The organism is Nostoc sp. CCY 9925 (genome assembly GCF_963920935.1).
Taxonomy (GTDB): Bacteria; Cyanobacteriota; Cyanobacteriia; order Cyanobacteriales; family Nostocaceae; genus Nostoc.
The window spans coordinates 1-57,671 of the sequence record NZ_CAWUDO010000018.1 but is presented as its reverse complement, the minus strand read 5'-3'; the positions used below and the strand labels follow the sequence as shown (position 1 = coordinate 57,671).

The following is a 57,671-nucleotide window of genomic DNA, read 5'->3' as shown; positions in this document are numbered from 1 at the left end:
TCTAAAAAATTACCTCCAGAGTTAATTCAACAACTCAAGCAAGCTTTTCTTAGCAGCCCAGAAGGTCTTGAGGATATTCTAGGAATTGAGTCAGCCGGATACACCCTTGTTACCCCTTCAGATTATGCTGCTATTGAGCAATTCCGAAAAGATCTCAACTTAATTTCTGTTCCGACAAAATGAAAATCTCTACCAAATTTTTAACGGGTTCCGCTGTGTCTGTCGGACTGATAATAGCAATTCTTGTTGGTAATGCTGTAGCTGTCCAGCAAATTAAGCAGACTATCCGTGAAAAAAGCAATCGAACTACCGAAACTATTAAAGTTGCTCTGACTGCCGAAAATGCTTTAAAATCTGAAATTATTGAACTCAAGGATATTGTTTTACTCAAGAGTCAAGATACAGCAATGGTTAACTCTTCAATTCAGTTTCTCGACTCTCTCAACCAATTAGAAAACTTGATGCCAAATGCTAAGGAAATCTCAGTTATTCGTCGCCGTCACCAATTTCTTAGCCAGTTGGCAAATCAATTAACTCACCGCAATTCCAACGACACTTTTCTAGCAGATTCTCAACAGTATTTTAGAGCTATTAATTCTTTTGACAGAGACATTGAGTTGTTTCTTGCTCAACTGATTGAACGTGCAAATCAGCAGAGTATTTTAGTTGAACAACAGTTAGAAAACTTATATCAAGTGCAGAGAATTATTTCCTTTGCAGTTGTACAAGTAATTATAATTTTATTTGTGAGCAAATTTATGTTGATTTTGCGTCCAATAGTTAAGTCTTTGCAGAATTTACAAACAGGAACGTCAGAAATTGCAGCTGGTAACTTAGATTATCGTCTAGATATTCACACGAAAGATGAAGTAGAAGATCTTGCCGATGCATTTAACCATATGGCAATGAAGCTAGCCGAGTCTCGTGAAACTTTAATGAAAAACACTGAATTAACCCACATAAACCAACGCCTGGAGTTGGAAATTTCTGAACGCAAACAGGCACAGTTAGAACTTCAGAAAGCTTTAAAAGAACTCCAAACCACACAAGCTCAACTGATTCAAACTGAAAAAATGTCTAGTCTAGGGCAACTTGTGGCAGGAGTAGCGCACGAAATTAATAACCCCGTTAACTTTATTTCTGGCAATATTATTTACGTCAGCGAATACACACAACAACTGCTAGAATTAGTACAAATTTATCAAAAAGAATTTCCCAATTCTAGACAGAAAATTCAGGAAAAAATTGATGAGATTGATTTAGAATTTGTAGTAGAGGATCTGCCCAAAATTCTCAGTTCAATGAAAATGGGATCGCGCCGAATTGAGCAAATTGTCTTGTCTTTACGCACCTTCTCTCATCTAGATGAAGCAGATATGAAAGAAGTTGATATTCATGAAGGAATTGAAAGTACACTGCTGATTTTACAGAATCGCTTCAAAGGCAAGCCAGAACATCCCAAAATTGAAATTATCAAGGAATATGGTGAGTTGCCTCTGGTAGAGTGTTATGCAGGGCAATTAAATCAGGTGTTTATGAACGTGATTAATAATGCGATCGATGCTCTGGATATGTACAATGCCCAACGTGAAAAACAAGAGATTGAGAGCAATCCTAGTCAGATTATAATTAATACTAAACTTATTAACAATAACCGAGTGGTAGTGAAAATTGCAGATAACGGGCCAGGGATGACCGAAGAAGTTAAGCAAAAATTGTTTGATCCATTTTTCACGACTAAACCTGTAGGTCAGGGAACAGGACTAGGATTATCGATTAGCTATCAAATTATTGTGCAAAAACACTCTGGAGTGCTGCAATGTAATTCACAATTAGGCAAAGGAACCGAGTTTTGGATTGAGATTCCTTTGCATCAGATCCAAAAACCACTAAACTCTAATGAATTAAAATTGCCTATTGATTGGCAAGGTTCAATTGTCCAGAGTAATTATTAACCGTATTATTCGCTGGATATCAACTATTAAATATTGGGAAAATATTGAATTATCATTTGCGATCGCTCCAAAATTTAATTAAAAAATCAACTAATTAAAAAATAAATTATTGATATTTTGAATTTTGGATTTATCCTCAAATCTAAAATCCAAAATTCAATGATTCTTAACTAGTTATTACTCTCTGCTTTAGCTCTAATTAACCAGTCAGCATCCTGAGCGCCAATTTCTCGACCAGAGGAATCTCCTAAGCGGTCTAGCGCCAATAAACAAGCATATTTCAAATCCCAAATTGGCGAATTTAGGCAAATTTTGAGTTCAGGAATTGCTTTTGGGTTACCCAATTGACCAAGAGCGATCGCACAAGCAGCACGAGATTTTTGAAATTGAGGTTCGCGATTGTGCAAATTTTCTACTAATAAATCGTAAGCAGGAGCATATTTTAACCAACCCAATAGTTTCATCACATGATAATGAGCGCCATAATCGTTATATGCTTTATCTGCATAAGTCGCTAAAAGTGCTGCTGGTGCTTCCTGGTGATAGGTATCTAGTAAAGTTTTTGTTGCTAAATAGCACCGTCCAAAATCAGTTTGATAGAGTTCTTCGATCGCAAAATTCAATACAGGCGTAACGTCATATTCATGTACTAAATCAATATCATTGGGATGATCGTACAATACTTGTTCTAAGTAAGGTTGAACTTCTGCAAAAGTAATTTCACCCGATGGGACACCTGCATTTAAAAGCATCCGCAATCCTCGCAATCGGAACACCAAAGATACAGCACAACGGGCGATTTCTGGGATAGCTTTGTAGTAGCGCGAATCAATTAAATCTTGAATACAACCACGTCGTGCATTCACATTGCTACTCTGCAACAATGCGATTACCTCAGTTATTTGGGAATAGTCACCCGTAAACCGACAAACTGTAGCGATCGCTGCACTACGAGTAGGTTCATCCTCTGCTTCAATAAATTTACGTATACGTTCCAAAGATGGCTGATAATTAGCATCAGCCAAAGTATGAATAATTACTCGATAAATTTGACCTGGTTTATCCAGTAACTGTGCTACTTCTTCCAAGATTTCTGGGTCTTTAGTCCCAATTTCCCCAATTGCCCACACAGTATTTTCCACAGTATAAATATCGTCATCCCTAAGGCACTGGCGAATTACAGGTAAAGCTGATTCAGCTTGCAATCGTCCCAGACTTTCTACAGCCTTACGTCGAACAATGCGGTGGTCTAACTCAGTCGGGTTACTGGTTTCAATCGCCCGCACCAAAGCTGCGATCGATTGTTCTGTGGGGTAATTAATCAAATGCGAAACAGCAATGTATTTATCAGAAGCGTCTTCAAGTTGTTCTAAAGGTGTATCAATAATGGCGATCGCTTGTTCTTCTGTTAGCCCAAAAATGCTAAAAAACCGTTTATCCATTGATTTGTTAATTGCTGAGAAGAATTATCACGTTTACCATCGTACTAGGGACTGGGGACGTACAGACGGGGGGACAAGGAGAATAACTCCTGAGTCAACAGCCAATAGTCAACACTCTCAATCCAAAATCCAAAATCCAAAATAAATATGAGTGATTATTTAGATGATTACGAACTTAATAATCTTGATTTTTACAAAAAAAATCATGGATTACAGCTTTACTACAATTGGTCTGGAGAAATTTGGTGGCAAGAGACACCGGAAAAACCAAAAGAAAAATTGTTCTCTATTATTGGGATGAATGCGACAAAAGTATTTATCAAACCTGATTCTGAGTATGGTGAAGTCGGATATCGTATCAATAGAGAATTAGGCTTATTTTGTGACCCAAATACTCAAGAAATTCTCCATTTTTGGCAATCGCCAACAGCAAATCAACCAGTACCAGTAGTACATATAGCTAATAGAATCGTCCAAGGCTCAGTCAAACCAAAAAAATTTATCATACCTCAAGGGAAGGGATATCTCACCTCTGTAATGGAAATTCCTTTAGAATATCCGCATCCCTTAGCAGGAGATAGTAAATATTCAGATTATTGCCCTGGAGAAAAGTTTAAGGGTGTTGAATATTTTATATCAAATGCCTGCCGACCCGATGTAACTGAAGTTCCTCCTGCTAAATGGGCAAGAGATTGTCCTTGGATGCCTTGGATGAAATTAGGATATGCTCATCCAGCAAAATTAAGATTTGAAACCACAATATTTAGAGTAGATGCTTTTGAAAAACTCGATCCTAAATTGGTCAAACTAGTAAGAGAAAAAGTCCCAATTTATGAATTCACGCCGACAGAAAGCGATGAACCTAATATGACGAGTATTCAGTACTTTAAAAAATACTTTGAGTCATACTTGCGCGGCGATATTTTCCCATTAGAGGAAACCTCTTGATTGGTTTTTAGATAGCAATTCTATTTGAGTTGTGAAAAATATCAGCGGTGGCTGTTGATTGTTGATTGTTGAGAATCGAGGGTTCAGACAAGGGGTGTATGGATGTAGTTGAAAGAAACCCTTACACCCTTATTGCCTATTGCCTATTCCCTGCCATATCATCCAAACCGACTCACGGATTAATCGCAGAATTAGCCATTTTCACTAAAGAAGTGCGATCGCCTGCTTTCAATCCCACAGTATATTGCACACCCTGTTGTCGCCAAGTCAAGGTAGCATCTGAACAATTAGCACCACAACTAAAATCCACAAAATAGCCAGTAATGCCCTTAGCTAAAGACACAGCTTTACCACTGAGGCGTGGTGTTTTCCGAGTTACTGCTTCAGCAGAAAGCACACCTAAACGGCAAGCAGTTCCACCACTACAGTCGGGACTAAAGCCGAGTAAAATATCGTACTTCTTTTGGCTAGCAGTTTCTATAATCGCGTAAATTGGGTTTTCCCCATCCGACTCAGGAATAAACTTCGGCAATAAAATCTTAATTTGAGTTTTTTGCTTTAATTTGGGCAGAATAGACTTAAAAACTGGATGTGACTGGGTTCTAGTCTGTCCTTGTGCTATCAGTTGGGACTGATTGTTGATACTAGCTACTGCTGACTTGTGAAAGCTGCTAAGGCTAACTAATAAAAATACAGCACACACAGCACCAATCTTTCTAAAGCCTAAAATCATCATTACAAACCTATTTCATCTCAAACACTTATTTGTAATACCCATTTTAAGTATCAAATTACGCATTTTCTAATGAAAAAGTGCGAAAGCTGGAAATCATAAAATCCAAAATTAACTAGATATACATAGCGATTAAATATAAAATACCAACTGATGATTTCATCAGCTTTTACCTTCTGACTTGAAAGTGCTAAGTGCTGAGCAAAAATGCTACTCCCTACTCTCCGTTTCTTATTACTTGAGAGTTAAAAATCTGATAAATTTTTGATTATATAGATAAAAATAGATAAAAGGTCACTTGACCTCTAACTATTAATCGGATAGCCTTAGCGTTCAGAAACATTTTATTGGGAAACCCATGAACAGAAAACTAATACTTAATTTGCTGTCCAGTTCGACGATTTTCACTTCGCTGATATCTACCCTGGGAGTATTTCATCCTGCTCATGCTAGTGCTACTCAGCGATTAATGCACACACAAGACGGTCGTACCTGTATTACCAACCCACATGGTGGAAAAGATTTCATATGTATTCGAGATTCAGAGAGAAAGCAACCGTATACCGCTCAACAACGTTCTGCAACAATTGTCACATCAATATCAGATGAGAATATTGCCATGTTGAACTTTACTGAAGAGGAAAGCGATGCAGCAATTAAATTATTCGCCTGCGACTGTCCATATTGCATAAATTCCTTGCGTCAGTTGCGTGGTACTGGAAACTTGGTTTACTAAGCTTCAAAAGCATTGATGGCGATCGCAATAACTCCTAGTAAACTGTTAACAACATTCTGATAGCTTGCATAGGTGTACCAATTTGGGATTTTAGATTTTGGACTTTCCTGCGGAACGCTACGCGAACGGCTACCCTCAGTCGAACAATTTGGCATTAAAAGCCTTCATTACAAAGCTGTTCAGCCAAATTTCCAACAAGACTACTTATCCTAATGTGGTATCAAAGTATATAAACCGAAAAAAGCATTTTTAATTAGAACCAGAGGCAAGAAGACGCGGGGATGCGGAAATTAATTTTTCGGTGTTACTATGTTCCCGCGTCCCCGTGTCCTCTTCATTCAACCACTTCATTCACAGGGAATCTATCAATCAGTTGCATTGCTCGATAAGCATTACGCTGGAAAGAGTCTGGCAAATGGGGAACATGGGGTATCTGCGATAATAAATCCAACGTCCGCCGTAAAATTCTCACCACGTCGCCTTCATCCAAAGTGGTGTTGTTGCACAGTTCTATCCACTCCATACCTAACGCCCATTGTTCCACTAGGGCAATTAACTCAAACTCCAACCATATAGGTAATGCTACGTTATACCGCCGTTGTAGTTGGAACATTTGACGGCGAATTCCGCGCAATTTTGCCAAGGCTTCTGTGACTTCATTACTGAGGTCAAAGTTAACCTTACTATCTGGACGGGGAGTTTCTGTCACCAAAGCCGCTGCTGCTGCTGCTAAATGGTGCGGATCTAAGTTGTCCAATTCACCACTAGCGAATACTAAACCCAGCCACAATTCATTTTCACCCCGGATGGCAGCAGCCATTTGCCCTAGTTGTGTGGGCACTAAGTTATCCAATGCGCCAAAGTGTTGCAGAATTGCGATTAAATTAACAAACTCTTCCCAATGACGTTGTGACTGTTGCTCTACTGTACCTTGTAACTCTTCGAGTTCGGCTTCTAGTTCGACATAGCGGGCCCGGCGTTTGAAAATCGTTCCCGCATTGCCTGATTGATGCACGGGATGAGCTTCTAGTTGCTCTTGGATGGCAGTAACACGACTGAGTTGTTCGGCTACTTCTGGTGCCATATACAAAGACTCTACCGCATTGGGAATCTGAGTGGCGATCGCAAATGTTTCTTGACCACCAAGGAGTGACTGTCCCGGTTTCAAGGGCATTTCTGCTGGTGGTAGCACCTCAGGTGGCACTTCAACTCGTGGCAGTTCGGCATACAAATCCACTACATCCCCTGTAGTTGCCACATACCAACGATTATCGTGTCCCAAGCATACCAAGTAAGGATCTTCACCAGAACCAGGCGTTTTTCCCACTAAGACTGCGGTTACAGGTGTAGACACTGGAATATTTTTACCTTTGAGACTCAACAGAGTTCCTGAGACTGCAAAGCCCAACATCATCGCCAATTGTTCTTGTCTATCTGACTGGGCTTGTTCTTGCAGGGTTTTTAATATCTGGCGTTCTACTTTTAAACGTTGCCGCAATTTCTCATAAACAGCCAGTTCATTTTCATCAACGGCGGCGATTTGTTCGTGTAATTGGGCTAACTGTGCTTGCAGTTCGGCAATCTCATCGTATTCTGGCCTTAAATGCAACGTCGCCATGTACTGCCCAAAACTGCGTTCTATCAGTTCCCTGGCTTGCTCTAAGGTATGGGTTTGCAGCAAATTGAGTACCATACCGTAACTGGGCGTAAACTGGCTGACTAGAGGATCTGGCTTGGATGTGGCCAAATATGCCGCTTCTTTAGATCCTTCAAAGGGAGTTTGTACTGTCACCACATGACCTTGTTTATCCATCCCTCTGCGGCCTGCCCGTCCCGCCATTTGCAGGAATTCGGAAGCGTTCAGGAGGCGGTGTCCTGTGTCAGTACGCTTGGAAAGGGTAGAAATTACTGTTGTCCGGGCGGGCATATTAATTCCCGCCGCCAGTGTCTCAGTAGCGAATACGACTTTAATCAGCCCTTGCTGAAATAGTTCTTCTACCAGTGCTTTCCATGCAGGTAAAATCCCAGCGTGATGGGCGGCAATTCCTCGGTACAAGGGAGCGATTTGTCCAGAACGTCCTGCCTCAGGATTACGGTTTAAAAACTCATCAATTTGTTCCCGTAAAATTTGGGACTCTTCATTATTTACCAGCCATAAATCACCCACTTCTGCCACTGCTTTATCACATCCCCGGCGGCTGAAGATAAAGTAAATAGCTGGTAGCATATCCCGTTGCTGCAAGTGGCTCAAGGTATAAATTATGCCGGGAGCCTCTGGTCTACCAGCTTTCCCCCGATCGCCTTGTCTTCTTTTGCCCCGATTAGCTAGACGGGGGTTAATTTTGGTTTTGCTGTCATTGAGCAGGGGAAATAATCCTTTGGGATTGCAAAAATGAAATTCCAAAGGTACTGGGCGAAAATCGGAGTAAATCAGGTCTGTTGGCCCGTGGACGCGATTTAGCCAGTCGGTGAGTTGATCGCTATTAGCTACCGTGGCGGAAAGGGCTGCTAGTTGAACTTCACGGGGACAGTAGATGATTGATTCTTCCCAAACTGTACCGCGTTGGCGATCGTTCATGTAGTGGCACTCATCTAGCACCACCGCGTCAACGTCTACTAATGAAATGCCGACTTGCCCAATGGGTGTACCATAGAGCATATTTCGGAAAATTTCTGTGGTCATCACCAAAATCGGTGCATCCCTGTTAATGGAAGCATCTCCAGTTAACAGTCCCACCAGATCAAACCCGAATTTTTCTCGAAAATCACGTAATTTTTGATTCGACAGCGCCTTCAGGGGAGTAGTGTAAAACACACGTTTTCCTCGCGACAGGGCGCGATAAATGGCGTATTCCCCTACTAATGTTTTGCCCGAACCTGTAGGCGCACACACAACTACGGAACGTCCAGCATTGAGGGATGCGATCGCATCTTTCTGGAACTGATCCAGTTCAAAGGGAAATATCGACCTCAGGTCAAGTTCAGGAGACGGCGCGGGATAATTCACTCAATCACATTTGCAACCAGACTGTTTACTATACTAACGGGTCTTTTGTCAACTTCGTTAGTGGGAATGGCGATTGGGGATTGGGGATTGGGTACTGGGCATTGCAGAGTGCTGAGTTAGGAGTTAGGTACAGATGCGATTAATCCCGTCTGTACAGGAATTATTCTCCTTGTCCCCTTCTCTCCCCATCTCCCAGTCCCCAGTCAGCAATCACTAGTCCCCAGTTCCTATTTTCCCAGCTCTTGCGATCGCTCTGTGGCAGCTTTCACTGCTTCAATTAAAGCTGAGCGAAATCCTGCCTTTTCTAGCTTGGTAATCCCAGCGATTGTCGTACCACCGGGGCTAGTAACGCGATCTTTGAGTTCTGCTGGGTGCATTTTGGTTTCCTGCAACAGTTTCGCTGTTCCCAGTACTGTTTGCAAGGCTAGTTGATTGGCAATGACTCTGGGTAAACCTGCGGCTACTCCGCCATCAGCAAGTGCTTCTACCAACAGCGCCACGTAAGCTGGACCGCTACCAGATAGCCCTGTCACTGCGTCCATCAGCACTTCTGGTACTTCTACGACTTCCCCCACAGCAGAAAAAACTTGATGTGCTATTTGGTGATGCTTCTGGTTGGTGTATGCACCCGAACAAATTGCTGTAACTCCTGCTCCCACCGTTGCTGGGGTGTTGGGCATTGCTCTGATGACTGGCAATTGCACAAATGCAGCTTCTAACTGACTTAAAGGTACACCCGCTAAGATAGAAATAATCAACGGTGGGTGTTCTATATTCAGAATATCAATATCTGCTAATTCTTGAGCGATAGTACTAAATACCTGTGGTTTCACTGCCAAAAACACAACTTCTTTTGCTTGGGTGAAAACCTGGCTACTATCAGTAGTTACAACAACATTGTAGTGCTGCTTTAAAAATTCCTGGCGTGAGGGTAGCGGTTCGCTAACGATGACTTCTGAGGATTGGTAAATTCCTAGCGCGATAAGGCGGGATAACAGCGATTCTCCCATTACCCCACCACCAATTAAGCCAAATTTAATAGTCATTAGTCATTTGCCATTGGTCATTAGTCGTTTGTCATTAGTCACTTGTACTGAGGGTTCGTCTAGCGTCTCATAGAGAAGCCGAAGTATTGCTCATTGTTTTATTGTTAACTAACAAAGGACAAGGGACAAAGGACAAAAGACTAATTTAACTTTATTGTGCTGCCATCCGGTTAGGTTCGTTGCCCCAATTTTGATTTGTAGATGTAGAACCTGTGGGACGAGATGGACGGGCTGGAGGTTGAGGTACTTCATGAAGAACCCCTCCTTGGGTGCTAACTTGTACACAGCTTGGCGTAAACAAAAAGATACTTTCACCGATGCGCTCTTGATGTCCATCTAGAGCGTAAGTACCACCTGCGACAAAATCTACTGCTCGCTGAGCTTGATCTGGGTCCATGATTGTCAGATTTAATACCACTGACTTGCGTTCTCGCAGCGCTTGAATGGCCTGGGGCATTTCTTCAAAGGTGCGTGGTTCGAGTACTAAAACTTCCGAAATTCCGTTAATTGCTCCTGGCATACCAATCACATTCCCCATTGGTTTTGACCCTGCTGCTATCTCTTCTCCCATTGTAGGCACTGGTTCCCGCCAACGTCGATTTTGAGTTGCTGGGGCTTCTTGTGGTACTGGCTGGGGATTTTCTTGCTGATACAGATTTTGGTAATTATTGTCTGTATCTGGTTCTTCTTCGTAATACTCGTATTCCACTTGCTCATTTAGACCTACAAAGTCTCTGAGTTTGGAAAATATGTTGTTCATTGTTGTACTCTCCTGGTGCGAATAGTCGGTATTGACTTGGCTTAGGATTTATTTAGCCATCTGCGATCGCTACATAGGTGGATACTTCAGCAAATATATTGCTACTTGTAGCCTATACTACGGGCTTTGACGATGAACAGACACTTTTAGCAAGGTCTGTCATCGCCTAAACATAATAATGAGTCAAGATTATATCCTAAGGTTTGTCCGAAGGAAAGTTCTTTTTACCCGAATTTTACTTGGCGATTGCTCTTGTCAATACTATATCCTTTGTTTCCAATTGCACCAGTCTGTTACAAAATTGTTGTCATCAAACCCTGATCTCTAATTAATACTTCACCACAAGGCTGATAACTAGCGTGCTAAAGGCGATCGCCAAACAAGATTGTTCCTAATCGTACCATCGTTGCGCCTGCTTGCACTGCCAGTTCGTAGTCGCCTGACATACCCATAGACAAGTGCTGCATTTTAATGTGCGACCAGTTTTGCTCTTGGATTTCTTTTGCCAGTTCGCGACATCGATTAAACACACTTAGAATTTCGGCATTATCTAGTCCTGAAGGCGGAATTGTCATCAAACCTTGAATTTGTAAAGTTTTGCATTGATTGAGGGCGGGTAAATCAGCCAAAAGTTCTGGCACACTCCAACCCGATTTGTTGGGATCGGGAAGAATTTTCACTTGCAAGCAAACTTGGGGACTCACTCCTAGCTGTTGCGCCAACTGTTCTAAGCGCACTGCCAGCTTTAAATTATCTACGGAGTGAATCCAATGGAATTGTTCAATGGCTTTTTTGGCTTTATTGGTTTGCAAATGTCCAATAAAGTGCCAAGTGATATCCGATAAGTCTTGCAACTGGGCTTGTTTAATGCTGGCTTCTTGGATACGACTCTCCCCAAAATCACGAATTCCTGCGGTATAGGCAGAGCGAATCGCCTCAGCAGGAACTTGCTTGCTAACAGCAATCAATCTGACTGAAGTTGGTAGCGAGGAGCGAATGGTAACAATACGTTCGTAAATCGAACTGCTCATTGGAAGGTGCGTTGGAAAACACTCTGAAGCTGATCGTACTCCTGAGATTGCCCACTGCGACGCAGAGTACGCAAGCGATTTTCCAACATCATTCTAGCTTCGGTGCGTCCTATGGGCTGGAACTTAACACCTTTAATGTCATTTGCCACCAAAAAAAATAAACGCTGGGCATAAAGTGTCGTGAACAGATCCTGGCTCTCATCAACCATACAGATCTTGTAAAGTAAACCCCAAGTTGGATGATTTATGTAAGTTTCTGCGTTTTCTGGATTCATTTAATAGTCAAGGTGGGGGATATGTATATGCTTTCGCAGTTCATTCCAAACATTCAGACGATAATACCAACATTCGTCAGAATATTTTCTTAAAATGCGAAACTGTGGTTTTGAAGACCTTGATCTAGTTTTTAAGTGAGCAAATTAAGCTAGCGGTAGTGAGGCGGAAGTTGTTGAAAGCTTGGCTTAGCAAGGGAAAACACCCGATAAACTTCCCAAGTGCAAGCAGCCAATTTTCTAACTTCTTTCCATACTGCCACAACTGTTGGCTAATGGAGCAAAATAAGTGATGGGAATGGGGATTGGGGACTGGGAGAATAACTTTTAATTGCTCACTCACAGCTCAGCAATCCCAATGCCTCATTCCCTACTCCCCACTCCCTTGTCGATTATTCAGCATTTTCAGTGCTGCCAGTTGTGCTTGAGCTTTGTGCAGAGATTCATACCATTCTCTCTCAGGATCGCTGTCTGCGACAATTCCCGCGCCGACTTGTCCCCAGACAATGTTGAGTGGAGGGTGGGGGGATGAGGGGGATGAGGAACTAATTTTTCCCCCTGCTCCCCCTGCTCCCCCATCTCGTCCAGCTTCATCCACAGGGGCTAGTAGCAGGGTGCGGATTAAGATATTTAAGTCTAAATTGCCGCGCCAATCTAAATAGCCGCAGGAACCGTAGAATAAGCTGCGTCGCACAGGTTCTAGTTCTTCGATAATTTCCATGCAACGGATTTTGGGACAACCTGTAATTGTGCCACCTGGGAAGGTGGCGCGAATCAAATCAGTGGTAGTGCGATCGCCTTTTAAAGTACCTTTGATGTTACTGACAAGATGCATCACATGGCTATATCGCTCAATTGTCAGTAATTCGTCTACAACAACACTCCCCCACTCACAAACTCGCCCTAAATCATTGCGTTCCAAATCCACAAGCATGATGTGTTCAGCACGTTCTTTGGTGTTGCTGAGTAAATCTTGTGCCAGTTGCATATCTTGTTGTGGGGTTGTGCCACGCGATCGCGTCCCGGCGATCGGTCTGGTTTCGGCTTGTCGATTTTGCAACAATACCAACCGCTCCGGCGAACAACTCATGACTTCTCCCCAAGGCGTTTGCCAATAGCTAGCAAAAGGAGAAGGATTGATTTTTTGCAAAGCTTGGTAAATTTGCCAACCAGAAGCCGCTGTAGAAGCTTGAAATCGCAATGAAAGATTTGTCTGAAAGATATCTCCAGCTTGAATATATTTTTTCGCCTGGTTGACAGCTGTTTCATAATCTGCCTGGGATGTCAAAAAAAGAGGAGGAGATGGGGTATGGGGGATTGGGCATGGGGGAGCCACTGCGGTCTTGGGGTTTCCCCAAGTGGAGCAAGTGGCGTTATGGGGAAGAGGCAGGGGTATAGGGTGCAGGGTGCAGGGGAGAAGCTCCTCCCCTCTGCCCCCTGCCCCCTGCTCCTCTGCTTGTCCCTCATCTCCCTCATCGCTTGGTCTGTTCTGCAATTTTTCCTCTAATTCATTGAGTCCACTCAGATTGCTGGCTGCTAACCAAAGAATTTGTTCGGCGTGATCTAAAACGGCAAAACAATCTGGTTCGTACCAAAAAGCTACAGGAAATGGTAGGGGATCAATTTTTTTAGCGGGTAGCTGTTCAATTTCCCATGCAATATCGTAGCCTAGCCAACCCAACCAACCACCGCTGAAAGGGAGGTGAGATGGCGAAGATAAGGGAGATTGAGAAGATAAGGAAGAAAATTCTACCTCATTCTCCTCCACCGTTTGCTGCAACAATTTTTCTAGAAAGGGGAAAACCTGTCCTAGTGCTGGTGTCCACATTTGTGTAACGCCATCGATTAGACGAGGAGCACCTGCACATATAGAATATCGACTGAGCTGGGGATGTTCGATTGGCGTTGGGTAGGGACTTTCCAGTAAGGTAGCAATTCCCATTAGGGTACTGGGGCGAAACAAGGCAGCAAAAACTTCGGAACCTGTGCGCTTTTCTAAGGGTAGCGATCGCCAATACCAAGCCTTGGTCATACTATATTAGAAACTTTCTATTTTCAAGGGTGGCAAATTAGACTTTAGTTCCTACAGCTAGCCGTATTCCCCAGAATAAGACTAAAGTTGCAATGGCAAACCAGTCAAGGGTTTTTAATCGTAAGTCGTGCCACTGCACTCTATGTTCGTTGGGACTGGTAAAACCCCGCACCATCATTGCATTCGCCATTTGTTCAGCTCGTAAGAGCAGATTATCTAACAATCTCTCTGCCACTGTCATCCAAACCTTAAATGCTCCTTTTAATCCCAACTTTTTCCAATTAATTGCCCTTGTCATTACAGAACGAAATAAGTTTTGTACTTCTTCTAAAACTAAAGGAATAAAGCGTAAAGATAAAGTTAAAGTTAAAGTAATTTCTGTAACAGGCAACTTCAGACGCCGTAGGGGTTGCATTAAGCTTTCTATGCCAGATGTGATTTCTTCTGGTGCAGTTGTCAGTAAATACAGGTTGGTACTGTAAATCACGGTAAATATAATCGAACTCAGACTAACTCCCAAATCCAAAGAGCGGCGAGTCACTCTGACTGGACCTTTGTGAAATAGCACGTAGCTGTATTTTTGCTTATCGCTTGCTTGTTCTTCAACTACATTATTGGAGTTTGCTGGCTGAGTTAATATTTGTTCATTTGCTGGCAGGCGTGGCTGATAATCTACACCCATTGCATCGGGACTGATGGCTGCGATCGCTAGAACAAAAAATGATAGCATTAACAGCCAACCCATTTGCTGCCGCCATACTCGTGGGGGAATTTTTGCAAATAAGGTAGCAAGGATCAATATTACCACCAACAGCACCCGCCAATAGTTGTTGGCTAATACATAGCTGGTTAAGAAACTCATCAACCAAGCAAACTTGACTCGCGGATCGATTTTATGCAACCAAGTTTGGGGTTGTTCTAAATAAAGTCCAAGTGGTAGCGATCGCAGTAAATCCATGTTTTGTCATTAGTCATTAGTTATTAGTCATTAGTCATTAGGTCAAGGAAAAATGACTAATAACAAGCGACGATTATTACACGCGTGTTGCTCGATTAACACTACCACTTTCAACATCACGAACTTTTTTACTCCGCCAGAGTAAACGAATGGGGCTACCTTTAAATCCTAGCTGTTCCCGGAATTGTCGCTCAATGTAGCGGCGGTAGTTGTCGTTAAACCGTTTGGCATCGTTGACAAATAAGGCGATGGTTGGCGGTTGGGTACTCACTTGCGTACCATAATAAATCTTGCCCTGACGCCCGCCACGAGATGCTGGTGGTGAATGCCAACTCACAGCATCTGTTAATACTTCGTTAATAACTGATGTGCTGACTCGGCGTTTGTGTGATTCCGCCGCCGTTTTCACTAAATCTAGAATTTTGTCTACCCGTTGTCCTGACAAGGCACTGACAAAGATTGTTTCTGCCCATTCAGTAAAATGTAACCGTGCTTGCAGACTTTTTTCGTAGTCGTAGATGGTGTAAGAGTCTTTCTCCACAGCATCCCACTTATTAACCACGATGATGCAAGCTCGACCTTCATCGATAATCCGCCCAGCTAATTTTTGGTCTTGCTCTGTGACCCCATCTAGGGCATCAAGTACTAATAAAACCACATCGGCGCGGCGAATTGCTTTGAAAGCTCGGTTAATACTAAAAAATTCTGTGCCGTATTCTATTTGTTTCTTTTTGCGAATCCCGGCGGTGTCAATCAAGCGATAAGTTTGTCCGTCCCGTTCAACCACGGTATCAATTGCATCTCGGGTAGTACCGGAAATCGGGCTGACAATTGCTCTTTCTTCACCAACAAAAGAATTGAGTAAACTAGATTTGCCCACATTTGGGCGTCCCACAATTGCAACTTTGATTTCGTTAGTTTCTGGGATTTCTCCAGCAGCGGGTATGTGAATAATTAACTCATCAAGCAAGTCTCCTGTACCACTCCCATGAATGGCTGAGATGGCATAAGGTTCGCCCAATCCCAATTCCCAAAATTCAGCAGCTTGGATTACGCCTTGTTCTGGAGATTCACATTTATTGACAGCTAATAGCACGGGTACAGGTTGTTGGCGCAACCAGGTAGCGATTTCTTGGTCTGCCGATGTCGGGCCTGTTTGACCATCGACTACAAAAATCGCAGCACTGGCTTCTGCGAGGGCTGTCATTGCCTGTTGGCGAATCAGTGGTAAAAATTCGGTATCATCGTTAAACACTAAACCACCAGTGTCTACCACTAAAAACTCGCGATCGCTCCAGTAAGCGTCCATGTAAGTGCGATCACGTGTCACTCCCGGTTCATCATGGACAATCGCCGTTTGTTCCCCGGCGAGACGATTAACCAGGGTAGATTTGCCCACATTTGGGCGTCCGATAATAGCAACAATTGGCAGTCCCATAAAACCAGGGTAAGTGAGAGACGTAGTATATCACATACTTACATTATATGAGGGGAGTGGGGCATAGGGCATTGGGGAGCCACTGCGTTGGGCGGCTTTGCCGACTTGAAGCAAGTGGCGTCATGGGGAGATAAGGGGCAAAGGAGCCGAGGGGCAGAGGGAAAACAGCTATCCTTCACCTCTGCTCCCCATCTTCTTTTCCATGCCCCATGCCCTTTTTCAAGACAAGAAAAAAAGGTAGGTGACCCTACCTCGAACCCAAAAAAAGCATTTTGTAACCAAATACCAAATTCAATATCACACAGGTTTTTGACAAATCCATTGCAAAACTATGACGAAGGTATGACGCTTAATTTTCAGTGGATTTTGCTATTGACCCAAGTTGCAACCCAGGGGGATAACTACCTTCTTGTTTGATACGCTTGATTTCAGCATCTGCGATCCGCAAATTTAATTTTTGCGCTAACGCCCGGACAATATCTCCCCGGTCAATGACACCAGCTACAGCACCAGCAGGAGAAAGTACAGTAATCCAAGATAACTGCTGATTTTCTAGTTTGTTAATTACCTCAGCTATAGGTGTGGATTCGGCAACATTAGGTATTTCTGTCAAGGGGTGCGCGATGTTGTGTACGGTTTGGGTTTCCCATTGACTCCTTTCAATTACACGCAAATCGTCAATGGCAACCAAACCCCGATAACGTCCATCAGAAGCAGCAAAATAAACTTGTAGAGGAGCAGTTTCCAATAGGTATAAATCGGCAAAGGAACGCAATGTCTGGTCAGCATCAACTACTCGATAGTCGCGGGTCATGGCATCGGCCGCCACGACTTTTAATAAGCTTTCTTGCAGTGTGGTCACGTTGTCATAGCTGTTAGCGTTGCGGACAGCAAACCAACCCAATAGTGCGACCCACAAACCAAGCACTAATTCCCTAGTCAAGAAATCTATGACAAATCCTAAAGCGATCGCACCATAACCCAAAATTTGTCCTGCTCTTGCAGCCCAGTGTACAGCTTGGAAACGATTACCTGTTACTTGCCATAGTGCTGCTTTTAACACTTGTCCTCCATCTAGAGGCAAACCAGGAATCATGTTAAATAGTGCCAATACCAAGTTAATTCTTGCCAAATCTCCCACCATCATACTAACTGCACTAGTATCAGGTAAAACACTGGCTACTAAACGGAGCAGGAAAAATAGTACGATACTCACCAAAGGGCCAGCGATCGCTACTTGAAACGCCTGTGCTGGAGTTTTAGATTCTTCTTCTATGGCAGCGATGCCACCAAACAAAAACAGGGTAATAGAGTTAACTTTAATGCCTTGCGATCGGGCTACCAAGCTGTGACCCAACTCATGTAACAACACGGAAGCAAATAGCAGCAGTGCCATAACTATTCCTGCACTCCAGGCTACAACATTCCCCCATTCTTGGTAAGCTACCCCAAAATTCAGAGTTGCCAACCCTAAAATCACGAACCACAGCGGGTCTAAAAACAGGGGAATTCCAAATAAAGACCCAATTTTCCAATTTGTTTGCATTATATTGTCCTAAAACTGGATATTTCTAATAGCTCCTACACCGTAATATTTCGTAAATTTTGGTAAATATATATTCCAAGCATCACTACACTTTTTGCAGAAGTGGGGAAAAGCGTAAGGGATAACAGGGAAAGGGATGGGATTTTCCCTTTGCCCTTTAACCTTTTCCCTGCCTCTTGCAAAAGGAAATTTTGCAAGAGGTCTACTGAATTGATGCTCAGTTATCAAATGCTCTAATTTCTAGAATAGACAAATAAACTACTCATGGTTCAGCCGTAGACAACCATGAGTAGTTCGCAACCTCTATCCTCAGTTAGAGCAACTAAACTCAGCCTGACTGGGTGATGCTCACTCGTTCCTCTTGTTTAGAGAAAGAACCGGAATTGTTAATGCAACGTTAAAAGCAAGGCTTCTGTAATTCCAAACCTATAGACGACCGATGTTAGTTAGTCCTAAAACAATGCCAACACCAATGATATGACCGAAAGCCATCGCAGCAACGAATGTTGGAATGCTTACAGGCAATATAGGGAACTTGGGGCCAACTAGGGGTTTTTCAATCCTAGTACTTAGCAAAAGAACTACTAAACTACTAACACTGATGATAATTCCTACTGTGGGACTCCACACGGGTGTTGGAGGAACAGATGCTGCTACTGCTAGTAAATTAGATGAAATCAAGCTTTTGTCTCCTAAATGGAAAACTTAATGTAGACCTAAAAGATTATAAAGTTAGCAGGCGCAAAAGTTTTTGAGATAGTTTAGACTTTTCTGTTGATTATTTTAAATTTGTGAAATTTTCATGCGCGTTAAGATTTGCGGTATCACTCAACCAGAGCAGTCTATGGCGATCGCCTCTCTTGGCGCAACGGCACTAGGATTTATTTGTGTGCCCACGTCACCTCGCTACGTTACGACATTACAAATTCAAGCAGCAGTCGCACAATTACCAGAAAATATTGACAAAATTGGCGTTTTTGCCAACGCTAGCATTGCTGAAATCAAGCAAATAGTTGTTGATTCTGGGTTAACTGGGGTCCAGTTACACGGTGATGAATTACCAGAATTTTGCTACCAATTACGTCAAGCTTTGCCCGATGCGGAAATCCTGAAAGCATTTAGGATTCGCAGTTTTGAGCATCTTCAGACAACGGCTGATTATATAAATTACGTAGATACCTTACTACTAGATGCCTACCATCCTCAACAACTGGGTGGTACAGGCAAAACCTTAGATTGGACAATGTTACAGCGATTTAGTCCGAATCGCTCTTGGTTTTTAGCTGGGGGACTAACAGCAGATAATATTGTGCAAGCTTTGAGTCAGGTAAATCCTAGCGGCATTGATTTGTCCAGTGGTGTGGAACGCGCACCAGGAGATAAGGATTTAGATAAGGTAGCACTCTTGTTTGAGCGACTGGGAAGTGGGGAGTGGGGAGTGGGGGGATGAGGGGGATGGGGAAGTGTGGGGAGAAAGATTTCTTTCTTCTCCATCCTCGCATACCTCCCCCACTTCCCACACCTCCTATGCCCAATGCCCCATGACGCCACTTGCTTCAAGTCGGCAAAGCCGCCCAACGCAGTGGCTCCCCAATGCCCCTTCCCTAAATAAACGTTGCTTGGTGGCGAATCAAGTTAAAGAATTCTTCGCGGGTTTTGTGTTCTTCTTGAAATACACCAACCATTGCGCTAGTAACAGTCCAAGACCCTGGTTTTTGGACTCCGCGCATCACCATGCACATATGGCTAGCTTCCATGACAACGGCGACGCCTTGAGGTTCGAGAATGGTCTGAATCGCCTCGGCAATTTGGCGGGTTAGTCTCTCCTGTACTTGCAAGCGGCGGGAGTACATCTCGACAATCCGGGCTAGCTTACTCAGTCCCACAACTTTTTGATTAGGAATATAAGCAACATGCGCTCTACCCATAAATGGCAACATGTGATGTTCGCACAGACTGAAGAAATTAATATCTCGGACTAGTACCATCTCGTTATGCCCTTCGTCAAAGATCGCATCATTGACGAGCTCTTCGAGAGATTGGTTGTAGCCGCTGGTTAGAAACCGCATTGCCTCGGCTACTCGTTTGGGTGTTTTCAGGAGTCCTTCGCGTTCTGGGTCTTCTCCAACGCCTAATATTAGTGTCCGCACGGCGTCCATCATCTGCTCCATCTGTTCCTCTTTTGGCTGGAACAAATCTGCTTGTCGCCCATTGTGAGTATTGCGATCTGGTCTTGGAGTTATGGCTTCTGCTAAGTCAGAAATTAAAGGCGATTGGGAGTAATTGGAACCGTTGGAACTAGCGATAGTCATGATTGAGTCTTGGTTATGGTTTGGTCATTGGTCATTGGTCATTGGTCATTGGTCATTTGCTTTAGATAAAGAACAAAGGACAAACGACAAATTAAAGTGCGCCTGCACTGGGCATTATGGTCAATTCATCGATAACTGCCTGTTGTGGTAACAAAACTGTGTGGAGAATTGAGTGGGCTACAGTTTCTGGGGTTAACATTTTGGAACGATCTAAATCGGCATTGACTGTTTCTGTATCCCAAATTTCGGTATTGACTGCGCCAGGACATATGGTTGTGACACGAATGCCGTGGGCGCGTTCTTCTTGTGCCAAGGTTTGAGATAGGGATAACAAACCGGCTTTGCTGACGTTGTATGCTCCCCAGTTGGGAAATGCTTGCTTGGCGGCAATAGAGGCGACGTTGATAATTGTGCCTCTGCCCCGATCGCGCATTGATGGCAATAACCCCGTAATACACTGAAACACACTGGTGAGATTCAGGTCAATTACTTGCTGCCAATCTGAGAGGGGAGTTTCACTCAAGCTGCCTGTATATCCTATGCCAGCATTGTTTACCAAAATATCTATGTCACCAAAGTCAAGGGCGATCGCTTGGATCTTTTCTTTGACTTGCGAGATTTGCCCTAAATCTAAAGCGTAAGCTTTCGCTTCTACCCCAGTATGCTCTAGGGCTTCTCTGAGGGCCTCCAATTTATCCAAAGAACGACTGACTAAGGCTACATCTATTCCCGCCTTGGCAAAGGCTAAAGCTGTTGCTTTCCCAATTCCACTACTTGCCCCTGTAATCAAGGCGCGTCGTTTTTGCTCAGCACTCATGGTGTCTCCCAATTTTTTGGCAATTCCCAAAGCCTTTCACTACCCAATTATTCTCATCTTTGAGTTTTGATAGATTAAAGGAATCTAAAAATCCGATAATTTTCATAGAGCAACTGCTATTATGCAGTGCAATAGTTGGTGTATTGTGGGTTTTCCCAGTAAAGACTACAAATCATCACCTGAGAACTACCCCGTAGACTCAAACCAAATTACTTAATAATACAAAATCCACTCAATTGAATTGAGTAGATTTACCAAACATACGAATGCCTATGGCTCATGAGATTGTTAAAAATCTTTAAGCACCATAGGCAATTATAGCATTGCTACTCGGCTAATTAATCATTATGCCTTGCTATTAATGGGCAACTTCAGTAAAAACACCAATTTTGCGGAATTTTTCGTAGCGCAGTTGTCGGCGTTCTGAAGCAGTTAAACGGTTGAGTTCTTCCAAATTTTCCAACAGCACTTGCTTGAGAGTGGTAGCGGCTTTTAAAGGGTCGGAATGAGCGCCACCGATGGGTTCTGGCAAAATCTGGTCAATAATCCCTAAATTTTTCAGGTCATGGGAAATAATTTTTAGAGCGACGGCAGCTTGGGGAGCCTTGCCAGCATCTTTCCACAAAATGGCGGCACAGGCTTCGGGGGTAGCAACTGTATAAACTGAGTGTTCAAACATCAGTAGACGATCGCCAACACCGATACCGAGTGCGCCACCGGAACCACCTTCACCAATGACTGTGCAGATAATTGGCACATCTAGGCAAAACATTTCCCGCAAGTTGTAAGCGATCGCTTCTCCTTGACCTTGGTGTTCGGCTTCCACCCCAGACCAAGCTCCCGGCGTGTCGATAAAAGTTAAAATCGGCATCCCAAACTTGTTGGCGTGTTCCATCAACCGCAATGCTTTACGGTAGCCGCCAGGGTAAGGCATACCAAAGTTACGAGCAATATTGTCCTTGGTATCGCGACCTTTTTGATGGCCCAACATGACCACAGGTTGTCCACTCAAACGGCCGACACCACCAACTAAAGCTGGATCGTCACCGCCACAGCGATCGCCATGCAACTCCATCCATTCATCACTAATTGCTTGAATGTAATCGAGAGTACTAGGACGGCGCGGATGACGAGCAACTTGTAATCGCTGGGATGGGGATAAACTACTAAAAATTTCCTCACGCAGCTGCATAGCCCGTGTTTCTAGTTGACGAATTTGACCAGAAACATCGACGCCATTTTCTTCAGCAAGTTGCCGAATTTGATCGATTCGGGTTGCAAGTTCAGCTAGAGGCTTTTCAAAATCCAACAGTAGCGGTTTACGTTCAGTAGTTGCCATCGTAGGAGTTATGAGTTACGAATTATCTATTTTTTGTTATTAGTCATTTGTCCTTTGTCTAAAGCAAATGACTTATGACTAATGACCAATGACCAATGACCAATGACTAAACCAACAACGGTCTAAATCCATGTTTCACTGATACCCGACCAATCTGCTCCATTTTGTCTACGGTAATCTGATTGCGTCCCCATGAAAAGTTCGTGTACAACTTCTCAAATTCCAACAACATCGATTCGGCAAAACAAGCAAACAACTGGCGTGCTGGTACGTCCATATTGACGATTTTCATAATTTTCCAGTCAATATCCAGGGAATGCTCTACAATCCCACCATTTAACACGTATACACCGGGATGTTGAATTTTTGTTGCTAAATTTTTAGGATAACCACCATCAATCAACAAACATGGTTGTTTTAAAACAGTAGGTTCAATTTCCACGCCTTTGGGCATACTGGCAACCCAAACTACAATATCAGCTTGGGGCAGTGCTTCGGTCAAACTCATGATTTTTCCTCGTCCCAGTTCGCCTTGTAATTCTTTGAGACGTTCTTGGTCACGGGCTATCAGTAGAAGTTCTTGGACATCTGTTTTCGCATCTAGCCAGCGTGTAACTGCACTGCCAATATCGCCTGTTGCACCACATATAGCGACTGTTGCTTTTGAGAGTTCAATTCCTAGCTGTTTTGATGCTTCTTCTACCTGCCGACTAATAATATAGGCAGTATGGGTATTTCCTGTAGTGAAGCGTTCAAACTCTAGTTTGATATTCCGGACTTGGCTAAACTGTTCCAACTTAAAATTTTCAAAAATAATCGAGGAAAATCCGCCTAAGGCCGTAATATTAATGCCATGTTTTTGTGCGTGTGCCATAGCGTTAAGCACTTTACGCGTTGCTGCTTTGATGCGACGAGTAGCTAGCATCTCTGGCAAAAAGCAAGATTCTACATAGCGTCCTTCAATTTTCTGTCCAGTGACACTGGTAACAGTGATATTATCAACAATTTGTGGCGGGGCGCTGCACCAAAAGTCTAGCCCTTGATCGGCATATTCTGGGTATCCCAATTCTTGAGCTACTGCTTGAGCGTGTTCTAAACTAGTCAGATGTCCAATTAGACCAAACATGTAATGATTATTAGCCTTGTGCTGTCTTGAGCGCGTGGAATTAGTTGGGAGTTATGAGTTAGCAGTAGAGACGCGATTAATCGCGTCTGTACAAAAGTTAGGAGTTGAGAGTTAGGAGTTGGGAGTGTAACTCTAACTAATTCTTCACTGAATTATTCCTCACTCCTAACTTTTTTAAGCGGCTGTGAGTCCGTGGGCTGACAAGCGCATAATCTCAAAAGTTTTGAACCCGATGTTACTTAATGCTTCACCGTACTGAATCATAAAGTCTTCTATTAAAGCTTCTTTTTCCATTGCTAAAGTTTTTGCATCATCCGCTACTTGGTTGAGCATTTTCCAAACAAGTGGGAGGTTCTGGCGATTTGCTTCTTCTAATTCAGCTTTAGATTGGGGAAAGTTTTCTTTGAGCCAAACTTCGCCAAAGTTGAGATGGCTATATTCATCTTTGACTACTCCCTCAGTGATTTTACGGGCAAATTCATCAGCAACGGGGATGTAAATGTTGTATGCTGCGATCGCAAAACATTCAATAATCAAAGACTGAATCAATAAACAAGTGACGACTTTGCCTTGGGCGGCGGCTGTTTGAAAGTTTTGGTGTAATCCAGAGAAAAATTCCTTGGCAAATTGCAAATCTGGGGTCACTTGTAAATTGCGTCCACAAGCTTCAAATCCTTTCTTGTGGCGACTTTCCATCTTGGATAGACGAATCAATTCTTTTTCAGAATCTGGCAGCAGTTGAGCTAGTTGGATGTAATTTTCATGGGCTTCTTGTTCCCCTTCAATCACAATGGCATTAATCCGGCTATAAGCGTCTTTGTATTTTTCACTCTTAAAATCAATTTCCTGAAATTGGTCTGCAAGCTGCTGCATGGTATGTTTTCTCCTGTAAAGAAAGAATTATTTGACACCAGGATTCAATTTACCCTATGAACACAGGGTAATAATCATTGTGGTTTAATTTAACTTAACAAGTAACTATGTTTATAGGTTAGCTGTTGCTGGGGTCGATGCTCTAGTACTAGAGAAACAAATGCAATGCTTTGCAACTCATGTCTAAACCGAAGTGGAATTTCAAATCTGGGGATTTTTTGAGCCTAGTAGTGTTACTGCTAGGAGCATTTATCGTTCTACTACCGCTGTTTGTGGTCTTTCTCACCTCCTTTGCACCGACGATGGCAACTGCGAAAGATTTATCCAAAAATAACTGGTCTTTAGCAAATTACCAGGCTGCATGGCAGCAAGGTAAATTTTTACTGGCGTTTGCTAATTCTACCTTGGTAGCGATCGCTGTGACAGCGTTTCAGATTCTCACTTCTGCTCTAGCTGGTTACGCCCTCGCACGGCTGAAGTTTCGGGGACGCCAAGCACTGCTGTTGGTTGTCTTGGCAACTTTGGTGATTCCCTTTCAATTGTTGGTAATTCCGATTTTTTTGGTGTTGAAGTGGGGACACCTGATAAATACTTATGGGGCATTAATCTTACCCACTGCGGTCAACGGTTTCGGTATTTTCTTGTTACGTCAATATTTCCAGACAATTCCCTTGGAGTTAGAAGAAGCCGCAGCTATAGACGGGGCGAACCGACTCCAAATTTTGTGGCGAGTAATGTTACCTTTAGCTCGTCCGGCGTTATTAACACTGTTTTTGTTCACCTTCATCGGCGAATGGAATGATTTGTTTAAGCCTTTAGTGTTTACCACACGGCCGGAATTAAGAACGGTGCAGTTAGCGTTAGCTGAATTTCAGGAGCAATTTACGAATAATTGGCCTTTGATGATGGCAGCAGTAACAATAGCCACAGTTCCAGTGATGGTATTATTTTTGATTGGTCAACGTCAGTTTATTCAAGGTATTGCCACGACAGGGATTAAGAATTAGGCAGGTTGACTATTGACTAACCCCCTTTGAGTCGAGTTTAATACCAATTTCAAAAAAGAATCCGACAAATAAACAACTTGTAGAGACGCGATTCATCGCGTCTTCAGCCAAAAATGCCTCACAATCATGTCAACGGCATTGCATCGCATAACAATGGCATTGTATCGCGTGACAATGGCATTGCATCGTATGACAATGGCATTGCATCGCATGACAATGGCATTGCATCGCATGACAATGGCAATGCATCGCGTGACAATGGCAATGCATCGCATGACAATGGCATTGCATCGCGTGACAATGGCATTGCATCGACTGACAATGGCATTGCATCGCATGACAATGGCAATACTTAATGGAAATCCACAAGAAAATGTCAACTTTTATTACAGGGTGCGTAATTCTTACAGGGCAACCTGAACCAATAAATATACATATTCCATTCAGGAACCCAAGCACTCATGAGTTCTCAACCCATCTTAGACCCTCAAAGATTAGAGCAGTTACAAAATGAGATTCAGGAAAAATTTGATGAAACCCTAAAAAACGCTGACTTCAACTCACTACTTGAAAAGTACGGCATATTAGAAGATAGAGTTTTGAGAGTTTATTGGCAGTTTAATCTTGACCCCAATCAACTTAAATCTGATGATGCAGTTGATGAACAGCAACCTAATGCGTTATTAGCCACAACTCCAAAAGAAGAAATTGTGTTAGTTAAAAAAGCGTGGTGTATCCCTTGCCCTTCAACTGGTAGCCAGTTAGGTTGCAACTGCTAAATAATTTAATAATTTAGTTTTTGTAAAAAGTTTATCCTAGTCAGTGACTCTGATTTTTTGAGCGCAAGTTCATAATGTCTCAAAATCGAAGCAGCTTGTACTGGGAATTAGGGATAGTGAGTACTCTAGCAATTGCTGGAGTACTCACTTACTGTGAGGGTTTTGCTTTAGCCCAAATTCAAAAGGATGACACCCTTGGAGTTGAAAGTTCAATCGTTACACCAAAGTTAATTGATGGTCAGTCCATAGAGCAGATTGATGGAGGAGCAATTCGTGGGAAAAACTTGTTCCACAGCTTTGACAAGTTTTCTGTCTCTGAAGGAACTACAGCGTATTTTAACAATCCAATAGATACTCACAATATTATCAGCCGAGTCACCGGCAATTCCATTTCTAATATCGATGGCATTATCAAAACCAATGGTACTGCCAGCCTATTTTTAATTAATCCCAACGGCATTATTTTTGGTAGAAATGCTTCTTTAAACATTGGTGGTTCATTTGTAGCTAGTACGGCAAGTAGTTTAAATTTTTTTGATGGTACAAAATTTAGTGCTACAGCTCCTCAATCTGCACCATTGCTGACAGTAAGCGCTCCCATTGGCTTAGAATTTGGAGCAACTGCGGCTCCCATTCGCAATCAATCCCAAGCAAGTCCAAAAGGTGCAACTAACAGCATTGGGCAAGCTGTTGGTCTACAGGTGCAGCCAGGAAAAATGTTAGCACTGATTGGCGGTGACATAACACTAGAGGGTGGAAATTTAACTGCAAATGCAGGAAGAATTGAATTAGGAAGCGTTGCTCCTTATAGTTTGGTCACTGTGAGTTCAGTAAATCAAGCTTGGGCATTTAGATACGATGGGGTTAAAAATTTTCAAAATATCGAATTCATCAAGTCAAATAAATTTTTCTCTACAGTAGATACCAGTGGCGAAAGTAGCGGTAATATCTACCTCCAAGGCAAACGTGTGCTGGTAGGCGGTTCATACATCTTTGCTTTTAATTTCGGAATGCAAACGGGAGGACATATAGAAGTTAATGCTACGGAATCTGTGGAACTTGGAAAAAATGCGTTCTTAGCTACTGGAACTTTTAAGGCCGGAAACTCTGGAACTATAAATATCACTACTAAAAAGTTCATTGCCAAAGATGGAGCGCAAGTATCAATTTTCAATGCTCGCTCAGGATTACCGGGGGAATTGACCATCAACGCCTCAGATTCAGTAGAACTGCTCGGCGGCTTCTCTGTTTCTATGTTGCCAGATGGTAGTGATATGGTATCCAGCGGATTATTTACTGAAACTTTTGGTAGTCAAAATGCTGGCAACATAACAATCAACACTGGAAAGTTGCGTATTCAGGGAGGAGCAAGAATATCAACAAGTTCTGAAGGCATTTATAGATTTGAGCTTAACGAATTTACACCAATTACAGGAAAGGGAGGAAATTTGACGGTGAACGCTTCTGAGTCTATTGAACTAATAGGAACTTCCCCAAATGGTTCTAGGGTCAGTGGCTTATTTTCCAGGACTGAAGGCCCTGGAGATGGAGGAAACTTAACGGTAAGAACAGGGCAATTGATTATCAAAGATGGAGCTGCAATAACTGTCAACAGCCAAGCTCGAAAGAATGTCATTTATGTGGGAGGAGATCCAAAAAATTTAGGTAAAGCAGGGGATTTAGATATAACTGCTAACTCTATTTTGCTGGACAATAAAGGAAAACTCACATCTAATAGTGAATCAGGTCAAGGCGGAAATATTAGCTTACAGGTGCGGGATGTATTATTGATGCGCGGTAGAAGTCAAATATCGACTAACGCCGGGGGTGATAAAACTGGCGGTAACATCACCATCAATGCACCTAATGGCTTTGTTGTCGCTCCTATTTTTGGAAATAGCGATATCACCGCCAATGCTTTCTCTGGGCCTGGTGGTAAGATTGCGATCGCCACTAAAAACATCTTTGGATTTCTCCCCCGCACCCGTGCAGACGTAGAAACGTTAGATGCACAAGAAATAAACCCAAATAACCTACAAACAAGTGACATCACGGCATTTTCTCAACAAAATCCTTCATTAGGTGGCACAGTACAAATCAACTCTCCAGATGTAGACCCCAGTAAAGGATTAGTGGAACTACCAAGAAATTTAGTAGATGCTTCTGAGCAAATTGCTGCTGATTGTGGTTCTGGTGGCATAGCAGCCAGGAGTTCATTTACTAACACTGGACGCGGAGGAACATTAGCCGATCCTACACAGCCGTTGATAGCTGATGCAGTGCTAGCAGATTGGATAACACTAAATCCAGAAACTGAAAATCGTGCTGAAGGAATCGAGAATAAAAATATTCAAGTGCAGCGCAATATAGATGAATCACAAAAAGTGGATTCTGTCAACGAACCTAGTGAAATTGTCGAAGCCCAAGGATGGATATTCGATGCCAATGGTAACGTAGTTTTGGTTGCTGAAGTACCCACTGGGATGCCTCATACTTCGATGCTCACAGCTGCATCTTGTCCTGCTAATTAAAAATTGGCTTTGTTGACTAACGTTTATTAATTGTGTGCAAAAGCGAAAGTTTATAAACTCTGATAAAAAATAAAAAACTGATTAGAAATTTAGATGTATGCTACATGAAATCGCTTTGAAACAAGCGATCGCTTGTTGGTTATGAGGTTGAAAGGAGCGATCGCTCCTTGTACTAAAACTCATGTATGGATGAGATGCTTGTTTCATCATCTCCAACACCGATACAACAAACATCGGCGTACACCTTATTTTGTCTACTCTTTTACTCAGCGAGAGATTAGAGGAGGTATCAATTATAGTTGTTGCATCAAGAACAGTTAGCAAGCAGATTCATCAATGCTTTAAGGAAATCCAAGAAAAATATATGAAGTTATGTTAAACAATGCGTAATTATTACTAGTCAAGGTGAAGTCATAATTATGGGAGTTCGCAAGAGCTTTAGAAAGTTAAGGCGATCGTACCAGTCTAGACTCTGTATCTTTAATTCCGTTCATTGCCAAACTGTACTAATCGAAGTCACGTTAAATTAGTACATTACAACATAAATTAACACGTCTACCAATCTGCAAGAAGAGCAAAAATTATGAATTTTCAAAACACACAAGTGTTAACAGATGATACTCAAAAGGAAACTAATCAGAGCTTGAATAACTCTGAATTAAGTGATGTAAGCCAAAATGATGATATATCAGAAGATAATTATCATGAGTTGCAAAGTAATATAGACCTTCATAAAACTGAATTACATGATGCTAATGGAGAAAAGGGTGTTGAGGATTGTGCAGAAGTAATTCTACCTAAAAAGAAAGAGCTAAAGAGTTGTGGTTGGTATAATGGTGATTATATATGTACTAATCCTTAACAGTATTATCAACTTAATTGCTATTATCTCAATTTCTTAAAATTAAAGGTAATAACGCCATTTGTAATTACATATAACACAAGTTTTAGTAGAGATATAACACTGTTTTATCTCTACTAAATACTGTTTACAAGTGTGCAACTTTGTAAATTTAGGTAAATAGCAATAACTTGTCAGACTGCGCTTTTACGTTAAGTTGACATCAATGAACAGTGTTGTACTGCTATCATCACTATTGTTTAGTAATTAATGCTTTTTTAGAGCGGTACAATATCAAGTATGAGTAATCTGTGGGTCTGGTTTAAAAGTCTAGGATTTGCAGTATATGGCGTAATAGCTTTCTGCGGAAATTCAGCTATTGCCCAAATTACCCAGGATAGTACCCTACCTAATAATTCTCAGGTTACACCACAGGGTAATATCACAATTATTCAAGGTGGAACCAAAGTAGGAAACAATCTGTTCCACAGTTTTGAGCAATTTTCTGTACCTACAGGGATTACCGCTCAGTTTCAAAATCCTACAGATATTCAAAACATTATTAGCCGTGTCACAGGTAAGTCTATTTCTAATATTGATGGCATCCTCAAAGCAGACGGCACAGCTAACCTATTTCTAGTTAATCCCAACGGGATTATTTTTGGTAACAATGCTTCTTTACAAATTGGCGGTTCATTTGTAGCGAGTACCGCAAGTAGTTTGAACTTTGCCGATGGCACAAAGTTTAGTGCCACAGATCCCCAAACTACACCCCTGCTAACAGTAAGTGTACCCACTGGCTTACAATTCGGAACTACTGCGGCTCCCATCCGCAATCAATCTCAAGCAAGACCAAATGGTGCAACTACTGTCTTTAATCAATCCGTTGGTTTACAAGTGCAGCCAGATAAAACCCTGGCACTTGTAGGCGGTGAGATAACGCTGGAAGGTGGAAATTTAACAGCGGCGTCGGGACGAATTGAGCTAGGAAGTGTTGCTGGTAATAGCCTAGTCAAACTCAACCCAACGAATCAAGGCTGGGTGTTGGGATATGAAGATGTCCAGAATTTTCAGAACATTCGACTAATCCAGCGAAATGTTGACGGTTCTGAAATTGCATCTATCGTGGACGGTAGTAGCAAAGATAGCGGTGGCAGTATTCAGGTGCAGGGCGATTCTGTGGAATTAATTGGTTCTCGTGTGCGCTTAAGAAGCCAAACTATGGGTGTGAGAGATGGCAAAAACTTAACAATTACCGCTAGGAAATTAATCATTCGGGATGGTGCACAAGTATCCACTGCTACTACAGGCAAGGGTAATGGAGGAAATTTGACTGTGAACGCCTCTGAGTCAGTGGAGGTAATTAGTACCTTTGCCTCTCCTAGTATCGATCAACCTAGTATATTATCTACTTCAACTGGCGCAGCCGGAAAGGCTGGTGATATGACACTAAATACTAGAAGGTTACTTATCCAAGATGGAGCAAACATAACAACAGAGTCCAGTGGACTATTAGTCCGCAGTGATGAAGGCTTCAAACTGTTACCAGCTACAGGAGAAGGGGGAAATTTAACTGTGAACGCTTCTGAGTCTGTAGTACTATTTGGAACCTCAAAATATGGTCGTACTAGCAGCTTGATTGCTTTGACTAACAGTTTGGGAGATGCTGGGAAAGTGACAATCACCACAGGAAAATTAATAGTCCAAGGTCAGGCTGTAATAGCTGTGAACAGTGAATTATCCACATTTCCCTACTTAGGGGCTTCACCCAATTTAGGTCAAGCAGGCGATCTAAATATAACTGCTCACTCCATCCTTTTAGACACCAGAGGAAAACTCACATCTAATAGTAAGTCAGGCCAAGGTGGTAACATTGCGCTACAGGTGCGCGACTTATTACTGACGCGCCGCAACAGCCAAATCTCCACTAATGCAGGGGGTAATGGAGATGGGGGTAATATCAGAATCAACGCACCAAATGGCTTCATAGTCGCCCCTCCCTTTGGAAATAGCGATATCACTGCAAACGCTTTCTCTGGCTCTGGTGGCAAAATCACAATCACCACTAAAGGCATCTTTGGATTTGTGACGCGCACCCGTGCAGACGTAGAGAGGCTTGACCCAACAGGCGAAATCAACCCGAATAACCTGCCAACAAATGATATCACGGCGTTTTCTCAGCAAAACCCTAACCCTTTATTAGATGGCACAGTAGAAATCAACTCACCAGATGTTGACCCCAGTAAGGGATTAGTGGAATTGCCGCAAAATCTAGTCGATCCTTCTCAGCAAATAGCTGCTGGTTGTGGTTCTGGTGCAAAAATGGCCAGGAGTTCATTTAATAACATTGGACGTGGAGGAACAACACCCGATCCCACACAGCCTTTGATGGCTGATGCAATCCTGGCAGATTGGATAACACTGAATCCAGAAAGTGATAATCGTGCTGACGGGATGAACAATAGAGTAGTTGTTAAAAAGCAGCAGAATACAAAATCACAAAAAGTGAATTCTGTCAACGAACCTAGTGAAATTGTCGAAGCCCAAGGATGGGTAACGGATGCTAATGGTAACGTGGTTCTGGTTGCTCAAGTACCAACTGCAACGCCCCATAATTCATCGCTTACAGCTGCATCTTGCGCTGCTAATTAGAATTTGAGAGAAGTTAAAAATTCTCTGGATCGACATTAAATTCTCCTAACTTTGGGGATATGCGCGATGCCTAAACCTGGCTACGCCTACGCAATTCCTCGTCCTTCCCCACAGCTTGTAATTTCATTTCAAGTAGCCTCAGATCGGGGCATGAATCTAGAATTTGAATGGGATAACTAAAAAATTAGTTTAAATCTCAACAAACACGGCATCAGCTTTGAAGTGGCTAAGACATCAAGGCTTACAGGTGCTTATAGCCTTAATTTCAGTCATCTAACCCAAAAAGCAGAAAATAATGGCTGTTATGCTAGCCTAACAAGGGTTTCAAACTTATTTTTCAACCAAGTTAGCACCTAAGTAAGCAAAAACCGGAAAGTGAACAATAACTAATGAAACCTACCGTCGAGCAACTCGAAGCATTTTTTGATTTTTGCGTTCGCATTAGCAATTTATTTCGTGACATAACCCTGGTGAGATTTGATGAGAGAAGTAACCGAATCGTAATTTTGATTGGTGAATCTATCCAAGTAGAAATTCTTAGTAATGGGGAGAAAATAATAGAATGAATGACTATTTAAGCCTTAGCGAAGCAGAACTGAGAAAATACGTGATTGGACACCCTGACGATGAAGATGCATTTCAGCACTATATGGAAATTGTTAGGTCAAAGCCTGGACGTGTAGTAGTCAAGACTACAGAACAATTAATAGAGGAAATAAAAAAGAGAATGGCATCCTAGCAGAGCGGTCGAGGGCTGGCGGGGGAGATGAGGAGATAAGGAGGTGGGGTGAAACTACGTTCATCACCCCATCATCCCCCATGCCCACTTGCCCTGAGCGAAGCCGAAGGGATGCCCCATTTCTAATTCGTCTCCTGAATTTGCAAACGTACAGTGTGTTCTGTGGTGCCACTCAGTTGCAATTCCATGATTTCGCCACCCAGAGGTTCTAAACAACTGAGGAGCGATCGCAAGTTAGGTGTACTTGCGCCAGTATCTACATATAATCTATCTGCCAAATTGCCGATACGTTTCCAAGTCATATACAGTTTGGCGATGGTTTGTTCGATTTGAGACGCTTGATTGACTAGATCGGCAGCAATACTCAAACAGCCTACTCTTTGCGCTTCTTCTAAAGCCGTTTCGATATCAATATTTTCCTGCGCTAGGGCCTGGACTTGAGCAGCCCCTTTGAGGTATTTTGCTAAATTACGCGCTTCTGTAGTTACCTGTTTTAAGGTATCTACATCAGGATTGGCAGCTATTTCCTTTTGGATAAACTTTTGGTGCGATTCTGGCAGTTTTTCCATTTCCTTTACCAGAGGGGCAATGTAGCGCGGCGGAAGCGTATTATCTGCGGCTTTTGCTCTGACTGGTTCGGGTAGTAATTCTGAGGACATGGCTGTCCATTCATCGGTGAGTTGTCGCACTTCCCGTCTGGTAATGCGATCGCCTTTTTGGGCGGCTTCACTCACCATGTGTTGTACTTCTGGGACGGCTTTGGAGGTTTCGACAAATGCCCGTTTGCTAAAGTTATTCACTGCGCTGGGGTCTAGTTTGCCTTCTTCTAAAAGGGTATCAGCACTATTAGCCAGTTGAATCCAGGCATAAGCTTGACTTTTGCTGATTTCCCGCTCTTTTAGCCATCTGAGAAAACCCGTACCGCGTCCATCACCACCAATTTTTTCTCTGTCGCGGATGGCGCGTAAAATTCGCCCCCGCCAGATTTCAGTTTGCAGATCGAAGCGATCGCATACCTGCCAAGCTATTTCCAGCTGCTGTTGAAAATCTGACTCTAGAATCTGTTCATCTTCTGGATCGGGCAGTTCAAAGGTGAGATCTGCTGGCTGTTGCAAAGCAGCAGCAAGGTCGTTGATGGAGTCGGTATCTTGCACGATTGATGGCTAACCAGTAGTATATGCGACCGGCTTATTATGCCACAATCTGTGAATTCTAACTTAAGGGATAAGACGGTATTTTCAATTACAACAAAATAGAAGAAGGGGGTAAACCACCTCAGTGGTGTTTTTAATTATTCCAAGACAATAAAAATAAAAACAATGAACCAGGTAGACTACCTCCGGATTAGTTTAATCGATCGCTGCAACTTCCGTTGTCAATACTGTATGCCAGAGGGAGTAGAACTGGACTATATTCTCAAGCAACAGCTGTTGAGTGATGAAGAACTGCTCACCTTGGTACAAGAGGTATTTATTCCTCTTGGTTTTAGCCGCTTTCGTTTGACTGGTGGTGAACCATTATTACGTCCCCGCGTAGTAGATTTAGTAAGTGCGATCGCCTCTTTCCCCCAAACTCAAGATTTGTCAATGACCACCAACGGGTTTTTGCTTGCCTCGATGGCACAAGACCTCTACGATGCAGGTCTGCGACGCATTAATATTAGTCTCGATTCTCTCGACCCCGATACTTTTGACCAAATTATCGGTAATCGCGGTCGTTCTCGTTGGCAACAAGTTTGGGATGGTATTCAAGTTGCCTATGAAGTGGGATTTGACCCACTGAAGCTGAACGTGGTAGTCATTCCTGGCGTTAACGATAGCGAAGTTTTAGATTTAGCTGCCCTGACAATAAATAGACAGTGGCATGTGAGATTTATTGAATTTATGCCCATCGGCAATTTAAATTTGTTTGGCGATCGCGGTTGGGTATCTTCAGCCGATTTACGCCAAAGCATCCGGGAACGTTGGGGCTTGACAGAATCCCAGGTTCGTGGTGCCGGACCTGCTGATGTGTTTAAAATTCCTGGGGCGAAGGGAACCCTGGGATTTATTAGTCAGATGTCGGAATGTTTTTGCGATCGTTGCAACCGGATGCGCCTGAGTGCTGATGGTTGGCTGCGTCCGTGTTTATTGAATGAAACTGGTCAACTTGACCTGAAAACTGCCCTGCGTTCCGGTACTAGTACTGCTCAACTACAAGAGCAGGTGAGACGTTTACTGGGAATCAAGCCAGAAATCAACTTTAAGGCACGCGACTCTGGTATCAAGGGTGCATACACCCGTACTATGTCGCAAATTGGCGGTTAGTTATTGGTCATTTGTCATTTGTCCTTTGTAAATGACTAAGGACAAATGACTAAGGACAAATGACTATTACGCTTGTCGTGAGTAGTATTCCACCACAAGTAGTTCGTTAACTTGTAGTGCCACCCATTCCCGCTCAATAACACCGTTGACTTTACCAACCAACTTATTTTTGTCAAACTCCAGATGACTGGGGAGGTTAGCCAAACCAGGATATTGCAAGTTATTTTCCACCAACTTGCGTGATTGTTCCCGGTCTCTGACAGCAATCACTTCACCAGGACGGCATTGATAGCTGGCAATATTAACTACACGGCCGTTAACAGTAATGTGACCGTGATTAACCAGTTGGCGAGCCGCTGGAATCGTTGGAGCTAGACCCAGGCGAAAAACGGTATTATCCAAACGCATTTCTAGCAATTGCAGCAACACTTGTCCGGTAGAACCAGTAACACGTCTGGCTTTCCGCACGTAGCGTAGCAGTTGCTTTTCCGTCAAACCGTAGTTAAAGCGGAGCTTTTGCTTTTCTTCTAGACGGATGGCATACTCAGAACGCTTCTTGCGGTTCTGACCATGTTGACCTGGCGGATAAGCACGTCTGGCGCTTTTACGAGTTAATCCAGGCAGGTCGCCCAAGCGACGTATAATTCTGAGGCGTGGCCCTCTATATCGGGACATGAGTTTCCTTAATCTAATCCTGTTTAAACTTTACCCAAACATTCTATTTTGACACTCCGCTGATTAAAAATCAGGAGATTCTTGGTTCTCCGAAGGTGCTTGCGTTGGTTTGACGTATCTTACCAAAGTAGAGGCATCCTCTCCCCAAGCGTGAATTCCGATGTGCCGTATCGTACTCTTGCCAATTAGTTTTTTGTGTTTATTTGGTTTCGTAGGCTACTCAATCGTTAGATTGGTTTACGCAGTATTATTATTCTGAAATACTTTTTACGTTACCTACTTAGAGTAGACTTCAGAAGCCAGAAGTCAAGAGTCAGAATTATGACTTCTGAATTCACAAGCCAGAATTCAAGAGTAAAACAAGCTTTTTGCTTGGCTACGAGACTGAGGTTGGGTACTTCAGTTTCCTTGAAATCTGGTATCTTTTTCAAAGAATCATAATATTAACACAATTCCCCATATTAACACAATTTATAGGATAATCAATCCTTTCTAGATCTTGCTAGCTTGAATGCTCAACCCAAAACGATTGTGACCACTCAATTGTGAGTTCTGAATCCTGAATTATGCTTGATTACTGAGGATTTTTCAGATATTTGAGTTAGCATTACTTTGGGTGTTTGGAGAATGGCAATGTTAAAGAGCAAAAAAGCGGTTAGCAGAGGTCAGAACAAACAAGGCAGTTCTACCTTTGGGATTTTAGCAGTACCAGTTTTGGCAATAACTGGATTGTTGACAACGATTTTACCTGATATGGCGATCGCTGCCTCCTACAGGAATGATTACAGTGTTTGTGCAGATGGTCTCTTGAAGGCCGGTATAACGCCAGAAGCAGCATCACAAGGGTGTGCCAATGCACTACGTCCCAGGGATTTTGGCGCTTGCGTCGTTAAAATTGACAAGCAAACTGAAATTGCAGCCGTAGACGCCCTTTCTTACTGTGGGAGAGCTAGGCGTCCTGAAGAGTTAGCTACCTGTGTAGTCGGCGTCAGTTCAATAACCAAGGAAGCAATTAATCCAGTAGCCTTAAATTACTGTGGTCGCAGTTTGTTACCCGTGCGCTTTGGTCAGTGTGTAGTTGGTTTGCTTAGTAAAATCGAGCTTCCTCCTAACCAGGCTTTAGATACTTGTATCGATGGCAGTGACAGCAGCATTATCGGGGTTTCTTCATCTACACCACCGACTCTATTACCTACCGATTCAAGCCCTAGTTTGGAAACTACGCCAGTCCCAACGCAACAACAGCTTATTCCAACCCAGCCTGGCACTAATTAAATCAGGTGCTTTGTAATCGCTGAAAAGACAGGTTTATAGAGTTGGCTAATAGCCAGTTCTACTCAGGGACTACCAAAAAATAAATCATCGGCTCTGAATTTATAAGGTTGGGTTTCGCAACAACGAAACCCAACCTTGTATCTTAAAGCGCTTCAATCTGACTGGCTAATTTACCAATGCTTAGTGCTTAGTTGCCGTTAGGCAATCACAGTAATATTTGCATTAGTAAGCATCGCCTGATTCGAGAACTGGGCGATTTGAACTTTTGCTCCACTACCAACTCCATCTTTATCAAAGAATAGGTTACCCGTAGTTTGATCGTAGATGAAGCGATCGCCTGCCGCTGTCGCACTAGTGCCAAGTCGGAATATGCTCGAATCCAACGTAGTATTCACAGATTGAGTCAGTGCAAATTCCGCCTTAGAAATGAAGATAGTATCATCTCCAACAGTAAAATCAGTAATAGTATCAAAGCCGCCAGTGCGGGTCTCAGTCAGATATAAACTATCTCGCCCACTTCCACCAGTTAGCACATCTTTACCAGTTCCACCAGTCAGTACATCGTCACCTGCACCACCCAACAAGGTGTCAATGCCTGCATCACCAAAGAGGCTATCATTACCATCTTCTCCACTCAAGATGTTAGCACCAGTATTTCCCGTCAGAATGTTATTGACGCTGTTGCCAGTACCATTGATTGCTGAGCTTCCAGTCAAAGTCAAGTTTTCTAGGTTATTTCCCAACACCCAAGTAAGGGAAGACTTAACTAAATCTGTGCCTGCATTTGAGCCTTCGCTAATACTATCGCTGAGGCTGTTTACGGTGTAAGTGTCATTGCCGACTCCACCATCAAGACTATCATCACCTGCACCTCCATCCAATTCATCGTCACCTGCACCACCTAACAAGGTGTCATTGCCGGAACCACCAATCAGAGTATCATTGCCATTTTCTCCACTCAAAGTATTAGCACCACCATTTCCTGTGATGATGTTATTGAGGCTGTTGCCAGTACCATTGATGACCTTGCTTCCAGTCAAAGTCAAGTTTTCCAAGTTGTCTCCCAACACAAAACTTACAGAAGACTTGACTAAATCTATACCTGCATTTAAGCCTTCAGTAACTGTATCGCTGGGGCTGTCCACGGTGTAAATGTCATCTCCTGCTCCACCATCAAGACTATCATTACCGGCTCCACCATCTAAGGTGTCATTACCTGCACCGCCAACTAAAGTGTCATTCCCTGTACCACCAATCAGGCTATCATTGCCATCAAGACCATTCAAAGTGTTAGCGGCAGTACTTCCGATAAGGATGTTATTCAGGTTGTTACCAGTACCATTGATTGCTGTGCTTGCAGTCAAGGTCAAGTTTTCCAGGTTAACTGCTAACACAAAACTTACAGAAGACTTGACTAAATCTTTGCCTGCATTTAAGCCTTCAGTAATGGTATCGCCGGGACTGTCTACCATATAAGTGTCATCCCCTGCTCCACCATCAAGGCTATCATCACCAACTCCACCATCTAAGGTGTCATTGCCTGCACCGCCTAACAAGGTATCATTGCCTGCATTACCAATCAGTTTATCGTTGCCATCTTCTCCTTTCAAGAAGTTAGCGGCATTATTTCCAGTGAGGACATTCTTCAAGCTGTTACCAGTACCATTGATTGCCTCGGTTCCGATCAAAGTCAAGTTCTCTAGATTAGCTCCCAACACCCAAGTCACAGAAGACTTGACTAAATCTGTACCTGCATTTAAACCTTCAGTAATCGAATCGCTGAGGCTGTCTACAGTATAAGTATCATTGCCTTTACCACCAATCAGACTGTCAGCTCCTATACCACCATCTAAGGTATCATTGCCATCACCCCCATCAAGGGTGTCATTATCACCTAGTCCTATAAGGCTATCATTGCCCAGCAATCCGGAGATCAAATCTTTCATCTGTGTACCAGATATTTTATCCGCAGATGAAGTACCATTAATCACATTAAAGACTGGATTATTGGGATCGGTCACTGTCAGTATAAAAACATCGTCGATAGATGCTGTTCCATCACTAGCGATAACTTTGATGTTGAGGCTACCAACGTTATTAGTTGTGGGAGTCCCACTAAAGGTCGTACCATTAAAGGTCAACCAGCCAGGGAGTGAGTCACCATTTGCCAAGGTGGCTGTGTAAGTGAGGTTTCCAGCATCTAGATCAGTGAAGGTGTTTGCTGGTAGGGCAAAGTTGAAGGCGGTGTCTATTGTCGTTGCTTGGTCAGCGATTGGGTTGGCAACAACTGGGTTATCGTTAACTGCTGTAATATTTATATTGCGGGTAGCAGCGTTACTATTAGTACCCCCATCATTAACAACAAAGCTGATGATACGAGGTGTTGTAGTGGGGTTGTCGCTGCTGTTGGTATAAGTAATGGAACGCAGTGCAGTTTGATAATCAGCAACGGTGGCACTGCCAGTTAAGGTTAAGATACCTGTGCTGCTGTTGTAGCTGCCGGTAATTCCATTTTGGTTAGTGAAGGCGAGAATGTCTTGACCAGAGACGAAACCACTGCTAACGCTGACAGTGGCACTAACCAAGTTGGCGGAGTCTACATCGCTGATGGTAATGCCTGAGTCGATGCCTGTAGTGGCGTTCTCGGTATATGCCAAAGCAGAGTTTGTGCCTGTAGTAACGGGTGCATCATTCACCGCCGTGATATTAATATTGCGGGTAGCGGCGCTACTATTAGCAGTCCCATCATTAACTAGAAAGCTGATGGTACGAGGTGTAGTAGTGGGGTTTTCGCTGCTGTTGCTATAAGTAATGGAACGCAGTGCAGTTTGATAATTAGCAACCGTGGAAGTGCCAGTTAAGGTTAAGACACCTGTGCTGCTGTTGTAGCTGCCGGTAATCCCATTTTGGTTGGTGAACGCAAGGATATCTTGACCAGAGACAAAACCACTACTAATGCTGACAGTGGCACTAACTAGGTTGGGGGAGTCTGTATCAGCGACAGCGATGCCTGAATTGATCGCTATAGTGGTGTTCTCGGTATATGCCAAAGCAGAAGCAGAACCAGAGGTAATTGTTGGGGGAGCACCACTGTTTCTGTAGTGTTCTGCATATATTCCATCATCAGATCCGTCCTGACCAGAGCTATTCCAAGCAATTAAAAAGTTCCCGTTGTCATCCAGCGCTATCGTGGGGTTAAGTTGGTTATTGGTGGTGTAAGTATTGACCTTAAATTCGCTTCCTTGAGCTACCCCAGAACTGTTGTAGCGTTGGGCATATATCCCATTGTCAGACCCATCTTGACCAGAACTTTGCCACGAAATAATAAAGTTCCCACTTGCATCCATCGCTATGGTGGGATTACTTTGACCGCCATTGATGTAGGTATTGACCCTAAATTCGCCGCCTTGTGCCTGCCCAGAACTGTTGTAGCGTCGAGCATATATCCCATTGTCAGACCCATCTTGACCAAAACTTTGCCAGGCAATCACAAAGTTCCCATTGGCATCAATAGCCACTGTGGGATTAATTTGCTCGTCGGCGAAGTAGTTATTGACCTGAAATTCGCCCCCTTGTGCCACTCCGGCACTGTTGTAGCGTTGGGCATATATTCCACTACCAGATCCGTCTTGACCAACGCTAGCCCAAGAAATCACAAAGTCCCCATCTGCATCTATCGCTACTGCGGGGTTATTTTGGCTTTTGTTGGTGGTAGTGACTTTAAATTCGCTCCCTTGTGCCACCCCAGCACTGTTGTAGCGTTGGGCATATATCCCATTATCAGTCGAGCTTTGATCGTACTTAACTACGCTAGCCCAAGAAATGACAAAATCCCCATCTGCATCCATCGCTACTGTGGGGTTATTTTCGCTGTTAGCAGTGCTGGTATTAACTTTAAATTCGACCCCTTGTGCAACTCCAGAACTGTTGTAGCGTTGGGCATATACTCCATCGTAAGATCCATCCTGACCATCGCTAGCCCAGGAAATGACAAAATCCCCGTCATTATCCATCGCTATTGTAGGGTTAGATTTATTGAAGTTGTTGTTACTATTAACTTTAAATTCGCCCCCTTGTGCCACTCCAGCACTGTTATAGCGTTGGGCATATATTCCATCAAAAGACCCATCCTGACTTTTGCTAGTCCAGGTAATGACAAAATCCCCATCCGCATCCATCGCTACTGTAGGGTTGATTTGATTGTTATTGGTGTAAGTATTGACTTGGAATTCAGTCATGAAAAAACCTCTGAAAAAATTAAAAATTTGATTTCAACAATTACGTTCTGATTAAACAGATTTCCTTAGTCATTAGGAATCACCGCACTTGGTCGCAACCAGTAGTTCAATTCTGGTGCGGTAAATGCTTGGCGGATTTCTTTTCGTTCTGAATTCAAAACCATCGGGCGCTGTACACCAGCAAGAAACTGCACATCATATAGTTCTTGACAGCCTGTGGTGAACTTCAACATCCCTACCTGCTGCCCATTCCGCAAATCTACGACTGCCACGCCACACAGCAACTGCTCAAACCGTTGGGTAATGGGCAACCCTCCAAAAATATGCCGTTCTCGAATCTGGCATAGTCCAACCAAGGCGTAATACCCGACGCAGCACAACCCCCGCAGAAATCCAGGCAGTACACACACTACCTGTTTGTCTCCTGATTCCGGATGAATGCACCATACTTCCCCGGCACCAGAATTGAGTAACCACAAAAATCCGTCATGCCAAATCGGAGAATGGGGCATTGATAGTCCATCTACAATAATTTCATTGCTCTCTACTTCCACCACAACCCCACCGTTGGCTTTACCCGACCGCCATCCCCCGACGGTATCTGTTGCACCCAGGGCAGTCACGTATTTAGGTTTGCCATCTACCATCGCTAAGCCATTAAGGTGGCACCGGTCTTCTGGCACTACTTCAGAAATAAACTTAGGATGCCAGCGCGGTACAAAGCTAAAATCTGGACTCAAGGCAGAAAGACACGAAAAGCGGGTATTGACAATCCACAGCCCTTCCCTACCAAATTCCAGATCATGAATGTTCAGGTCGCCTGTGAAGTATGTCATCCGGGGCAGGTAAAGGGCATCGTAGCGTCCGGGCTGGTCTTCTAAGTACTCATAAGCTAATGTTGGGGCATTGGCTAATAAATAGACTTCGTGATGGGTAGCCAGTGCTAAACGGGAACCATGAACTGTTAACCCCATTGGTTTGGAAAATTGGCGTAACAGCATGGTAATCTGTTGCCCATTCCAGCCCACTAGTGCTAGTTTCCCGGCTTGGTAGGTGGTGATGGCAACTGAACCTCCTGCTTGACTCAGCCAAGAGATAAATCCCTGGTCAGCGTTACACTCAATTAAGTTATTCTCTTGTGGGGCAGTAGTGCTGGAGGTGGCTAGCATAAATAAAACTTCAAATTTGTTGGGCGAAATGATGTCATTTTTTAGACTTAGTTGCATAAAAAAGGTTACACAAAACTAAATCCAGAGGTAGTAGCGGTCACTTTTGTCTAAAGTAAATTGGTCACCAATAAACAAACCTGTATCAGGAACAATACCCAAAGGAATCGCCCGCTGATAACAGGTCACACTGCCATCAAGCCGCACTGTATATAACTTTGCATTTTGAGTTTGGTTGTTTTTTATGATGTCTTACTAGTAAGTCTGACTTTGGCACTTAATGTCATAATAAAGACTTTTGTTTAAAAATAAACCGCATATATACTGAAAATAAGTTTTTCAAAACTTGATTGATTTGCTATAGACCTAGCTTGAAAAAAGGAGTAGGGAGAGAGGCAATACTTGACGATTAAGGGAAAGGGGGAAAGGAAAAACCTTTAACGTTTTCCCCAAACCTAATAGTTGAAAATGCACAAAGCGAGCAGTATTTGGGAGGTATATTACTTTTTGTAGGGAATCACTAAAATTCAATGAGCGATAGCGATCGCACCACGTTTAACTCCTCGCTGTGCAGACAAACGACGAAATTGGCTTAAAGCTTTCGAGAATGGGTAGGTAAATTTTGATGAGACAATCAATGGCGATCGCATGAATCCGACGCCTATAACCCGTGGTTGCGTCAATTCCTAATCTCTTTCAATTTGAGAAATTGCTAATTTAATCACCGCTTGAACTCCTGCTTCCTGTTCTTGGGCCAATGCGGTTTGCAGAGGTTCTAAAGCAATGCCATCACCAATTTTCATCAATGCCAAAGCGGCTGCTTTTCGAGTTTCCCAATCGGGATGATGCAATAACTCAATGAGGTTGGGAATCGCTGCTTGATGAGCTAAGCTGCCCAAGGCTACCGCCGCTTCGCAACGCACAATTGGGGATATATCGGTGAGGGCGTTAATCAAGATTTGAAATGCTTCTGCCTCTGTGCGTTCTTCTGCGATTTTAGCGATCGCTCCTACCACTGCTGCCCGCACTTCTGGGGAGTCAGAGTTAATTTCTCGATATAAATGTTCTTTTGCCTGTGCTCCAATAAATGCCAACGCCCATACTGCATATCCTTTGGCACTTTCTGGATATTCGGATGAAGCTAAAATTTTCAACAATGCCGGCACAGCAGCCTCACCAATCTTAGCCAGCGCCCCTACTGACGAACCTTTGACCACGGTATCTTCATCATTTAGGAGAGCGTTTACCAAGGTGGGAACTGCGATCGGGTCAGCAATCAGTGTCAAAGTTTTAGTGCTAGCTCGCCGTACAACTGGATTTGGGTGATTTGCCACGGCTTCCAATAATAAAGGAGTTACAGGCTTACCAACTTTACCTAATGCCTCTGCAAAACTCAAACGTACCATACCCCGTGAGTCTCCCATACTCTCAATCATCTGCTTGAGGATTTTTTGGTCATCAGGGTTGAAGGTATTTAGATTTAATTGCTCACTGACTGCTGCAAGTAAAGCATCAGTTTCGGCATGGGATAGCTGAATTGGATTTTCCCCGGACAGAGTTTCAAAGTTGACCATGTGAATTAGGGAATGGGGAGTGAGGAGTAGGGAGTGGGGAATGGTAAAGAGTTTTTACAGTTTTAAGCAATTTAAAACTGAGTAATTAAAGCTTGTTACCTTTTGCCTTGTTGTACTAGTTACTTCCGCTGAGAGTGGCTTGCTGATTACGCAGTTCTTGGAGCGCAGCATCAATTTTGGCAAGCTCAGGCTCCAATTTTGCCATGATGCTTACCCTCATCAACTTAGCGCGTTTTGCTGTTTCTGTAGTTTCTTGAACTAGGCGTTCTCGATATTGCTCAAGTTCTGCAATGACTTCTGCTATGTCTTGAGTGGTTACATCTTTTGTTGTTAGTTCTGAGGTTTCATCCATATCTTTTGTTTCCTTTATGTGTATTTATGATGATTTTTTGTCAGTGTTCAACTGTTGTTTATTGTTAGTTACTTTTCCAAAGCTAGTGGTTTTTTGATCCATACAAGTGAACGATTGTCAAAAAAGAACTAACTAATACCTGACAAAAGATACATTCCGATCTTCTCAGATTGCGTTACCACTGGTAAAGCTTTTTGAAGGAAATCATGACATACTCCCCCCAACGGGTTGGACATTTCCCTAACTTTCTTGAGAACGGGATGCCCCACAGTCCTGTGTTTTATCCCTTTTTTGTTACTTTAGGGAGAGGAAAATCAAGAAGAAGTTCAACTAAAGAGAAACTGACTGGAGAAGCCCCAAGCGGAGTCTCAATTAACGCTCCTAAACCATTCAGTAATGCCCTGAGCGATGGCATTTGCTAATTTCTTCTGTTGTTGTGCATCCACTACCCACTCAAATTCGTCGGGATTGCTCATAAAACCCAACTCCAACAACACCGATGGCGCCGCCTGCGGACGTGTCAACGCTAGGTTATCCCAAAACACACCATAAGAATTTCTGTCTAACTCTTTAACTAGATATTTCTGCATAAAGACAGCTAGGTTATGAGCTTGGGGATGATACCAGAAGGTGCCAACACCCTTGGTGTTTTCGGCATCGCCATTATCCGGCAGAGAGTTGTAATGTATGGAAATAGCGATCGCTGGTTCTTCTTGACTAATAATTGTCTGACGTTCTACTAAAGAAACTTCCTTGTCATCTTCCCGCGTCATCACCACCGTCGCCCCTCGCTTCACCAACTCATCCCGCAACAACTTGGAAACTACCAAATTGACATCTTTTTCTAAATATCCAGTTGGCCCACTGGCACCAGATTCTTTACCTCCATGCCCTGGATCTAGTACAATCTTGAGATTAGCTAAAGGCTTTCGTCTTGTGTTCCCGATTTCAGGCGGATGACGCAAAGCCAAAACCAGGGTTGTACCGTCGTATCTCAGCTTATATCCCCACTGTTGAGCTTTTTTGAGGTTAAAGGTGTATTTTACTCGTTCTGGTGTCTCCTGTTGCCAATCTAGGCGAGAAATTAGGGGGTCATCGTCCAGACGAATAATGTCCGTTTGGGCAGTAGTATTGTAGAGAGTGAGAGTAAAAGCGCGATCGCTCTGTTGGACGCTCACAGGTACGGGGACTTGTAAGGGGAAAACCATCTCTGTAGCACCAGGGAGTTGACGGTATCCGACACTGCGAATTATTGTTTGTGGCGGAACTGCACCGGGTAAAGTGCGGGTTTCCTGACTATTAATCCAAGCTCCATAGTCTAGGCGCAACCATTCACCTTCCTTACCTGTAACCGTTGCTCGTGTGCCTTTGGGCAATGGTGTGAGTCGAGAATAATCGGTACTGGGGCCAGTCCGTGCTACACCTGCATCTACCGTCACCTCAGCAACTGGTAACTCTGCTTTGGAGAGGATTTGAATTTTACCATTTCCTGGTTGAGTTATGGTCTTGCCGTTGAGCGTCAGTTGAAACTGGGGTTGTCCCAGCTCACTAGCAGTTGCCACTGTGGTGCAACCTTTGTAGCTGCCTACGCTAGACTGGCCATGAGGCTGATTTTGCCCCGTCAATGCTGCCAAATTAGTTGGTAGTTGGGCTTGCTGGGGTTGGGGCAAAAGGGTAACAGTTTGATTAGCCAAGTGGACAGATACACTGGCGTTAGGGGGTGCGATCGCGCTAAAACAAATAAGTTCTCCCGGTAGTTTGGCAATGTCAGCGACGGGAGTGAGGGAATCTTTTGCAAAGGCCAACCCCTGTGGAAGTTCAGCCACAGTAGCAAGCCTTGTCACTTTAATCTGGAGTTCTTGATCTCGGTGACGCACAGTAAACAGATTCTCTCCCAACTGCAAGGGTAAACTCGGAGAAAAATGACCAGCTTTGCTGCGGGTAATTGGCTTACCATTGATCGAAACTTGTCCATCGGGAGGTGCTGTGCCCAGAAAAAAGATTTTTTGGGCACTTGTTTGGTAGTTGGTCTGGGGAAAAACGACTAGAAGAGATGGCTCTGCCAAGGCTACGGAGGAGGTGAGAATACAGCCTAATATTACTAATCCTAAGAGGTTTTTCACAGCAAGATCGCGGAAGATTTGACCACAGTCACTATGGCACAATGACGGGATGTATTTTTAGAAGTTGTTAGAAATTCAAACTACTATGACTAAGTTTATCTTTGTAACTGGAGGCGTAGTCTCCAGTATTGGCAAAGGCATTGTAGCAGCAAGTCTGGGGCGTTTGCTCAAGTCGCGGGAATATTCGGTGTCGATTCTCAAACTTGACCCTTATATCAATATAGATCCTGGGACGATGAGTCCGTTTCAGCATGGGGAAGTGTTCGTTACCCAGGATGGCGCGGAGACAGATTTAGACTTGGGACATTACGAACGCTTTACCGATACTTCAATGTCGCGATTAAACAGCGTGACTACTGGCTCAATTTACCAGGCAGTCATCAATAAAGAGCGGCGCGGAGACTATGAAGGCGGCACAGTACAGGTGATTCCTCATATCACTAATGAAATTAAAGAGCGAATTCTGCGAGTTGCTAAAAGTACAAATCCATCTGTAGTGATTACAGAAATCGGCGGTACGGTAGGAGATATCGAATCGCTGCCGTTTTTGGAAGCAATTCGTCAGTTCCGCAAAGAGGTGGGACGCCAGAATGTCTTGTACATGCACGTGACGCTGGTGCCGTGGATTGCTTCTGCTGGTGAGATGAAAACTAAGCCAACACAGCATTCAGTCAAAGAACTGAGATCTATTGGCATTCAACCAGATATTTTAGTTTGTCGCAGCGATCGCCCCCTACCCACAAAATTAAAGCAAAAATTGTCGGGATTTTGTGATGTGCCTGAAGAATGTGTCATCACCTCCCAAGATGCCAAAAGTATTTATGAAGTACCGCTGAATCTAGAGTGGGAAGGAATGGCAGAACAAGTGCTGGACTTGCTGCAAATGGAACAGCGTACACCAGATTTAACCCAGTGGCAAACCCTGGTAAAACGGTTACATAGTCCCAAACACGAAGTAGAAATTGCCATTGTCGGTAAATATGTGCAGTTAAGTGATGCTTACTTGTCTGTGGTCGAAGCACTCAACCATGCTGCAATCTCCACCTATGGTAAACTGCGCCTGCGTTGGGTGAACTCAGAAATTTTGGAAACTGAATCAGCCGAAACTCATCTTGAGGGTGTTGACGGCATAGTTGTCCCAGGCGGTTTTGGACTAAGGGGAGTGGATGGCAAAATTGCCGCCATTAAATATGCTCGAAATCGCCAAATTCCCTTCTTGGGTTTATGCCTGGGAATGCAATGTTCTGTAATTGAATGGGCAAGGAACGTAGGGGGATTAACAGACGCTAATAGTGCCGAATTTGACGCTTATACAACTGACCCAGTAATTAATTTATTACCAGAACAACAAGAAGTTGTAGATTTAGGGGGTACAATGCGCTTGGGACTATATCCTTGTCGTGTTCTCCCTGATACTCTAGCTTTTAAGCTCTATCAAGAAGACGTGATTTATGAACGACATCGACATCGCTATGAGTTCAACAATACTTACCGCGATTTGTTGTTAAAGTCTGGCTATGTGATTAGTGGTACTTCTCCTGATGGACGTTTAGTTGAAATTGTGGAGTTACCCAAGCATCCATTCTTTCTTGCTTGCCAATTTCATCCAGAATTTCAATCGCGTCCCAGTACTCCTCATCCCTTATTTAAAGGGTTCATTCAAGCGGCAATTTCGCTCTCAACTTCTGGTACACCAACACCATTGGAGGTGTCATAACAATTCAAAATTAAAGTTGCGCTTTCAGCGCACCAAAGGTGCGACTCAAAATTAATTTTTTAGATTTTGAATAGACGCATAGCAACATTAACTTAGGGCTTGGGTACATTTGGCATACAGGGTGCATCATTCGTAAATTTCGGACTTGAGGAGATGTTGTGACGTACTGGGTGAAAATCCTTTACGAGAGGAAAGAATATGTAGTAAATTTTGAGCGTGTCCATGCTTTTTGTTACGAACGAAATGGCAGGGTTACTTTTTGGTTACCAGATAGTGCCATTCCCATAGTAATTAACCCACAAAATAATCTGGAAGACTATCAAAAGGTTCTCGATTATCTCGAATGCGTTACCGAATTGGAATTAAATCACGCCTATTGGGTGAAAATTATTTACGAAAAAAATGAATATGTAATCAATCTTGATTGCATCAGTTCCTTTTGTCATGAACCAAACGGTAGGATAACTTTTTGGTTGCCAGATGGCACTATTCCCATCATTATCAACCCTGTGAGTAATCCTGAATCCTATGAAAAAGTTGTAAAATACGTTGAGAAAGCAACAGGATATTTTTTGTCTTAGTATTAACTAAGTATTAACTAATTCGTAATTTGTAATTAATTAGGACAATCAGTCATTAATTAATAATTAATTAAGGACACAGAGCAACTAGCTTCAGTATTTGGGTAGGTAGATGTAGGGTGTGTTGTCGTGGAGGGCAACGCACCTTAAATTCTTGATGGTACGTTAGCCTATGCATAACTCACCCTACAGCTACTACATTTATGTACAAAGACTAGCAGAAATCCCCAAATAATTGCAGAATAAATGCAGTTCGTCATTATTACTACCTGGAAATGCCGACTACACTTGCTGACGCACAAAATTTGCTTTCCGATCTCATCGCCCGTTACTCAGAGCGTGTAGATTATCTGATGATTCGCCTCGAAGAAGCAGAAGGGACTGATATCTTGTTGCGTGGCGACAAGGTAGAAACCCTGAGTGAAGGTATCTCGATTGGTGGACATATTCGCGCTTGTTATAAAGGTGGATGGGGGTTGAGTTGCTTTAACCAGCTTTCGACAATTAAGGATCGTATCGAAGAAGCGATCGCTGCGGCGCGGATGGTTGGTGATGAAGAAACTTTACTCGCACCCATTGACCCAGTGCAAGTAGTATGCAATCTGCCCCTCATCGGCACCGATCCTCGAAAAATCTCACTTTCCGAGAAAAAACAATTATGCGATCGCTATACGGAATTGCTCAAAAATGTCGATCGGCGGATTACCACTACCTCGGTGCGCTATGGAGACAGCGCCCAAAGAGTAATCATCGCCACTTCTGAAGGCACTTTCATTGAGCAATCTTGGGTGGATATGGAAATGCGGTTTGCTGCCACCGCCAAGAATGGCGAAACTGTACAAACTGGCAGAGAAACCACTGGTTCTCGCAAAGCCTACGAAGATTTAACTAATTTAGATGAACAAGTCCAAAGTGCAGCTCAAAGAGCGATCGCAGCTTTATCTCTGCCATCAGTAAAAGGCAATACCTACACCGTAGTCATTGACCCAATTCTTACTGGTTTGTTTGTCCATGAAGCCTTCGGACACCTTTCCGAAGCTGATATGGCTTATGAAAACCCAGATTTACTGGAAGTCATGACCATTGGACGACGGTTTGGCCCAGAAGAACTGCAAATTTTTGATGGTGCCGCCCCAGAAGGACATCGCGGTAGTTATTTTTACGACGATGAAGGCACCCCTGCCACTACTACTCAACTAATTAAAGATGGAGTTTTGGTTGGACGTTTGCATTCTCGCGAAACCGCAGGCAAATTAGACGAAACTCCTACGGGTAATGCCCGTTGCCTCAATTATCACTTTACTCCCATTGTGCGGATGACAAACACCTGGATTGAACGGGGTAAAACACCAGTCAAAGACTTATTCACTGATATTAAAGAAGGAGTTTATGCCCGCAATTGGTTGGGTGGAATGACGAACGGCGAAATGTTTACCTTCAGTGCCGGGGAAGCGTGGATGATTAGAAACGGCAAAATTGCTGAACCTGTACGCGATGTCACACTTTCGGGAAATGTATTTCAAACTTTAGCGGATATTGAAGCAATTGGTGATGACTTTTATTGGGATGAATCTGGCGGTTGTGGCAAGGGAGGGCAAAACGGCTTATCAGTGGGTTGTGGTGGCCCAAGTCTACGAATTCAAGATGTAGTGGTTGGTGGAGAAATATGAAGCAAAATTCAGACGACTGACGCCAATATTGTTGTTTGATAAATTATCGAATCTTGGAGGGTGTGTTATGCAGTAGGCTAACGCACCTTTAATTTTTGATTAATGTAAATTTCGCCAAGATAAACGAGACATCAGTTTGAGAGAACTGTATGCTATTAATCAGGCTTTTCATATAGAGGAATTGTCTGATGAAAAATACTTCGGCGACAGATAAAGATGCAAGCTTTCCCGTATTTGGCAAAAATAAATTTAGAATTACAAAGAAACAGATTTTATTTAGTACCCTCATTCTCAGCCTTGGTTTGTTAGGATTGACCAGTTTATGGTTTAAATCCAGATATGACTTTGAGGATAAGATGACTGTAAAATTAAAAGAATTATCTAATGCCGATTATCCCATAAATCCCGCTCCCTTAGGTAAAAACTTTCAAAGATATTCTAACAGAAAATTAACAATAATCAAAAAAGATGACACACATTTTGATTTTGTGTTGGAGCCAACAGACAATAAAACAGCAAAAATAGTTATTAAAAATATTGATTTAGAGTTATTAGTCCCCAAAGCGCCTGCATGGGTTAAAAAAGATGAGGGTTTAGAAGTAATAGCTTTTACAGACAGGGAATGGAATAGACAACAAATTAGTTTTCCGGTAAATTCACCAAATATCGAAATTGTTGGAGGTGATAGTTTTGAAAAGCAAAATATTGTCGAGGTGGCTTTAGCTAACAATTGCTTAAATGCTGGATATTGGGAAATTTTGCTGTTTAATAAAGAAGATAATAATAAAACACTTTATTATCAAAGTTGGTTTACCTTTCCAATGGGACATTATAAAAATGCTTTTGAAAAGATTAATAATATTTCTTATTGGCGGCACTGGTGGAGATTAGAACACTGGCAAGATCCAGCCGGTACAATAGTCAAGACCAATCTTCTGAGAAATGTCATCGATCAAAAAGAAGTAGCTACTCAATTTCCATTAGATGAAAGGATAATTTTGGCGGGAGAACAAAGTAGAAAAGTAAGAACTACCCTAGCAACCAATATCACAAGTTGGAGAGATTTCTACAATAATCAAAATGAAATTAAATTTGCAAGTTTCCGTCCGCCAGGATTCTACGATCAAAATAAGCCTTGGGGAAATCAATACTGGAGAATCGGCAAATTTGATAAAGCCATTTTGCGCAACATTAAACCGATTGGTGTTGAGTCAAATTTACAGGAAATTGAATTAGTATTCACAGACACTAAAAATGGCGAACAAAATAAATTATTCATCAGTGGTGTTAATCTGAAAAAGCTTCCTCAATTACCTGTAAAAGAGTATCCTAAAGGCTTATACATGCCAATGGGAATTGGGATACCTCCTTTTTATCAAAGCTACGAAGAGTTAACCAAAAATCATCCAGATGTTAGCCCCTTTTTCAGCGTGTTACTAGATTCGCAGGAACGGTGGATAGATCATCATCACTTAGCAGTTGATGGTTCAGTAATGCACCTTGATAAAGAGAACCCAAATCTGTTGCATATTTACTTGTTATCCTACGAAAGGAATACTTTAGTAGCTCATTTTTTGCTTAATTTGGAATAGGTATAGCTGAATTGAGAATTCACAAGTAAGAAAAATGGAAATAAAACTTCAAAAGTTCAGAGCCTCAACTTCTGAAAAAACTTATGGATGCCTTTATTGAGAAGTGATTGAGTAGGACTATACTCATTAAAGTACTTGCTTGAGTAAAGCTATCCACATATCAGACGGATAAGAGTAGTAATCAATTTCCTCAATTTGGTATTGATAAGATTCACTACCTTTTCGTAAAATAATGCGATCGCTAGCTTTAATGCCGTTGCCTACTCCAGTCATGTAGCCTATCGTTCCTTCATTTACTCGCTCAAATATGTAGTCGCTTCCACAAATTTGTTGGCTATAATCATGTATTTTATAGTGCTGTGTTAATTCTTTTAGTGAAGAGGCCAGTAGGGGTAACTTATTGAAGAAACTAAAACTTAAATTCATATATGTTGTATTAAAAAACTATCTATTAAAAATATTTTTTTATATAACTGATGATTAATGATTAAGTTTTATTAAAACTTAACTCTAAATTATTAATATTTACTTTTTAGCAAAATTTATCTGATACTGAAAAGCTCTTGTCTGTAAATAATGAGGATATATATTTATCAGATAAAAATTATTTGTCAATATCTATCGATTAATTAGTTTACTTTCTTTAATCTTGAGCATTCAGTAAAATACTAGAGAGGTAATAGTACTTGTTGAGCAACCATTTAAATTTACAGTACTATTAACCGCAGCCTCAACTGTAAAATCACCGAATTATTCAACAAGATTGGCTAAATTTTGAAGATTTTTCACTGATTTTGTTAAGATTTATTCACCAAAATATTATGTCTGGGAAATTTAGTCTAGATGTATTTTATAAAATAAATATATTTTAGTTGAAGTAGGGCTTAGTAGCTTTATCATAAGAGTCTTAGACATCGTGCAAAGCCAATGTTTTAATTACGAATTAATTTTTTAGCCAATCGCCACAGCAGCGAAAATGGTAGAATTTCTGCTGCTGTTAATATTTCCACAAACTGACCTGATGGACGCTTCTGGATAGCACGGGCAGCCGACAAGCCGCTTCTCTTCTCTAGGAGACGCTAAGAGCGAACGAGACGCTGGGAAAACGCGTCTACGCATCCGCAAAAACTAGGCGACGCGTTTGAAAAATTCAGAGCAAAAATCCAGTCAGAACGCGAAAACCACTGAGTAATACCAATTCAAAATTCAAAATTAAGAAAGCCAGATAGAACAAAGGTTTGGGAGTATATATCTGTCGTATTCTTTTTTCAAATTGGCATAATTTTGGATTTTAGATTTTGGACTTTCCTGCGCAACGCTACGCGTAGCTTGCTTCTCCGTAGGAGTACGGCTACACTGAGTCGAACGATTTTGGATTAAAAGTTTTAAGTACAAAGTTGTTTGTGTACTTTTAATTTGCATAATTGGGCGGGCAAGATGCCCACCCACAAGAGTTTTAAGTTTTAGTCTGTTAAAACTCTCCGGCTAAGGCTGCAACACAGCGTTCGCAAATTAGCGGATGTTCTGCTGATTCTCCCACATGGGTGGAGTAGTTCCAACAGCGATCGCACTTTTCCCCGTCAGCATTCACTACTGCAATTACCCAGTCTTCCGTCTGCGCTGTATATTTTAATCCTTGCAGTGCATCAGCAGAATCTAATAATTCCACTTGGGAAGTCAGCAATAAATACCGCAGTTCGTCAACACCGTTACCGATAGCTGGGTTAAAGGCTTTGATTGCATCGCCTAACTGTTTGTCAGGGATATGAATCAAAGCTTTCGCTTCCAGGGAAGAACCAATGAGTTTTTCTATCCTGGCTTGTTCTAACACCTTGTTAACATCAGTGCGAAGTTTTCGCAGTGTTTCCCAAGATTCGGCTAATTCTGGATTACGCCACTTTTTGTCCACCTGCACCCAACCAGCTTCAAACACTGATTTGTAAGGTGTTTTGTAGGGGAGATATTGCCAGATGTCTTCGGCGGTGTGGCATAATACTGGAGCGATCGCTCGTGCTAAATTCTCTAAAGCTATCTTCAGCACTGTTTGACAGCTACGACGGCGCAGAGCATTTGGCGCACTGATGTACAGTCTATCTTTGGCAACGTCCAAATAAAAGTTAGATAAATCCACCACGCAGAAATTCTGCACTGTTTGGAAGAAGCGGAAGAATTGGAAACTCTCAAAAGCTGCTGTTACTTCCTCAAACACCTCAACAATGCGGTGCAGCATATAGCGGTCAAGTTCTGGCAATTCGTCGAAAGGTACTGCATTTTTTTCGGGGTCGAAATCATCAAGACTACCCAACAAAAATCGCGCTGTATTGCGAATTTTGCCTCTGACATCGTTCAGTTGCTTGATGATATTTTTACCAATGCGGACATCGCCGGAGTAGTCTACCGATGATACCCACAATCTCAAAACATCTGCACCGTAAGGCGGTTCTACTTTTTGATTTTTACCGCCTTGAATGATTGTATTTGGGTCAACCACATTTCCTTCTGACTTACTCATTTTTCGGCCTTGTTCGTCTAAAGCAAAGCCGTGAGTCAGCACAGTTTGGTAAGGTGCACAGTCATTAACCGCCACACTAGTAAGCAAACTTGATTGGAACCAACCGCGATGTTGGTCGGAACCTTCCAAATACATATTCACGGGGTAGCATAACTCTGGACGCTGTTTGGCTACAGCTGCCCAAGATGAGCCAGAATCAAACCATACATCCATTGTGTCTGTACCTTTGCGGTAAGACTTGCCGTTTTGGCGATAGGATGCTGGTAATAACTCTTCAACTGAAAGTTCCCACCAAGCATCAGAACCATTTTGGGCGATAATTCCTTGGGCGTGGTTGATAATTTCCTCATTCAGCAGGGGTTCCCCAGTGGCTTCATCGTAAAAAACGGGAATAGGTACACCCCAAGCACGTTGACGGGAGATACACCAATCAGAACGTTCCGCCACCATTGGCGTGATGCGATTTTCACCTTGGGCTGGAATCCATTTTACAGTGGCGATCGCCTTGAGCGCTTCTTCCCTAAATCCCTCCACCGAAGCAAACCATTGTTCAGTGGCGCGGAAAATCGTCGGCTTTTTCGTCCGCCAATCATAAGGATACTTATGCTGATAAGGTTCTTCCTTCAACAAAGAACCAGCCGCCGCCAACGCATCAATCACCGCCTGATTCCCATCACCCAGCACATTCAACCCAGCAAACTCTCCCGCCTCTGCGGTAAAATTCCCGTTATCATCCACTGGTGCAAGGATAGGCAAACCATAGCGCTGACCAACAATGTAGTCTTCTTGACCATGACCCGGAGCAGTATGTACCAACCCAGTGCCCGACTCAGTTGTAATATAATCACCACCCACAACCACCGGACTTTCCCGGTCAAACAAAGGATGACGATATGTACTATGTTCTAAATCGCTCCCCTTAACCGTAGCTTTCACCGCTAACTCAACACCCAAAGTCGCAGCCAACCTCTCCACCAACTCCGCCGCCACAATCAAATACTTGAAATCACTTTCCGCCTTTGCGTCTTTGCGTGAGATTTCCACCACCGCATAATCCAACTCCCCATTCACCGCCACCGCCAAATTCCCCGGAATCGTCCAAGGCGTAGTCGTCCACACAGCCACACCCAAATCCGGCAAATATTCCCCCAGCAGTGATTTCACTCCTTCCCCAAGACTGATAACAGGAAACGCCACATAAATACTCCGAGAAACATGACCTTCCGGGTATTCCAACTCAGCTTCCGCCAAAGCAGTTTTCGAGCTAGGACTCCAGTGAACAGGCTTCAAACCCCGATAGATGTATCCTTTTAAGAACATTTGACCAAACACGCCAATTTGCGCCGCTTCATATTCCGGCTTCAGCGTTAGATAAGGATGATCCCAATCACCCCAAACACCGTAGCTTTTAAAGCTTTGGCGCTGGTCATCTACCGCAGCGAGGGCATATTCTTTGGCTTTTTGTCGTAGTTGCAAAGGCGTTAAGTTTTGCCGTTCTGCTGACTTCATGTTTTGCAAAACTTTCAACTCAATGGGCAGACCGTGACAATCCCACCCAGGAATGTAGCGGACTTTACGTCCTTGTAGCAGTTGGTAGCGATTAATAATATCTTTAAGAATTTTATTTAAGGCATGACCAATATGAAGTGAGCCATTAGCGTAGGGAGGCCCATCATGGAGTATAAATAATTCGCCTGGGTTGTTTTCAGAGAGGCGATCGTAAATTTTATTATCTTCCCAAAATTTTTGGATTTCCGGCTCACGCTTGATGGCGTTTGCTCGCATCTCAAAGTTAGTCTTGGGTAGGTTTACAGTATCTTTGTAGTTTCCTGATTCGGTCACAGTTTCATGCCTAACTTATATGGTGCAGGTTTATCAATTATAGAAGATGGCATGAAGACGAAAAAATCAACTTGACAATTTGTTCTCATTTTGAAAACATAACGTTGATATAGTAAAAAATTGCCGTTTTATTTCCTGTCTGACGTGCCTTATCTAGTTCATCTCTAGCTGGGATTATTTAAAACATAATCTAAAGTTCTGAATACTTTTGCCATGCCAACTTTGCTGCACCCACCATCCCAGCAAACTTTCCCAACTGGGCTGGCAAAATTTGTAAACCCTCTCGTGATAAAGGCTGCACTCGCTTCTCAATTTCTGCCTTCATTGCTGGGAAGAAAAACTCGAAGCTACCACTGATACCACCACCTATAACGATCGCTTGTGGTGTCAGTACATAAACCAAAGTTGTCAAACCAATACCTAAACACTGACCATATTCTTGCCAGAAAGTCAAGGCTGCGGAATCTCCTTGTTGGGCAAGGATGCCCAGTTCGATGGGTTCCTGGAGAGTACGGCGACGAATGGCAGTAGCAGAAGCATATTGTTCCAAAGAGCCTTGATTACCGCTATTGCAGATTGGCCCATCAGGGTTGAATGAAATTAAACCGAGTTCTCCAGCAGCTCCTTGATGTCCAACAAACAATTTGCCATTGAGGATAATTGCACCACCAACCCCAGTTCCTAAAGTTAGGAGAATCAAATTTTGAAACTGGCGACCAGCTCCCAACCAAGCTTCTCCCAAAAGAGCGCAGTTAGCATCATTACCAATTACAGTAGGTTTGCTAGTTTTAGTTTCCAACCAGTCTGCTAAAGGTACATCGAGCCATCCAGGTAAGTTAATGGCAATTTTCGCAATGCGCGCCGCTGCATCGGCCGGGCCAGGAGTCCCCACACCAATAGCAACACTTTGATTATCTGGATCAATTTGAGCGATCGCATGTACCAACACCGCCAGCACTGCCTCTGGCGTTGTTGGTTGAGGAGCTGTCAAAGTTAAAGATTGCAGGCAAGTACCATCAGGTGTAAAACGCCCCAGCTTAATTGCTGTTCCCCCCACATCAATGCCAATTACTTCATTAGTCATTAGTCATTAGTCATTAGTCATTAGTCATTAGTCATTAGTCATTA

51 protein-coding genes (1 of these 51 running past the window's edge) are annotated in these 57,671 nt (G+C 42.9%); 19 read left to right on the top strand and 32 right to left on the bottom strand.

Features of this window, described 5'->3' with window-relative positions; translation table 11 throughout:
• Together phnD and ACM0OY_RS12295 are read left to right on the top strand one after the other, a co-directional pair.
• A protein-coding gene (phnD, locus tag ACM0OY_RS12300; RefSeq protein ID WP_414569133.1) for a phosphate/phosphite/phosphonate ABC transporter substrate-binding protein crosses the window boundary here: on the top strand, positions 1-183 show its end. Its footprint begins 798 nt before the window's first position; 183 of the gene's 981 nt are visible here — the last part of the coding sequence; its start codon lies off the left edge, out of view; the stop codon is at positions 181-183.
• Positions 180-1,955, top strand: a complete 1,776-nt coding sequence (locus tag ACM0OY_RS12295; protein WP_414569132.1) for a sensor histidine kinase — start codon at positions 180-182, stop codon at positions 1,953-1,955. The genes phnD and ACM0OY_RS12295 overlap by 4 nt, the downstream gene beginning before the upstream one ends.
• A 170-nt stretch (positions 1,956-2,125) precedes the next feature.
• Here the strand turns inward: ACM0OY_RS12295 and ACM0OY_RS12290 are convergent, their stop codons facing one another.
• Complete coding sequence (locus tag ACM0OY_RS12290; protein WP_414569131.1) at positions 2,126-3,397, bottom strand: HEAT repeat domain-containing protein; 1,272 nt, start codon at positions 3,395-3,397, stop codon at positions 2,126-2,128.
• Positions 3,398-3,544: 147 nt separating this feature from the next.
• Here ACM0OY_RS12290 and ACM0OY_RS12285 point away from each other — a divergent pair, with 147 nt between their 5' ends.
• Positions 3,545-4,345 carry a DUF1838 family protein gene (locus ACM0OY_RS12285; RefSeq protein WP_414569130.1) on the top strand — a complete coding sequence of 267 codons (801 nt, stop codon included), beginning with the start codon at positions 3,545-3,547 and terminating at the stop codon, positions 4,343-4,345.
• A gap of 172 nt (positions 4,346-4,517) precedes the next feature.
• On the opposite strand, the gene ACM0OY_RS12280 is transcribed toward ACM0OY_RS12285, so the two are convergent.
• A complete protein-coding gene (locus ACM0OY_RS12280; RefSeq protein WP_414569167.1) occupies positions 4,518-5,078 on the bottom strand; it encodes a hypothetical protein in 561 nt (186 codons plus the stop codon).
• A 358-nt stretch (positions 5,079-5,436) separates the two neighbouring features.
• On the opposite strand from ACM0OY_RS12280, the gene ACM0OY_RS12275 reads away from it, so the two are divergent.
• A complete protein-coding gene (locus tag ACM0OY_RS12275; RefSeq protein WP_414569129.1) occupies positions 5,437-5,814 on the top strand; it encodes a hypothetical protein in 378 nt (125 codons plus the stop codon).
• On the opposite strand, the gene ACM0OY_RS12270 is transcribed toward ACM0OY_RS12275, so the two are convergent.
• The 11 genes from ACM0OY_RS12270 to psaK all read right to left on the bottom strand — a co-directional run bounded on the left by ACM0OY_RS12270 (position 5,811) and on the right by psaK (position 18,585).
• A complete protein-coding gene (locus tag ACM0OY_RS12270; RefSeq protein ID WP_414569128.1) occupies positions 5,811-5,969 on the bottom strand; it encodes a hypothetical protein in 159 nt (52 codons plus the stop codon). The genes ACM0OY_RS12275 and ACM0OY_RS12270 overlap by 4 nt on opposite strands.
• A 179-nt stretch (positions 5,970-6,148) precedes the next feature.
• A complete protein-coding gene (locus ACM0OY_RS12265; protein WP_414569127.1) occupies positions 6,149-8,821 on the bottom strand; it encodes a DEAD/DEAH box helicase in 2,673 nt (890 codons plus the stop codon).
• Between the two features lie 227 nt (positions 8,822-9,048).
• Complete coding sequence (proC, locus tag ACM0OY_RS12260) at positions 9,049-9,867, bottom strand: pyrroline-5-carboxylate reductase (protein WP_414569126.1); 819 nt, start codon at positions 9,865-9,867, stop codon at positions 9,049-9,051.
• A 151-nt stretch (positions 9,868-10,018) separates the two neighbouring features.
• Positions 10,019-10,627: a cell division protein SepF gene (locus tag ACM0OY_RS12255; RefSeq protein ID WP_414569125.1), complete on the bottom strand. Its 609-nt coding sequence runs from the start codon at positions 10,625-10,627 to the stop codon at positions 10,019-10,021.
• 362 nt (positions 10,628-10,989) lie between these two features.
• Positions 10,990-11,658 carry a YggS family pyridoxal phosphate-dependent enzyme gene (locus tag ACM0OY_RS12250; protein ID WP_414569124.1) on the bottom strand — a complete coding sequence of 223 codons (669 nt, stop codon included), beginning with the start codon at positions 11,656-11,658 and terminating at the stop codon, positions 10,990-10,992.
• Positions 11,655-11,933, bottom strand: a complete 279-nt coding sequence (pipX, locus tag ACM0OY_RS12245; RefSeq protein WP_414569123.1) for a transcriptional coactivator PipX — start codon at positions 11,931-11,933, stop codon at positions 11,655-11,657. The genes ACM0OY_RS12250 and pipX overlap by 4 nt, the downstream gene beginning before the upstream one ends.
• A gap of 367 nt (positions 11,934-12,300) precedes the next feature.
• Positions 12,301-13,962, bottom strand: a complete 1,662-nt coding sequence (locus ACM0OY_RS12240; protein WP_414569122.1) for a chorismate-binding protein — start codon at positions 13,960-13,962, stop codon at positions 12,301-12,303.
• Between the two features lie 37 nt (positions 13,963-13,999).
• Positions 14,000-14,920: an energy-coupling factor transporter transmembrane component T family protein gene (locus ACM0OY_RS12235; protein WP_414569121.1), complete on the bottom strand. Its 921-nt coding sequence runs from the start codon at positions 14,918-14,920 to the stop codon at positions 14,000-14,002.
• A 76-nt stretch (positions 14,921-14,996) separates the two neighbouring features.
• Positions 14,997-16,358 carry a ribosome biogenesis GTPase Der gene (gene der / locus ACM0OY_RS12230; protein WP_414569120.1) on the bottom strand — a complete coding sequence of 454 codons (1,362 nt, stop codon included), beginning with the start codon at positions 16,356-16,358 and terminating at the stop codon, positions 14,997-14,999.
• A 349-nt stretch (positions 16,359-16,707) separates the two neighbouring features.
• The gene (locus tag ACM0OY_RS12225; RefSeq protein WP_414569119.1) at positions 16,708-17,904 is read right to left on the bottom strand and encodes a site-2 protease family protein; all 1,197 of its coding nucleotides are present in this window, start codon (positions 17,902-17,904) and stop codon (positions 16,708-16,710) included.
• Between the two features lie 426 nt (positions 17,905-18,330).
• Positions 18,331-18,585 carry a photosystem I reaction center subunit PsaK gene (gene psaK / locus ACM0OY_RS12220; protein ID WP_414569118.1) on the bottom strand — a complete coding sequence of 85 codons (255 nt, stop codon included), beginning with the start codon at positions 18,583-18,585 and terminating at the stop codon, positions 18,331-18,333.
• Between the two features lie 121 nt (positions 18,586-18,706).
• Here psaK and ACM0OY_RS12215 point away from each other — a divergent pair, with 121 nt between their 5' ends.
• On the top strand, positions 18,707-19,354 hold the full coding sequence (locus tag ACM0OY_RS12215) for a phosphoribosylanthranilate isomerase (protein WP_414569117.1): 648 nt from the start codon (positions 18,707-18,709) through the stop codon (positions 19,352-19,354).
• A 154-nt stretch (positions 19,355-19,508) separates the two neighbouring features.
• Here the strand turns inward: ACM0OY_RS12215 and folE are convergent, their stop codons facing one another.
• The 5 genes from folE to ACM0OY_RS12190 all read right to left on the bottom strand — a co-directional run bounded on the left by folE (position 19,509) and on the right by ACM0OY_RS12190 (position 24,371).
• Positions 19,509-20,216: a GTP cyclohydrolase I FolE gene (folE, locus tag ACM0OY_RS12210; protein ID WP_414569116.1), complete on the bottom strand. Its 708-nt coding sequence runs from the start codon at positions 20,214-20,216 to the stop codon at positions 19,509-19,511.
• A gap of 91 nt (positions 20,217-20,307) precedes the next feature.
• On the bottom strand, positions 20,308-21,033 hold the full coding sequence (locus ACM0OY_RS12205; RefSeq protein ID WP_414569115.1) for an SDR family oxidoreductase: 726 nt from the start codon (positions 21,031-21,033) through the stop codon (positions 20,308-20,310).
• Between the two features lie 358 nt (positions 21,034-21,391).
• Positions 21,392-22,372, bottom strand: coding sequence for an acetyl-CoA carboxylase carboxyltransferase subunit alpha (locus tag ACM0OY_RS12200; RefSeq protein ID WP_414569114.1), 981 nt, complete (start codon positions 22,370-22,372; stop codon positions 21,392-21,394).
• 106 nt (positions 22,373-22,478) lie between these two features.
• A complete protein-coding gene (locus ACM0OY_RS12195) occupies positions 22,479-23,498 on the bottom strand; it encodes a long-chain acyl-[acyl-carrier-protein] reductase (protein ID WP_414569113.1) in 1,020 nt (339 codons plus the stop codon).
• 174 nt (positions 23,499-23,672) lie between these two features.
• Complete coding sequence (locus tag ACM0OY_RS12190) at positions 23,673-24,371, bottom strand: aldehyde oxygenase (deformylating) (protein WP_414569112.1); 699 nt, start codon at positions 24,369-24,371, stop codon at positions 23,673-23,675.
• A 179-nt stretch (positions 24,372-24,550) separates the two neighbouring features.
• Between ACM0OY_RS12190 and ACM0OY_RS12185 the strand changes: the two genes are divergently transcribed.
• The 4 genes from ACM0OY_RS12185 to ACM0OY_RS12170 all read left to right on the top strand — a co-directional run bounded on the left by ACM0OY_RS12185 (position 24,551) and on the right by ACM0OY_RS12170 (position 28,688).
• Positions 24,551-25,378, top strand: coding sequence for a carbohydrate ABC transporter permease (locus ACM0OY_RS12185; protein WP_414569111.1), 828 nt, complete (start codon positions 24,551-24,553; stop codon positions 25,376-25,378).
• 126 nt (positions 25,379-25,504) lie between these two features.
• On the top strand, positions 25,505-25,798 hold the full coding sequence (locus ACM0OY_RS12180; protein ID WP_414569110.1) for a hypothetical protein: 294 nt from the start codon (positions 25,505-25,507) through the stop codon (positions 25,796-25,798).
• A gap of 41 nt (positions 25,799-25,839) precedes the next feature.
• Positions 25,840-26,157, top strand: coding sequence for a hypothetical protein (locus tag ACM0OY_RS12175; protein ID WP_414569109.1), 318 nt, complete (start codon positions 25,840-25,842; stop codon positions 26,155-26,157).
• Between the two features lie 74 nt (positions 26,158-26,231).
• Positions 26,232-28,688 (top strand): filamentous hemagglutinin N-terminal domain-containing protein, encoded by a 2,457-nt coding sequence (locus tag ACM0OY_RS12170; RefSeq protein ID WP_414569108.1) that lies wholly within the window; start codon positions 26,232-26,234, stop codon positions 28,686-28,688.
• An 81-nt stretch (positions 28,689-28,769) separates the two neighbouring features.
• On the opposite strand, the gene ACM0OY_RS12165 is transcribed toward ACM0OY_RS12170, so the two are convergent.
• Complete coding sequence (locus ACM0OY_RS12165; protein ID WP_414569107.1) at positions 28,770-28,922, bottom strand: hypothetical protein; 153 nt, start codon at positions 28,920-28,922, stop codon at positions 28,770-28,772.
• Between the two features lie 349 nt (positions 28,923-29,271).
• Between ACM0OY_RS12165 and ACM0OY_RS12160 the strand changes: the two genes are divergently transcribed.
• The 4 genes from ACM0OY_RS12160 (at position 29,272) to ACM0OY_RS12145 (ending at position 32,920) form a co-directional block, all read left to right on the top strand.
• A complete protein-coding gene (locus tag ACM0OY_RS12160; RefSeq protein WP_414569106.1) occupies positions 29,272-29,550 on the top strand; it encodes a hypothetical protein in 279 nt (92 codons plus the stop codon).
• A gap of 279 nt (positions 29,551-29,829) precedes the next feature.
• The gene (locus ACM0OY_RS12155) at positions 29,830-32,181 is read left to right on the top strand and encodes a filamentous hemagglutinin N-terminal domain-containing protein (protein WP_414569105.1); all 2,352 of its coding nucleotides are present in this window, start codon (positions 29,830-29,832) and stop codon (positions 32,179-32,181) included.
• Positions 32,182-32,570: 389 nt separating this feature from the next.
• Positions 32,571-32,747 (top strand): DUF6888 family protein, encoded by a 177-nt coding sequence (locus tag ACM0OY_RS12150; RefSeq protein ID WP_414569104.1) that lies wholly within the window; start codon positions 32,571-32,573, stop codon positions 32,745-32,747.
• Positions 32,744-32,920 (top strand): DUF6887 family protein, encoded by a 177-nt coding sequence (locus tag ACM0OY_RS12145; RefSeq protein ID WP_414569103.1) that lies wholly within the window; start codon positions 32,744-32,746, stop codon positions 32,918-32,920. The genes ACM0OY_RS12150 and ACM0OY_RS12145 overlap by 4 nt, the downstream gene beginning before the upstream one ends.
• Before the next feature lie 122 nt (positions 32,921-33,042).
• On the opposite strand, the gene ACM0OY_RS12140 is transcribed toward ACM0OY_RS12145, so the two are convergent.
• Positions 33,043-34,074: a hypothetical protein gene (locus tag ACM0OY_RS12140; protein ID WP_414569102.1), complete on the bottom strand. Its 1,032-nt coding sequence runs from the start codon at positions 34,072-34,074 to the stop codon at positions 33,043-33,045.
• Between the two features lie 165 nt (positions 34,075-34,239).
• Between ACM0OY_RS12140 and moaA the strand changes: the two genes are divergently transcribed.
• A complete protein-coding gene (gene moaA / locus ACM0OY_RS12135; protein ID WP_414569101.1) occupies positions 34,240-35,226 on the top strand; it encodes a GTP 3',8-cyclase MoaA in 987 nt (328 codons plus the stop codon).
• 66 nt (positions 35,227-35,292) lie between these two features.
• On the opposite strand, the gene rpsD is transcribed toward moaA, so the two are convergent.
• Positions 35,293-35,901: a 30S ribosomal protein S4 gene (rpsD, locus tag ACM0OY_RS12130; protein ID WP_190876976.1), complete on the bottom strand. Its 609-nt coding sequence runs from the start codon at positions 35,899-35,901 to the stop codon at positions 35,293-35,295.
• 633 nt (positions 35,902-36,534) lie between these two features.
• On the opposite strand from rpsD, the gene ACM0OY_RS12125 reads away from it, so the two are divergent.
• On the top strand, positions 36,535-37,176 hold the full coding sequence (locus ACM0OY_RS12125) for a hypothetical protein (RefSeq protein ID WP_414569100.1): 642 nt from the start codon (positions 36,535-36,537) through the stop codon (positions 37,174-37,176).
• A gap of 197 nt (positions 37,177-37,373) precedes the next feature.
• Here ACM0OY_RS12125 and ACM0OY_RS12120 read toward each other — a convergent pair whose 3' ends face one another.
• From ACM0OY_RS12120 to ACM0OY_RS12090, 7 genes are all read right to left on the bottom strand, one after another.
• Positions 37,374-41,414: a beta strand repeat-containing protein gene (locus tag ACM0OY_RS12120; RefSeq protein WP_414569099.1), complete on the bottom strand. Its 4,041-nt coding sequence runs from the start codon at positions 41,412-41,414 to the stop codon at positions 37,374-37,376.
• A 65-nt stretch (positions 41,415-41,479) separates the two neighbouring features.
• The gene (locus ACM0OY_RS12115) at positions 41,480-42,640 is read right to left on the bottom strand and encodes a TIGR03032 family protein (protein ID WP_414569098.1); all 1,161 of its coding nucleotides are present in this window, start codon (positions 42,638-42,640) and stop codon (positions 41,480-41,482) included.
• Positions 42,641-42,658: 18 nt separating this feature from the next.
• A complete protein-coding gene (locus ACM0OY_RS12110) occupies positions 42,659-42,787 on the bottom strand; it encodes a hypothetical protein (RefSeq protein ID WP_414569097.1) in 129 nt (42 codons plus the stop codon).
• A gap of 320 nt (positions 42,788-43,107) precedes the next feature.
• Positions 43,108-43,263, bottom strand: a complete 156-nt coding sequence (locus ACM0OY_RS12105) for a hypothetical protein (protein WP_414569096.1) — start codon at positions 43,261-43,263, stop codon at positions 43,108-43,110.
• Between the two features lie 3 nt (positions 43,264-43,266).
• Entirely contained in the window at positions 43,267-44,154 is an 888-nt protein-coding gene (locus ACM0OY_RS12100) for a HEAT repeat domain-containing protein (RefSeq protein ID WP_414569095.1), read from the bottom strand.
• A 115-nt stretch (positions 44,155-44,269) separates the two neighbouring features.
• Entirely contained in the window at positions 44,270-44,506 is a 237-nt protein-coding gene (locus tag ACM0OY_RS12095; RefSeq protein WP_414569094.1) for a hypothetical protein, read from the bottom strand.
• A 368-nt stretch (positions 44,507-44,874) separates the two neighbouring features.
• A complete protein-coding gene (locus ACM0OY_RS12090) occupies positions 44,875-46,629 on the bottom strand; it encodes an N-acetylmuramoyl-L-alanine amidase (RefSeq protein WP_414569093.1) in 1,755 nt (584 codons plus the stop codon).
• Between the two features lie 85 nt (positions 46,630-46,714).
• On the opposite strand from ACM0OY_RS12090, the gene ACM0OY_RS12085 reads away from it, so the two are divergent.
• The 4 genes from ACM0OY_RS12085 to ACM0OY_RS12070 all read left to right on the top strand — a co-directional run bounded on the left by ACM0OY_RS12085 (position 46,715) and on the right by ACM0OY_RS12070 (position 52,189).
• Complete coding sequence (locus ACM0OY_RS12085; protein ID WP_414569092.1) at positions 46,715-48,346, top strand: CTP synthase; 1,632 nt, start codon at positions 46,715-46,717, stop codon at positions 48,344-48,346.
• Positions 48,347-48,504: 158 nt separating this feature from the next.
• Positions 48,505-48,927, top strand: coding sequence for a hypothetical protein (locus ACM0OY_RS12080; RefSeq protein ID WP_414569091.1), 423 nt, complete (start codon positions 48,505-48,507; stop codon positions 48,925-48,927).
• Positions 48,928-49,202: 275 nt separating this feature from the next.
• The gene (locus tag ACM0OY_RS12075; RefSeq protein WP_414569090.1) at positions 49,203-50,597 is read left to right on the top strand and encodes a TldD/PmbA family protein; all 1,395 of its coding nucleotides are present in this window, start codon (positions 49,203-49,205) and stop codon (positions 50,595-50,597) included.
• A 188-nt stretch (positions 50,598-50,785) separates the two neighbouring features.
• A complete protein-coding gene (locus tag ACM0OY_RS12070; protein ID WP_414569089.1) occupies positions 50,786-52,189 on the top strand; it encodes a hypothetical protein in 1,404 nt (467 codons plus the stop codon).
• Between the two features lie 126 nt (positions 52,190-52,315).
• Here ACM0OY_RS12070 and ACM0OY_RS12065 read toward each other — a convergent pair whose 3' ends face one another.
• The 4 genes from ACM0OY_RS12065 to ACM0OY_RS12050 form a co-directional block, all read right to left on the bottom strand.
• Positions 52,316-52,615, bottom strand: a complete 300-nt coding sequence (locus tag ACM0OY_RS12065; protein WP_414569088.1) for a hypothetical protein — start codon at positions 52,613-52,615, stop codon at positions 52,316-52,318.
• A gap of 506 nt (positions 52,616-53,121) precedes the next feature.
• Complete coding sequence (locus ACM0OY_RS12060) at positions 53,122-53,244, bottom strand: hypothetical protein (protein WP_414569087.1); 123 nt, start codon at positions 53,242-53,244, stop codon at positions 53,122-53,124.
• 416 nt (positions 53,245-53,660) lie between these two features.
• Complete coding sequence (gene ileS, locus ACM0OY_RS12055; protein WP_414569086.1) at positions 53,661-56,543, bottom strand: isoleucine--tRNA ligase; 2,883 nt, start codon at positions 56,541-56,543, stop codon at positions 53,661-53,663.
• Between the two features lie 190 nt (positions 56,544-56,733).
• Positions 56,734-57,627 (bottom strand): ROK family protein, encoded by an 894-nt coding sequence (locus ACM0OY_RS12050; protein ID WP_414569085.1) that lies wholly within the window; start codon positions 57,625-57,627, stop codon positions 56,734-56,736.
• Positions 57,628-57,671 lie beyond the last annotated feature (44 nt).

What these genes read in the sequence shown, in the direction of transcription:
- ACM0OY_RS12295 (WP_414569132.1), top strand. Translation starts at nt 180, where the DNA reads ATGAAAATCTCTACCAAATTTTTAACGGGTTCCGCTGTGTCTGTCGGA.
- ACM0OY_RS12290 (WP_414569131.1), bottom strand. Translation starts at nt 3,397, where the DNA reads ATGGATAAACGGTTTTTTAGCATTTTTGGGCTAACAGAAGAACAAGCG.
- ACM0OY_RS12285 (WP_414569130.1), top strand. Translation starts at nt 3,545, where the DNA reads ATGAGTGATTATTTAGATGATTACGAACTTAATAATCTTGATTTTTAC.
- ACM0OY_RS12280 (WP_414569167.1), bottom strand. Translation starts at nt 5,078, where the DNA reads ATGATTTTAGGCTTTAGAAAGATTGGTGCTGTGTGTGCTGTATTTTTA.
- ACM0OY_RS12275 (WP_414569129.1), top strand. Translation starts at nt 5,437, where the DNA reads ATGAACAGAAAACTAATACTTAATTTGCTGTCCAGTTCGACGATTTTC.
- ACM0OY_RS12270 (WP_414569128.1), bottom strand. Translation starts at nt 5,969, where the DNA reads ATGCCAAATTGTTCGACTGAGGGTAGCCGTTCGCGTAGCGTTCCGCAG.
- proC (WP_414569126.1), bottom strand. Translation starts at nt 9,867, where the DNA reads ATGACTATTAAATTTGGCTTAATTGGTGGTGGGGTAATGGGAGAATCG.
- ACM0OY_RS12255 (WP_414569125.1), bottom strand. Translation starts at nt 10,627, where the DNA reads ATGAACAACATATTTTCCAAACTCAGAGACTTTGTAGGTCTAAATGAG.
- ACM0OY_RS12250 (WP_414569124.1), bottom strand. Translation starts at nt 11,658, where the DNA reads ATGAGCAGTTCGATTTACGAACGTATTGTTACCATTCGCTCCTCGCTA.
- pipX (WP_414569123.1), bottom strand. Translation starts at nt 11,933, where the DNA reads ATGAATCCAGAAAACGCAGAAACTTACATAAATCATCCAACTTGGGGT.
- ACM0OY_RS12240 (WP_414569122.1), bottom strand. Translation starts at nt 13,962, where the DNA reads ATGACCAAGGCTTGGTATTGGCGATCGCTACCCTTAGAAAAGCGCACA.
- ACM0OY_RS12235 (WP_414569121.1), bottom strand. Translation starts at nt 14,920, where the DNA reads ATGGATTTACTGCGATCGCTACCACTTGGACTTTATTTAGAACAACCC.
- der (WP_414569120.1), bottom strand. Translation starts at nt 16,358, where the DNA reads ATGGGACTGCCAATTGTTGCTATTATCGGACGCCCAAATGTGGGCAAA.
- ACM0OY_RS12225 (WP_414569119.1), bottom strand. Translation starts at nt 17,904, where the DNA reads ATGCAAACAAATTGGAAAATTGGGTCTTTATTTGGAATTCCCCTGTTT.
- ACM0OY_RS12215 (WP_414569117.1), top strand. Translation starts at nt 18,707, where the DNA reads ATGCGCGTTAAGATTTGCGGTATCACTCAACCAGAGCAGTCTATGGCG.
- folE (WP_414569116.1), bottom strand. Translation starts at nt 20,216, where the DNA reads ATGACTATCGCTAGTTCCAACGGTTCCAATTACTCCCAATCGCCTTTA.
- ACM0OY_RS12205 (WP_414569115.1), bottom strand. Translation starts at nt 21,033, where the DNA reads ATGAGTGCTGAGCAAAAACGACGCGCCTTGATTACAGGGGCAAGTAGT.
- ACM0OY_RS12200 (WP_414569114.1), bottom strand. Translation starts at nt 22,372, where the DNA reads ATGGCAACTACTGAACGTAAACCGCTACTGTTGGATTTTGAAAAGCCT.
- ACM0OY_RS12195 (WP_414569113.1), bottom strand. Translation starts at nt 23,498, where the DNA reads ATGTTTGGTCTAATTGGACATCTGACTAGTTTAGAACACGCTCAAGCA.
- ACM0OY_RS12190 (WP_414569112.1), bottom strand. Translation starts at nt 24,371, where the DNA reads ATGCAGCAGCTTGCAGACCAATTTCAGGAAATTGATTTTAAGAGTGAA.
- ACM0OY_RS12185 (WP_414569111.1), top strand. Translation starts at nt 24,551, where the DNA reads ATGTCTAAACCGAAGTGGAATTTCAAATCTGGGGATTTTTTGAGCCTA.
- ACM0OY_RS12180 (WP_414569110.1), top strand. Translation starts at nt 25,505, where the DNA reads ATGTCAACGGCATTGCATCGCATAACAATGGCATTGTATCGCGTGACA.
- ACM0OY_RS12175 (WP_414569109.1), top strand. Translation starts at nt 25,840, where the DNA reads ATGAGTTCTCAACCCATCTTAGACCCTCAAAGATTAGAGCAGTTACAA.
- ACM0OY_RS12170 (WP_414569108.1), top strand. Translation starts at nt 26,232, where the DNA reads ATGTCTCAAAATCGAAGCAGCTTGTACTGGGAATTAGGGATAGTGAGT.
- ACM0OY_RS12165 (WP_414569107.1), bottom strand. Translation starts at nt 28,922, where the DNA reads ATGTTTGTTGTATCGGTGTTGGAGATGATGAAACAAGCATCTCATCCA.
- ACM0OY_RS12160 (WP_414569106.1), top strand. Translation starts at nt 29,272, where the DNA reads ATGAATTTTCAAAACACACAAGTGTTAACAGATGATACTCAAAAGGAA.
- ACM0OY_RS12155 (WP_414569105.1), top strand. Translation starts at nt 29,830, where the DNA reads ATGAGTAATCTGTGGGTCTGGTTTAAAAGTCTAGGATTTGCAGTATAT.
- ACM0OY_RS12150 (WP_414569104.1), top strand. Translation starts at nt 32,571, where the DNA reads ATGAAACCTACCGTCGAGCAACTCGAAGCATTTTTTGATTTTTGCGTT.
- ACM0OY_RS12145 (WP_414569103.1), top strand. Translation starts at nt 32,744, where the DNA reads ATGAATGACTATTTAAGCCTTAGCGAAGCAGAACTGAGAAAATACGTG.
- moaA (WP_414569101.1), top strand. Translation starts at nt 34,240, where the DNA reads ATGAACCAGGTAGACTACCTCCGGATTAGTTTAATCGATCGCTGCAAC.
- rpsD (WP_190876976.1), bottom strand. Translation starts at nt 35,901, where the DNA reads ATGTCCCGATATAGAGGGCCACGCCTCAGAATTATACGTCGCTTGGGC.
- ACM0OY_RS12125 (WP_414569100.1), top strand. Translation starts at nt 36,535, where the DNA reads ATGTTAAAGAGCAAAAAAGCGGTTAGCAGAGGTCAGAACAAACAAGGC.
- ACM0OY_RS12120 (WP_414569099.1), bottom strand. Translation starts at nt 41,414, where the DNA reads ATGACTGAATTCCAAGTCAATACTTACACCAATAACAATCAAATCAAC.
- ACM0OY_RS12115 (WP_414569098.1), bottom strand. Translation starts at nt 42,640, where the DNA reads ATGCAACTAAGTCTAAAAAATGACATCATTTCGCCCAACAAATTTGAA.
- ACM0OY_RS12100 (WP_414569095.1), bottom strand. Translation starts at nt 44,154, where the DNA reads ATGGTCAACTTTGAAACTCTGTCCGGGGAAAATCCAATTCAGCTATCC.
- ACM0OY_RS12095 (WP_414569094.1), bottom strand. Translation starts at nt 44,506, where the DNA reads ATGGATGAAACCTCAGAACTAACAACAAAAGATGTAACCACTCAAGAC.
- ACM0OY_RS12085 (WP_414569092.1), top strand. Translation starts at nt 46,715, where the DNA reads ATGACTAAGTTTATCTTTGTAACTGGAGGCGTAGTCTCCAGTATTGGC.
- ACM0OY_RS12075 (WP_414569090.1), top strand. Translation starts at nt 49,203, where the DNA reads ATGCCGACTACACTTGCTGACGCACAAAATTTGCTTTCCGATCTCATC.
- ACM0OY_RS12070 (WP_414569089.1), top strand. Translation starts at nt 50,786, where the DNA reads ATGAAAAATACTTCGGCGACAGATAAAGATGCAAGCTTTCCCGTATTT.
- ACM0OY_RS12065 (WP_414569088.1), bottom strand. Translation starts at nt 52,615, where the DNA reads ATGAATTTAAGTTTTAGTTTCTTCAATAAGTTACCCCTACTGGCCTCT.
- ACM0OY_RS12050 (WP_414569085.1), bottom strand. Translation starts at nt 57,627, where the DNA reads ATGACTAATGAAGTAATTGGCATTGATGTGGGGGGAACAGCAATTAAG.